Source organism: Chryseosolibacter histidinae, assembly GCF_018598225.1.
Lineage (GTDB): Bacteria > Bacteroidota > Bacteroidia > Cytophagales > Cyclobacteriaceae > Chryseosolibacter > Chryseosolibacter histidini.
Map to the genome: position 1 here is coordinate 57672 of NZ_JAHESF010000016.1, position 57671 is coordinate 115342.

The 57671-nt window shown below is 50.6% G+C and carries 45 protein-coding genes (2 of these 45 cut by a window edge); 27 read left to right on the plus strand and 18 right to left on the minus strand.

The annotated features are described in order from the left end of the window. Nucleotides 1-88, plus strand: the end of a protein-coding gene (locus KK083_RS17125) for a TonB-dependent receptor plug domain-containing protein (RefSeq protein ID WP_254165105.1). Its footprint begins 2129 nt before the window's first position; 88 of the gene's 2217 nt are visible here — the last part of the coding sequence; the start codon falls outside the window, past its left edge; the stop codon is at nt 86-88. 57 nt (nt 89-145) lie between these two features. Next, complete coding sequence (locus KK083_RS17130; protein ID WP_254165107.1) at nt 146-898, plus strand: sulfite exporter TauE/SafE family protein; 753 nt, start codon at nt 146-148, stop codon at nt 896-898. Here KK083_RS17130 and KK083_RS17135 read toward each other — a convergent pair. After that, complete coding sequence (locus KK083_RS17135; protein ID WP_254165109.1) at nt 891-1778, minus strand: 1-aminocyclopropane-1-carboxylate deaminase/D-cysteine desulfhydrase; 888 nt, start codon at nt 1776-1778, stop codon at nt 891-893. The genes KK083_RS17130 and KK083_RS17135 overlap by 8 nt on opposite strands. 230 nt (nt 1779-2008) lie before the next feature. On the opposite strand from KK083_RS17135, the gene KK083_RS17140 reads away from it, so the two are divergent. Beyond that, entirely contained in the window at nt 2009-3073 is a 1065-nt protein-coding gene (locus tag KK083_RS17140) for a PA0069 family radical SAM protein (protein WP_254165111.1), read from the plus strand. Between the two features lie 127 nt (nt 3074-3200). Here KK083_RS17140 and KK083_RS17145 read toward each other — a convergent pair whose 3' ends face one another. From KK083_RS17145 to KK083_RS17155, 3 genes are all read right to left on the minus strand, one after another. After that, complete coding sequence (locus KK083_RS17145) at nt 3201-4556, minus strand: dipeptidase (protein ID WP_254165113.1); 1356 nt, start codon at nt 4554-4556, stop codon at nt 3201-3203. Between the two features lie 87 nt (nt 4557-4643). Further along, nucleotides 4644-9434 carry a hypothetical protein gene (locus KK083_RS17150; RefSeq protein WP_254165115.1) on the minus strand — a complete coding sequence of 1597 codons (4791 nt, stop codon included), beginning with the start codon at nt 9432-9434 and terminating at the stop codon, nt 4644-4646. A 103-nt stretch (nt 9435-9537) separates the two neighbouring features. Further along, a complete protein-coding gene (locus KK083_RS17155; protein WP_254165117.1) occupies nt 9538-9750 on the minus strand; it encodes a DUF2905 domain-containing protein in 213 nt (70 codons plus the stop codon). An 18-nt stretch (nt 9751-9768) separates the two neighbouring features. Between KK083_RS17155 and KK083_RS17160 the strand changes: the two genes are divergently transcribed. After that, nucleotides 9769-10482 carry an SAM-dependent methyltransferase gene (locus KK083_RS17160; RefSeq protein WP_254165119.1) on the plus strand — a complete coding sequence of 238 codons (714 nt, stop codon included), beginning with the start codon at nt 9769-9771 and terminating at the stop codon, nt 10480-10482. Between the two features lie 72 nt (nt 10483-10554). Beyond that, a complete protein-coding gene (metK, locus tag KK083_RS17165) occupies nt 10555-11811 on the plus strand; it encodes a methionine adenosyltransferase (protein WP_254165128.1) in 1257 nt (418 codons plus the stop codon). A gap of 71 nt (nt 11812-11882) precedes the next feature. Here metK and hpf read toward each other — a convergent pair whose 3' ends face one another. The 4 genes from hpf to KK083_RS17185 form a co-directional block, all read right to left on the minus strand. Beyond that, the gene (hpf, locus tag KK083_RS17170) at nt 11883-12185 is read right to left on the minus strand and encodes a ribosome hibernation-promoting factor, HPF/YfiA family (protein ID WP_254165136.1); all 303 of its coding nucleotides are present in this window, start codon (nt 12183-12185) and stop codon (nt 11883-11885) included. Between the two features lie 111 nt (nt 12186-12296). Next, nucleotides 12297-13184, minus strand: a complete 888-nt coding sequence (locus KK083_RS17175; RefSeq protein WP_254165144.1) for a tyrosine-type recombinase/integrase — start codon at nt 13182-13184, stop codon at nt 12297-12299. Between the two features lie 182 nt (nt 13185-13366). Then, complete coding sequence (gene rpsU / locus KK083_RS17180) at nt 13367-13561, minus strand: 30S ribosomal protein S21 (protein ID WP_254165152.1); 195 nt, start codon at nt 13559-13561, stop codon at nt 13367-13369. Between the two features lie 51 nt (nt 13562-13612). Further along, entirely contained in the window at nt 13613-14782 is a 1170-nt protein-coding gene (locus KK083_RS17185) for an acyl-CoA dehydrogenase (protein ID WP_254165154.1), read from the minus strand. A 180-nt stretch (nt 14783-14962) separates the two neighbouring features. Between KK083_RS17185 and KK083_RS17190 the strand changes: the two genes are divergently transcribed. The 10 genes from KK083_RS17190 to KK083_RS17235 all read left to right on the plus strand — a co-directional run bounded on the left by KK083_RS17190 (nt 14963) and on the right by KK083_RS17235 (nt 29364). Next, nucleotides 14963-16276 (plus strand): UDP-glucose dehydrogenase family protein, encoded by a 1314-nt coding sequence (locus KK083_RS17190; protein WP_254165156.1) that lies wholly within the window; start codon nt 14963-14965, stop codon nt 16274-16276. Then, on the plus strand, nt 16269-17258 hold the full coding sequence (locus KK083_RS17195; protein WP_254165158.1) for a UDP-glucuronic acid decarboxylase family protein: 990 nt from the start codon (nt 16269-16271) through the stop codon (nt 17256-17258). The genes KK083_RS17190 and KK083_RS17195 overlap by 8 nt, the downstream gene beginning before the upstream one ends. 19 nt (nt 17259-17277) lie before the next feature. Continuing rightward, complete coding sequence (gene rfbB / locus KK083_RS17200; protein ID WP_254165160.1) at nt 17278-18336, plus strand: dTDP-glucose 4,6-dehydratase; 1059 nt, start codon at nt 17278-17280, stop codon at nt 18334-18336. A gap of 37 nt (nt 18337-18373) precedes the next feature. Further along, nucleotides 18374-19240, plus strand: coding sequence for a glucose-1-phosphate thymidylyltransferase RfbA (gene rfbA / locus KK083_RS17205; RefSeq protein WP_254165167.1), 867 nt, complete (start codon nt 18374-18376; stop codon nt 19238-19240). A gap of 163 nt (nt 19241-19403) precedes the next feature. Continuing rightward, nucleotides 19404-19865 (plus strand): ribosome maturation factor RimP, encoded by a 462-nt coding sequence (gene rimP / locus KK083_RS17210; RefSeq protein WP_254165169.1) that lies wholly within the window; start codon nt 19404-19406, stop codon nt 19863-19865. A 6-nt stretch (nt 19866-19871) separates the two neighbouring features. After that, the gene (gene nusA / locus KK083_RS17215) at nt 19872-21116 is read left to right on the plus strand and encodes a transcription termination factor NusA (RefSeq protein WP_254165176.1); all 1245 of its coding nucleotides are present in this window, start codon (nt 19872-19874) and stop codon (nt 21114-21116) included. Nucleotides 21117-21166: 50 nt separating this feature from the next. Further along, nucleotides 21167-23947, plus strand: a complete 2781-nt coding sequence (gene infB / locus KK083_RS17220) for a translation initiation factor IF-2 (RefSeq protein WP_254165353.1) — start codon at nt 21167-21169, stop codon at nt 23945-23947. Between the two features lie 276 nt (nt 23948-24223). After that, nucleotides 24224-27307, plus strand: a complete 3084-nt coding sequence (locus KK083_RS17225; RefSeq protein ID WP_254165178.1) for a SusC/RagA family TonB-linked outer membrane protein — start codon at nt 24224-24226, stop codon at nt 27305-27307. Between the two features lie 101 nt (nt 27308-27408). Further along, entirely contained in the window at nt 27409-28851 is a 1443-nt protein-coding gene (locus KK083_RS17230; protein WP_254165180.1) for a RagB/SusD family nutrient uptake outer membrane protein, read from the plus strand. A 12-nt stretch (nt 28852-28863) separates the two neighbouring features. After that, nucleotides 28864-29364: a hypothetical protein gene (locus KK083_RS17235; protein ID WP_254165182.1), complete on the plus strand. Its 501-nt coding sequence runs from the start codon at nt 28864-28866 to the stop codon at nt 29362-29364. A 54-nt stretch (nt 29365-29418) separates the two neighbouring features. Here KK083_RS17235 and KK083_RS17240 read toward each other — a convergent pair whose 3' ends face one another. The 4 genes from KK083_RS17240 to prfA form a co-directional block, all read right to left on the minus strand. Next, nucleotides 29419-29844, minus strand: a complete 426-nt coding sequence (locus KK083_RS17240; RefSeq protein ID WP_254165184.1) for a nuclear transport factor 2 family protein — start codon at nt 29842-29844, stop codon at nt 29419-29421. A 114-nt stretch (nt 29845-29958) separates the two neighbouring features. Then, entirely contained in the window at nt 29959-31341 is a 1383-nt protein-coding gene (locus KK083_RS17245) for an alpha-L-fucosidase (protein WP_254165186.1), read from the minus strand. A gap of 205 nt (nt 31342-31546) precedes the next feature. After that, nucleotides 31547-32125, minus strand: coding sequence for a LemA family protein (locus tag KK083_RS17250; RefSeq protein WP_254165188.1), 579 nt, complete (start codon nt 32123-32125; stop codon nt 31547-31549). A 73-nt stretch (nt 32126-32198) separates the two neighbouring features. Continuing rightward, the gene (gene prfA, locus KK083_RS17255) at nt 32199-33278 is read right to left on the minus strand and encodes a peptide chain release factor 1 (protein WP_254165190.1); all 1080 of its coding nucleotides are present in this window, start codon (nt 33276-33278) and stop codon (nt 32199-32201) included. A gap of 160 nt (nt 33279-33438) precedes the next feature. Between prfA and KK083_RS17260 the strand changes: the two genes are divergently transcribed. The 5 genes from KK083_RS17260 to KK083_RS17280 all read left to right on the plus strand — a co-directional run bounded on the left by KK083_RS17260 (nt 33439) and on the right by KK083_RS17280 (nt 37972). Further along, nucleotides 33439-33930, plus strand: a complete 492-nt coding sequence (locus KK083_RS17260; RefSeq protein ID WP_254165192.1) for a hypothetical protein — start codon at nt 33439-33441, stop codon at nt 33928-33930. 16 nt (nt 33931-33946) lie between these two features. Continuing rightward, the gene (locus KK083_RS17265; RefSeq protein ID WP_254165194.1) at nt 33947-34351 is read left to right on the plus strand and encodes a helix-turn-helix transcriptional regulator; all 405 of its coding nucleotides are present in this window, start codon (nt 33947-33949) and stop codon (nt 34349-34351) included. A 68-nt stretch (nt 34352-34419) separates the two neighbouring features. Beyond that, complete coding sequence (locus KK083_RS17270) at nt 34420-34836, plus strand: VOC family protein (protein WP_254165202.1); 417 nt, start codon at nt 34420-34422, stop codon at nt 34834-34836. A gap of 341 nt (nt 34837-35177) precedes the next feature. Beyond that, on the plus strand, nt 35178-36767 hold the full coding sequence (locus tag KK083_RS17275; RefSeq protein WP_254165213.1) for a M20/M25/M40 family metallo-hydrolase: 1590 nt from the start codon (nt 35178-35180) through the stop codon (nt 36765-36767). A gap of 125 nt (nt 36768-36892) precedes the next feature. Further along, nucleotides 36893-37972, plus strand: coding sequence for a glycoside hydrolase family protein (locus KK083_RS17280; RefSeq protein ID WP_254165215.1), 1080 nt, complete (start codon nt 36893-36895; stop codon nt 37970-37972). A gap of 93 nt (nt 37973-38065) precedes the next feature. Here KK083_RS17280 and KK083_RS17285 read toward each other — a convergent pair whose 3' ends face one another. Then, nucleotides 38066-41071: a PVC-type heme-binding CxxCH protein gene (locus tag KK083_RS17285; RefSeq protein ID WP_254165217.1), complete on the minus strand. Its 3006-nt coding sequence runs from the start codon at nt 41069-41071 to the stop codon at nt 38066-38068. A 136-nt stretch (nt 41072-41207) separates the two neighbouring features. Continuing rightward, nucleotides 41208-41555 (minus strand): phage holin family protein, encoded by a 348-nt coding sequence (locus KK083_RS17290; protein ID WP_254165219.1) that lies wholly within the window; start codon nt 41553-41555, stop codon nt 41208-41210. 68 nt (nt 41556-41623) lie between these two features. Between KK083_RS17290 and KK083_RS17295 the strand changes: the two genes are divergently transcribed. After that, a complete protein-coding gene (locus tag KK083_RS17295) occupies nt 41624-42997 on the plus strand; it encodes an exonuclease domain-containing protein (RefSeq protein WP_254165221.1) in 1374 nt (457 codons plus the stop codon). A gap of 177 nt (nt 42998-43174) precedes the next feature. Here KK083_RS17295 and KK083_RS17300 read toward each other — a convergent pair whose 3' ends face one another. After that, on the minus strand, nt 43175-43861 hold the full coding sequence (locus KK083_RS17300; protein ID WP_254165223.1) for a metallophosphoesterase: 687 nt from the start codon (nt 43859-43861) through the stop codon (nt 43175-43177). 390 nt (nt 43862-44251) lie between these two features. On the opposite strand from KK083_RS17300, the gene KK083_RS17305 reads away from it, so the two are divergent. From KK083_RS17305 to KK083_RS17320, 4 genes are all read left to right on the plus strand, one after another. After that, nucleotides 44252-45238: an AAA family ATPase gene (locus tag KK083_RS17305; protein ID WP_254165225.1), complete on the plus strand. Its 987-nt coding sequence runs from the start codon at nt 44252-44254 to the stop codon at nt 45236-45238. Between the two features lie 482 nt (nt 45239-45720). Then, complete coding sequence (locus KK083_RS17310; RefSeq protein ID WP_254165227.1) at nt 45721-48552, plus strand: TonB-dependent receptor; 2832 nt, start codon at nt 45721-45723, stop codon at nt 48550-48552. 158 nt (nt 48553-48710) lie between these two features. Then, the gene (locus KK083_RS17315) at nt 48711-50570 is read left to right on the plus strand and encodes a beta-helix domain-containing protein (protein WP_254165229.1); all 1860 of its coding nucleotides are present in this window, start codon (nt 48711-48713) and stop codon (nt 50568-50570) included. A 73-nt stretch (nt 50571-50643) separates the two neighbouring features. Next, nucleotides 50644-51192 (plus strand): hypothetical protein, encoded by a 549-nt coding sequence (locus KK083_RS17320; protein ID WP_254165231.1) that lies wholly within the window; start codon nt 50644-50646, stop codon nt 51190-51192. Between the two features lie 8 nt (nt 51193-51200). On the opposite strand, the gene KK083_RS17325 is transcribed toward KK083_RS17320, so the two are convergent. Next, the gene (locus KK083_RS17325) at nt 51201-51896 is read right to left on the minus strand and encodes a coiled-coil domain-containing protein (protein WP_254165232.1); all 696 of its coding nucleotides are present in this window, start codon (nt 51894-51896) and stop codon (nt 51201-51203) included. Between the two features lie 58 nt (nt 51897-51954). Here KK083_RS17325 and KK083_RS17330 point away from each other — a divergent pair, with 58 nt between their 5' ends. Further along, a complete protein-coding gene (locus tag KK083_RS17330; RefSeq protein ID WP_254165234.1) occupies nt 51955-52869 on the plus strand; it encodes a TIGR01777 family oxidoreductase in 915 nt (304 codons plus the stop codon). A 79-nt stretch (nt 52870-52948) separates the two neighbouring features. Here the strand turns inward: KK083_RS17330 and KK083_RS17335 are convergent, their stop codons facing one another. Next, nucleotides 52949-55030, minus strand: coding sequence for a vWA domain-containing protein (locus KK083_RS17335; RefSeq protein WP_254165236.1), 2082 nt, complete (start codon nt 55028-55030; stop codon nt 52949-52951). A gap of 170 nt (nt 55031-55200) precedes the next feature. Then, the gene (locus KK083_RS17340; protein WP_254165355.1) at nt 55201-56433 is read right to left on the minus strand and encodes a replication-associated recombination protein A; all 1233 of its coding nucleotides are present in this window, start codon (nt 56431-56433) and stop codon (nt 55201-55203) included. A gap of 299 nt (nt 56434-56732) precedes the next feature. Between KK083_RS17340 and KK083_RS17345 the strand changes: the two genes are divergently transcribed. After that, on the plus strand, nt 56733-57671 hold the 5' portion of the coding sequence (locus tag KK083_RS17345; RefSeq protein WP_254165246.1) for a sensor histidine kinase. Its footprint extends 534 nt past the window's final position; only the first 939 of its 1473 coding nucleotides appear in the window; it begins with the start codon at nt 56733-56735; its stop codon lies off the right edge, out of view.

Below are 57671 nucleotides of genomic sequence, written 5' to 3' on the forward strand. Positions count from 1 at the left end.
CCTGCTCGACCTTCAATACAGAACTTTTTCGTCTGGCATCAACGCGCCCGGGCGGAATGTCTTTGCCACTTTACGAGTAACATTTTAGGGGCAAGATCACAAATCCGGAACCTTCGTCTTATCTTCGGCCCAAACTTGCGCGGCCTTGGTCACACTTTTTTCCTTCAGCTTGTCATGGAATGAGATCCTGATCTTTTTCTTTGCGGCTACCTTGATCGGCATGGCAAAAACGGGTGTGCATGGCGCTGGCATGATGGCGGTGCCTTTGCTTGCGGCTGTTTTCGGTGGCCAGATCTCGTCGGGCATTTTGCTGCCCGTGATCTGTCTGGCCGATGCGATGGCGGTGTGGTACTATCACCGGCATGCATCGTGGCATCACCTCAGAAAACTTTTTCCCTGGGCGGCATTGGGAACGGTGCTGGGTACCCTCGTCGGTGGCATGATCGATGACGGGATCTTCAAGATCATCATGGCGGTGGTCATCATCGGCAGCGTCATCACCATGCTGTGGCTTAATCGTGGCCACCAGAAAGACATTCCTGATTTTGCCTGGTTTGCAATCCTCATAGGCATCGTCGCTGGCTTCGTTTCAATGGTGGGGAACCTCGCTGGCCCCCTGATGGCGGTTTATTTTCTCTCCATGCGCTTGCCGAAAGATGAATACATCGGCACCACAGCCTGGTTTTTTATGGTGATGAACTGGTTCAAGGTGCCCTTTCATGTGTGGGGATGGCACACCATCAATCTGGATACCTTCCTGCTCGATCTTACAACACTTCCTTTTATCGCGTTCGGTGCGTATGCCGGTATCGTGATCGTGAAACATCTGAAGGAACATGTGTACCGGTGGTTCATCATCATTATGACCCTCGTCGCAGCGGTGTTCATGCTCATCTGACCAGCGATCCCTGCAACCCCCCGGTATGCAGCGCGAGCACGGTTGTTCCTCTGGCGAACTGCCCCATGTCAATCTCTTTCATCACAGCCCACAAGAGCTTGCCCGTATACACATGATCCAAAGGAAGGTCATGTTCGGTTTTTATGGTTTTCATAAAATCCAACAGCTCATTTGTTACTTTAGCATAACCTCCATGATGGTAGGAAGTAAGCAGCGACCAGTTTTCATAAGTAGACCCTGATGATTCGCGGATCAGTTTGTCGATCTCGGTCTTTAAGAAATCTCCGTTCTTCAATGCAGCAACGCCGGTCACTTTTCTCCGGCCCTGTAACCCGCACACAATTCCGGCCATTGTACCACCAGTGCCCACAGGAAGCATTAGGTGATCGAAGTCAATTGGCAACAGTGTCTCCGAAGCAAATTCCGCACAACCTTTCACGGCCAGGCTATTGGTTCCTCCTTCCGGGATCAGGTAAAATTCTCCATACTTTTCATGAAGCATCTGCACAAACTCCGGATCATTTTTCTTGCGATAGTCTTCCCGGCTCACGTAGTGAAGTTGCATACCGTTGCCCTTGGCGAATGAGAGGGTTGCGTTGGGGGGCAGCGTTTCTTCACCGCGAATGATGCCGATGCTGCTCAGCCCATGTTCTTTGGCCGCCGCGGCAACCGCGTAAATGTGATTGGAGTATGCCCCGCCGAACGTGAGCACCGTACGGTGTTGCTTCAGCGCTTCTTCAATATTGTATTTCAGCTTCCACCATTTGTTCCCGGAAATGAATGGATGATTCTGGTCCTCACGTTTCACCAATAGCCGTATGCCTGCCTTGTCAAGCGCGGCTGACCGGATCTCATCAACAGGTGTTTTATTGTATATCAAGGAATTGCCAGTTCTTTAATTCAGAGCCCGAAGAACAGCAATTATTTTTCTCCGTAAAAATGATTTTTGATAACTAAAATAATTAGTTTTATATCTCTAATCAAATTAGCCGTTCAAGCTTGTGCCTTTCCTCCCGGGTAGTTTTGTGCTTGCCCGCTGAAGTGCTTTTGCACGAAGGAGGGGGGCCGAGAAACGAAAGCGCTATCTATTTTTTTAAAGATCACGCAGCGATGGAGAATACAGAAGACGAAGGATATTTTAAAGGCCGCGGTGCCCAGATCAAAACGGAGAACAGGTTTCTGAAAGCCAAATACGTTGCTGAGCACGTTGAAGGGTTGGATGAACCTTTGCTTTCAGCGCCCACCACGCAGGTGTTTCATGAAAGCCCGAAGAATATTGTCAACAAGGTGACCAGCCCCGACCTGGGTATGATGTACTCTATGAATCCGTACCAGGGCTGCGAACATGGCTGCATCTATTGTTATGCCCGCAACACACACGAGTACTGGGGTTTCAGCGCAGGACTTGATTTTGAATCGAAGATCATCGTTAAGAAAAACGCACCCCAGCTGCTTGAAAAATTTCTGATGAATCCAAACTGGGATCCCGTACCCATTTCCGTTTCAGGCAACACGGACTGTTATCAGCCATTGGAGCGGCAGTTCGAGATCACGCGCAACATTCTTAAAGTGTTTGCTAAGTACAGGCACCCACTGGGTATGATCACCAAAAACGGGCTGGTGCTCAGAGACCTCGATCTGCTCAAAGATCTCGCGCAGGACAACCTGGTGCATGTTTACATTTCTATCACCACACTCGATGAAGAGCTGCGAAGGGTGATGGAGCCGCGCACAGCCAGCGCTATCAAAAGATTAAAGACCGTGGAGGCGCTTGCAAAGGCAGGTGTGCCCGTAGGCATTATGAATGCGCCCATCATTCCGGGACTCAATCATCATGAAATTCCGCAAGTATTGAAAGAAGCATCCAACCATGGCGCATTGGCCGCAGGCATGACGGTGGTCAGGCTCAACGGTGCTATCGGCAAGATCTTTGAAGACTGGCTTCGAAAAAATTTCCCCGACCGCTTCGACAAGGTTTGGAACCAGATCTGCTCCATGCACGGCGGCACTGTCAACGATTCACAGTTCGGGCGGCGCATGGGCGGTGAAGGCAACTTCGCGGAAACCATCCACCAGCTCTTTACTGTCTCCAGGAAAAAATATTTCGGTGATAAAAAAATGCCGGCCATCGATCTCACCAAATTCAGGCGAGGTGGGAACCTGAGTCTGTTTTAGCTGTGAGCTTTAGCCGCGAGACATTAAGAGTCGGCTTAGTTTGTACTTCACTTGTAGCTCAAAGCACATAACGCAGCCGTCTCTGTCATGACTATCAACCTCACTGCAGTGGACTGTCGACCGTGGACTACTTTGCAAAGTGTTTGTAAAACGCCACGATCGTCTCTATGCCCAGCAGGAAGTTCTTCACACCGTAATGTTCGTTGGGTGAGTGAATGGCATCGCTGTCCAGTCCGAAGCCCATAAGCACAGTGTCTAGTCCCAGCTCGCGTTTGAACAGCGCTACGATCGGGATGCTTCCGCCATCGCGGGTGGGAATAGGTGTTTTGCCCCAAACCTCTTCAAAAGCTTTGCTTGCTGCGCCGAAAGCTTTGGAGTTTGTAGGTGTCACCGCAGGCTCGCCTCCGTGATGGGGCATTACTTTCACCTTCACATATTCGGGAGCGATGGCCTTAAAATGTTTGGTGAACAGCTCGGTGATCTCTGCGCTGCTCTGGTTGGGTACCAGGCGCATGGAGATCTTGGCGTGTGCCTTCGAAGGAAGAACGGTCTTGGCACCTTCGCCGGTGTAGCCACCCCAGATGCCATTCACATCGAGTGTAGGTCGCACACCGGTGCGCTCGAGTGTGGTGTAACCTTTCTCACCTTTGATCTCGTTGATGCCCAGCTCGCTTTTGTATTCATTAACGTTAAATGGTGCACGGTTCAGCGCCTCGCGTTCAGCCGCTGAAAGCTCAGCAACCTTATCATAAAATCCGGGAATGGTAACGCGGCCGTTCTCATCGTGCAGCGACGCGATCATATCGCACAATACATTGATGGGGTTGGCAACAGCGCCGCCATACACACCGGAGTGCAGGTCGCGGTTAGGGCCGGTCACTTCAACTTCCATGTAGCTCAGGCCGCGTAGCCCGGTAGTGATGGAAGGGTGATCGAGGGAAATGAGCGCCGTGTCGGAGATCAGGATCACATCGGCTTTCAGTTTTGCTTTGTTCTCCTTCACAAAAGTGCCCAGGTTGTCAGACCCTACTTCTTCTTCACCTTCTATCATGAACTTGACGTTGCACGAAAGCAGGTTGTTCTTCATCATGATCTCGAATGCCTTCACGTGCATGTAAACCTGGCCTTTGTCGTCACAGGAACCGCGGGCGTAGATCTTGTCGTCTTTGATCACCGGCTCGAACGGAGGAGACGTCCACAGGTTCAGGGGATCTGCCGGCTGCACATCGTAATGACCATACACCAGCACCGTTGGCAATGAAGGGTTGATGATCTTCTCGGCATAAACGATGGGGTGCCCCTTGGTTTCGCAGATCTCAACCTTGTCTACACCGGCGGTGGCAAGTTTTTCTTTCACAAATTCAGCGGCCTTGCGTACGTCGCCTTTGTGCCGGCTGTCAGCGCTCACAGAGGGGATCCTGAGCCAGTCGAAAAGCTCTGCGAGAAACCGGTCTTTATTTCCGTTGATATATTCTTTTACCATAGGTTAATGAGTTGCCCGCAAATTAAGGATTGAAGGGTAGTCACGCAAAGTGAGCACAGGAAATAACGCCGGGCGTGGTAGTATTTTTCAGAAGCCGTCGCTCTCGTCTTTTTTCTTTTCTTCTGTTTTCTTCTTTTCAACGGCCGGACCAGGCTCGCTGAGGCTATAGGGAACCTCTATGCCGTAGTATTCTTTTCTGAAGCGGTTCACATACGTAAGCACCTCGTCTTCTGTGCCTGGAATGAACGCCACTTCACCGATCTTCACTTTTCCGGCATTGGTCTTTTTGGAGATAACGTTGTTCATATCCTGGTTAGAAGAATGGATGATGAGCCGGTTGTCTTCAAAGCCGAAGTAGTACCACGCCTCGGGTGAAGCCTTGATGAACAGGTGGAATACCGGGGCACCATCTGTTGTCTTTTTCACCTCCATGAATCCCTCGAACCCGCCGTTGATATCGTTTCTGCCAATGTTGGAGATGCCGATGTTTCCCTCGCTGTAAAAAGCCTTGTGTTTGGCAGACCATTTCATGTTCACATCCGCGATGGTAAGGGGTTTTACCAGTGGCGCCATGGTTGTGAGGGGAATATATCCCTGCAGGCTCTTCTGCTCATAGTCTTTGGCTATACGCTCGCCCACAATATCAGAGATCTTGTACAGCAGCTCCGTCTGGTCACCGAGCCCTTCAGTGGCACCTTCATTTTTGATCACATCCTGGAGATTGCGAGCCATGTAGTCGAAGGCGGTAGAAGGCGCATCCGTATCTAACAGCACCATGGTGTTCATGCGGATCTCGTTGGTCTGAAAGCTGCCCGACCCGATGGCGGTGGCCGTGATGTTGAAGTTCTTGGCACCCTGGAACAGGTTGACAGGCCCTTCAAAACGCACCTGCATGGTCTCATCGTTATAGGCAAAAACCTTTCCCGAGAGCTTGTTGCCAGCTGCTTTGTCGCGGTCTTCTATCTTGTATTCTTTCGATTCTGTGTCGTAGAATAAAGTGCCCTGTGGTTCAAAGAAATTGTCGTCGTCATCATTCTTCTTGTTGTTCAGGAAGGTGATGTAGAGGTCGTTATCTGTCGAGCCAAAATGCAGGCCGGCTGTGGCACGTTTACCTTCTTCTGTCACCGCGGTGGCGAAGTCGATGTTCACATCGGTCTCATCACCGGTCTGGTCATACTTGATCCACGTGTTGTAGTTCTTGATCTTCTGGATGGCGAGCTTGACGTAACCCGTCAGCTGCAAGGCCGGCCGTGTTGCATACATGGTCATGTCGCCCTTGTAATACATGCCCGCGCCGAGCACCAGGCTTTCTTTCTCTGTTACGGAGCCGGTGGCAACGGTCTGCATGGTGGCGGCCGATTTTTTGCGCTGCGACCTTTTAGAACCTTCTGTTTCGGTTACCGGCTCGAGGTGGAAGTTCGTCATTTTAACGGCGAACGTGTCACTGAGGAAGTTCACATACTGGTAGGTTGCGTAGCCGCTGAATTCCTTTCGCGATATGATATCCACCACACCCTCGGTAAGGCGGTGATAACCATTGAGCGTATCCACAATGATGGTGGTGTTCTTCAGCGTTCCGATCCGCGCGTTCTCGAGGATGAGCACTTCGTTGTTCTCAGGGGTAATGCGGGCGTCGGCAACAATAATGTCAGGGATGCCCATCACCTTCAGCTGCTGGGTTTTCAGGTCGTACTCTGCCTTCTCTGCATTGAACCGCAGCGAGTCCAGGTCTTTGCGCGTAGTGTAGAAGTAAGATTCCTCGATGGGTACATCGGGGTCTTTGCTCATGGTGATCTTCTGCTCGTCAAGATCCCAGCGCATCTTGGGGATGGAGGTTTTGAACTGCGCATAGGGGAAGTCGATAGCGGCAACACCGGCGATCTCCGGACTGATATCGGCGTAGTTTTCCAGCAGGTTGAACTTGAGGCGAATGTCGTTACCGGCAAGCAGGTTCTTGTTCGGGTCGTCAGACTTTACCTTGAACCGGGCATGGCGCGCGCTGAAATCGTCAGAGGTAAAATTCATGGTGCGCGAAACGAGCTCGGTACCGCGGGTCTCGAGCTTGCCGGCGCCGGCCACACCGTTTTTGGAGATGGTCAGCGTTCCCTGCATCTGGGCCGTGGAGTCGTAAAAATTGAAAGGCGCCTTCAGGTTCTTTAGTCGCATCATATCCTGCTTTGGATACCACTTCATGTCATAGTCAGGAAGTGACGCCTGCGGGAATTTCGCATTGCCGAATTGCTGCTTCGAGATCCTGGCCCGGTTACCACGCGTGATCACCGAATCGGGATAAAAAATAAAATCGTTGGAGGATACGCTCACGGCCAGGTAATCGATCTCGCCCACACCGCGCAGGCCACGGTTATCCATGGTGAGCACACCATTCATATTGCCGTCGCCTTTGTACATCTGGTAGCCAGGCCGTGGGATGGCGTGCTCGAAGCCGAGCGATTTGTCGAGCTGGGTGCGCAGCATCTCCTTGAAGTTGGGAAACATGCCACTCGATACGAACGTACCATCGAAGTTGATGGAAGCCGGGTCAGCATCGTTCAAACTGTCGAGCTTGAAGGGCGGCACTACAAAGAACATGGATCGATCGTAAACACCGCCGAGCACTTCGTTCCTGTCAAAGTAGATCACGCCACCGGTGCTGGCATCGAGCCTGGGATAGTTGGGGATCTTTACCTTCCCTGATTTATTGTTGGCCCTGCTGATGAACAACGTACCTGACGATTTGGAGATGTCACCCAATCCGCCCGCAGCGGCTGCCGTTGAGTCAGCGCCCACCATCGAGTTGTTCACCTTGCGCCTGATCTCCTGGCCCCGCGCATTCTTTTCCGTAAGGTAAAAGTTGATGGAGTCGATCTTGTCGAGGTCGATGTAAAAGCTGTCGTACTTCAGTGTGAAGCCTTTGCCGCTGATCTCGAAGTTTCCGGCCGTAACGGTGCCGTTGAATTTCATGTCGCGATTCTGCAGCAACGTGATCACACTGCTGTCGGGTTTGATCCTCACGTTCAGCGAGTCACTGATGTTGAACTCATCCACACCCCGTACCGTCATGTAACCTTTCGAAAAGTTGATGGTGGCGTTGGCGCTGCTATCGATCACCGAGTGGATCTTGAGGTTGTCATAATCCATCTCGCCTTTATAAGCCCGGTAAAGTGAAATGGCTTTTTGTTTCACCTGCACCTTGTCCGTCTGCGGATCGTAGTTGATCATACCCTTCTGGGCGAGGAAGCTCACGGCCGATTTTATTTCAGGAATGCTCTTGCCCGAAGATTGGGCAAGGTCAGCTGAATAGAACTCGCGCATCCCGGTTTTCTGCGAGTAGTTGACCACCAGCGTAAGCGGATGAAAATTGAAGCCGGTACCTTTCAGCAGGCGGTAATCTTCGATGTCGTAAAAATCGATGGACTCGATGATGACCGGAACGATCTTCCGCCCTCCGTCGGTGCGCACGTCCATACTGTCTGACTGCAGGTTCCAGCGGATGACATCGGCTGTAAAATCGATATTGAAAAAAGACGATGCATACGGAGCGTTGCGCATGTCGCCCTTGTCTTTCATCAGCAGCAGCTGCTGGGTACTATCGTTGCCAAACGAATATTTCATTCTGATGCTGGAATGGACAATGGAATCGTTGCCCTGCAGGATGCGCACACTGGCTCTCTGGGCGCCGACAGCTTTTGGCATGAAGACGAAGTTTGCCGATTGTGCTGTGAATTTCTTTTCGTTGTTGTGATAAACTTCGATGGTGGCATTCTGGCCCGTGACCGAGCTGCCGGAGATCCTGTTACCGGTGAGTGAGAAACCTCCCCTGTATTTCAGGTTTTCGTCTGCCAGCCCGTTGATCTCCAGGTCGCTCTGATAGGATTTGAACCGGGGATAGGTGGAGGCAACGGAATCTTTTCTGGGCTGTGACTTGAACTCGAACGTTCCGGCTATGACGCCAGGTGTTTTGCCTGTGTAGTTGAACCTGACGATGTCGGCTTTCAGGTCGGGTTTGCTGACGTTGAAATTATACGCGGTGAAATTGCAGTACACCGAGTCGGGGCTCAGCAATGCGGGGCTCCAGTCGAAGCTGCCACCTTCTCCTACAAAAACATTCGTGGTCAGCGAGAGCGTGCCCTTTGAATCCTTGAGGAACACCGAATCGTACGGTGTTACAAAGTTCATGGTGAGCTTGCTGAATTTGATCACGGGGCCATCGATGTACGGTTGTGGCGCCGGCGTCATCCAGCTGGGCATGATCTCCTGGGCTGTGGTATCGCTGTAAGATGCGTCTTGCGTGGGCATCGTTTCAGTTTCCGATGAGGCATCGGGCAATGGCTCGGTCTGCTGTTGTGACGTTGTATCGTACATGCTGATCAGCGGCGCCGGTTCTATGTAGTCGAATGAATAGCTATCGTCTTTCGAATAAAGCCTGAACGGTTTTTCATAGTGCAGCGCGTGGTACTGGAAGAAGGTGCGGCTGATGGCAAAAAAGTTAAGCGCTTTTGCGGTCGGTTGCTGGTTGATGACCTTGCCCGCAACGGTGAGGTATTTCGACAGGGTCTGGGCATCGGCGCGCTCAACGTTGATGGCGTTGACGATGGCACCGAAATAATGGACGATGTGTGGGTTGAGCGGAAATTTTTTCCTTCGCATCAGATAGGTCTGCTTCCGGATCATCTGCTGCTGGTCGAGGCCAAGGCTTGCCCAGACGCTGGCAAAACCGCTTCCGATCACAGAAGCATCCACCTTTCGGGTGTTTTCAAGCACAATGAGCACGCTGTCAGGGAAATTCAATGGCGGCGCCGCACTGCTGTTGCCCTGTCCCCGGCAAAGACTGGTTGCCAGAATGACCGCTAGAAAGGAATATAAGGGAACCTTCTTCACCTGTTCAAAACCTGAAATTCGCAAATAAACACCAAATAAGCTAAAGAGTTGACAACTTGCACCCGCAGATAACATCAACGTTTTACCGGAAAGTTAATTTTATTCACTGGCGTGCTTTATTGATCAGCAAAAGCACAAGGGAGATGAGGATGCTGATCAGAATGCTGGAGGCCAGGGGAAAGTAGAACTGGTAATTTTTTCCTTCGATGCGAATGTCGCCCGGCAGCCTGCCCAAAAATGGGATCTTACCTGAAAACTGGATGATCAGCCCCAGCAGGAGCAGAATAATTCCGCTAATTATGAGAAATTTGCCCATATTCAACATACCTGTAGCATGCCTAACAAAGGTAGATTGTTTTTGATTCCGAATGTCATCGCCGAGCACACGCACGACCAGGTACTGACCCTTCAGGTAAAAAAAATACTCCCCGGCATCCGTTATTTCCTTGCGGAGGATGTTCGAACCGCCCGGCGTTACCTCAGCAGCCTGAAGATCTATGAATCCATCGAAGCCCTTCAGTTCTCGGTGCTTGACAAGGATACCAAAGAAGCGGAAGTGGCAGCGCTTTTCGCGCCGGTCTTTGAAGGCCATGATGTGGGTGTGATCTCCGAATCAGGCTGCCCCGGTGTGGCTGATCCTGGCGCGCTGGCAGTGAAATTTGCACACCGCCATGAGGTGAAGGTAATACCCCTGGTGGGACCGTCTTCCATACTGCTGGCCCTGATGGCATCGGGGCTCAATGGCCAGAAGTTCTCCTTTCACGGCTATCTGCCCATCGAAGGAAAGGAAGCCATAAAGAATATCCGTGAGCTGGAGAAAGAATCGGGTGCGAAGAACCAAACGCAGATCTTCATAGAGACCCCTTACCGGAACAATGCCATCTTGCAGAACCTTGTTAAGAACCTGTCTGGCGATACAGACCTGTGTGTTGCCCTTGACCTGACGGGCGATGCTGAATTTATTGCTACCCGAAAAGTGAAAGCCTGGCGCGCGCAAACAATTGAATTGCCGAAAAAACCAGCCGTTTTTTTATTTCTTGCCCAGTAGGCTCAATTAGTTTTTTCGTTATCCCAATTCCTCTAAATTTGCCCCCTAAAATTTAAATTTAAAGAACTCACTATGCCTTATCTATTTACCTCGGAGTCAGTATCCGAAGGCCACCCCGACAAAGTTGCCGACCAGATATCAGATGCGCTGATTGACTACTTTTTGGCTTATGACGCCGAATCGAAAGTAGCTTGTGAAACCCTGGTAACTACCGGGCAGGTGGTGTTGGCAGGTGAAGTAAAATCACAAGCTTATCTGGATGTTCAGGATATCGCCCGCGAGGTGATCCGTAAAATAGGCTACACCAAAAGTGAGTACATGTTTGAGGCAAACTCATGTGGTATTTTATCCGCAATCCACGAGCAGTCTCCCGACATCAACCAGGGTGTTGAAAGGAAAAAGAAAGAAGATCAGGGCGCGGGAGATCAGGGCATGATGTTCGGTTACGCTACCAATGAAACAGACAACTACATGCCTTTACCGCTCGACCTCGCGCATTTACTGCTGCGCGAACTGGCGGCCATCCGCAGAGAAGGTAAAGTGATGACCTACCTCAGGCCCGATGCCAAGTCGCAGGTTACCATTGAATACAGCGATGACAACAGGCCTGTACGGATCGATACCATTGTGATCTCTACCCAGCACGACGATTTTGCAAAAGATGCCGTGATGCTGAAGCAGATCAAAGACGATGTGATCAACGTAGTGGTGCCCCGCATCAAAAAGAAACTTCCCAAGAGAGTTCAGAACCTTTTCGGAACAGATATCAAGTATCACGTGAACCCCACTGGAAAGTTTGTGATCGGCGGTCCTCATGGCGACACAGGGTTAACCGGAAGGAAGATCATCGTTGACACATACGGTGGAAAAGGTGCGCACGGTGGCGGTGCATTCTCCGGAAAAGATCCTTCGAAAGTAGACCGTTCAGCAGCGTATGCTACAAGGCACATCGCCAAAAACCTGGTTGCTGCCGGGCTTTGCGATGAAGTTCTTGTTCAGGTTGCCTATGCCATCGGTGTTGCCAAGCCCGTTGGTTTGTATGTGAACACATTCGGCACATCAAAAGTGAAGCTCAACGATGGCGAGATCGCACGCAAGGTGGAAAAGATCTTCGACATGCGTCCTTATTTCATCGAGCAGCGCTTCAACCTGAGAACTCCCATCTACTCTGAGACCGCTGCCTATGGTCACATGGGCCGTGAGCCCAAAGTAGTTGAGAAGATCTTCAACAAAGGAAAGAAGTCCGAGCTGAAGGTGAAGGTAGAGCTCTTCCCCTGGGAAAAGCTTGACCACGTAGACCAGGTTAAAAAAGCTTTCGGATTACAATAAAAAAAGAAGGGCTCCCAATCGGAGCCCTTCTTTTATCAGTTCCTCCAGCTTAAGCTGGAGGCTATTCGCTGTTATACCCTTCCGTTACGGATCTTCGTCTTAAATTTTTTCAGTTGCATGCGCAGGGCTGTGGTAGCCTGATCTGCCGCCGCCTCGAAAGAACGCGCCTTTTCAGTCGCGAAAAGCTGATTGCCTGGCAAGTTTAGCTTGATCTCAACAGTTTTGTTTTCAACACCCTCATTGTTCAGGCGAAGAAACACCTCTCCATCCACTAACCGGTCATAGAACGTCTCGAGCTTGTCAATCTTGCGTTGAATAAAATCAACCAGCTTGCGATCAGCATCAAAGTGGATCGAATGAACTTGCAGCTTCATAATGGTAAAAAAATTTAAGTTAAACATAAACTAACGCGGCTTGTTTAAAGACTGGCCGCAGAAAGTCGGGAAGTAAAATTTACATCATATCACTGGGTGTTGGTTTGTGTTTTATGCTTTGGGATGAGCCTGGTCAAAAACCTTTTTGAGCTTCTCCATGGAGTTGTGGGTGTATACCTGGGTGGCGGCAAGGCTTGCGTGACCGAGCAGATCTTTTACCGCGTTGATCTCTGCGCCCTGGTTGAGCAAATGTGTGGCGAAAGTATGCCGCAATACGTGGGGACTTCGTTTGTCAACAGTAGTATTTTCATCGAGGTATTTTTTAACCATTTTATAAACCATCATCGGGTAACAGCGCTCACCTTTATCGGTCACAAAAAAAAGCCCATGTCCTTTTTTCTCCACCATTTTATCCCGTTCGAGACGATACGCTTTTATAATAGGAACGATACCGGAGCCAAAAGGGATTACCCTTTCCTTATTTCTTTTTCCCAGCACTTTGATGGTGTTGTTTCTCAGGTCGACATACTCATCGCGAAGCTGGAGAAGCTCGGAAAGGCGCATACCGGTGGCGTAGAACATTTCCAGCATCAGCTTGTTCCGGTAACCTTCGAGCGTATTGTCAAACGGCTGCTTCGGCTGGTCCAGAAGTGCCTGGATCTCTGATTCTTTGATAAAGCTGGGAAGTTTCTTTTTCGCCTTCAGCACCCTGATCTTCAGCATCGGGTCTTTGGAGATCACTTCCTGCCTGAGCAGAAATTTATAGAAGGAGCGGAGGGAGGCGATCTTGCGGTTCACTGAGGTTGGCTCCATCCCGGCTTCCACCAGGCTGACGATCCATGCCCTGACAAGGCCGTAGTCGGCATTCTCAAGGTTGTTCTCAGGATAATTGTTTTGAATGAAGTGCTGGAACTGGCTCAGGTCGTTCTCATACGCCAGTACGGTGTGGGGGCTAACACGTTTCTCGAACCGGATATATTTCAGGAAGGAATCTGTCATGCCACTATGCTTACCCGACAACTAGACTATAGTAGCAATGTAAAAAAATAATCCCCTCAAGAAAATATCTTCAGGGGATATGTTGATGGAATGCGTATAAAATGTGGATAAATGCAGAAAATGCACTTCCACAATCAACAAAAAGGCTTGTTTTTTAGAACCGGCTTGAACCCGGCCGGAGATTAACCGTTCTCCTGGTTTCTTTGCTGTTCCCTGTAAGCAGCCCTGATGATTTCATTCCTGCGGCTTACGGAAGGCTTCTCGAACGCTGTTCTGGAGCGCAATTCCTTCAAAATACCCGTTTTTTCAAACTTCTTCTTAAAGCGCTTCAGAGCCTTATCGATAGACTCATTTTCTTTTACATTAACGATGATCATAATTTTTTCTTAGGGCTGCAAATATAGGGTGAAAGTATCCAATTTCCAACATCACTTTAGGATAGACCTTGAGATCACCAGTTTCTGGATCTCGGACGTACCTTCGCCGATGGTACAGAGCTTGGCATCGCGGTAGTATTTTTCGGCGGGAAAATCCTTGGTATAACCATAACCGCCAAAGATCTGCACCCCTTCGTTGGCCACTTCCACGGCTACTTCAGAAGCGTATAATTTGGCCATGGCCGATTCTTTGGTCACCGGCAGCCCTTTGGTTTTCAGGTCGCCGGCGCGGTAGGTCAGCAGCTTGGCCGCTTCGATCTTGGTAGCCATATCGGCCAGCTTGAATGCGATGCCCTGAAATTTAGAGATGGGCTGATTGAACTGGTGGCGCTCTTTGGAATAATGCAGGGCAGCTTCAAATGCGCCCATCGCAATACCAAGACTCAGTGCTGCAATGGAGATCCTTCCGCCGTCAAGCACTTTCATGGCCTGGATAAATCCTTCGCCTTCTTTGCCCAGCATTTGCGACTTGTGGATCCGGCAATCGGTGAAGATCAGCTCTGCGGTTTCGGAAGCACGCATGCCCAGCTTGTTCTCCTTCTTCCCGGAAGTAAATCCCGGGGTTCCCTTCTCAATGACAAAAGCTGTCATACCATGAGAATCGCCAACATTGCCCGTGCGTACGATCACCACCGCCACCTGGCCCGATTTGCCATGGGTGATGAAGTTCTTGGCTCCGTTAATAACATAATGATCGCCGTCTTTTACGGCCACGGTACGCATGTTTCCGGCGTCTGAGCCTGTGTTGGGCTCGGTAAGGCCCCACGCACCGATCCATTCTGCCGAGGCAAGCCTGGGCAGGTATTTCCTTTTCTGCTCTTCGTTGCCGAACTGAAGGATGTGGTTGGTGCAGAGCGAATTGTGTGCTGCCACAGAAAGCCCTATCGACCCGTCTATCTTGGCCACCTCTGAGATGGCCGTAATGTATTCGAGATAACCGAAACCTGCGCCGCCGTATTCTTCGGGTACGAGCACGCCCATGAGCCCGAGCGAGCCCATTTTGCGAAACAGGTCGATCGGAAATTCCTGGGACTCGTCCCACTCCATCATTTTAGGTTTGATCTCGCGGTCACCAAAGTCCTGCACCATTTGTGCGATCATTTGTTGATTTTCGGTTTCCAGGAAGTTTACGCCAGGTAAGGTTTCGATAAGGGTTGCCATGGTTCAAATGAATTTAGGGGAAGCAAGATAAAACTTACGTACCAGCTTACCAAACGAATGTTAGTATGTTGTATCCTTGCTGCTGGTACAATTTTTTAAAGCTGCTCGATTTTAAATTTGTTGTGGAACCCACATTTATTCAAAACAATCTATTTTCGCGAATCCAAATAACCGATTAACATGAAAATTGCTGTAGTAGGGACTGGTTACGTTGGTCTTGTAACCGGCACCTGTTTTGCCGAGACCGGAAACACTGTTACCTGTATTGATATAGACCAGAACAAAGTAAATAAGCTGAAAAGCGGTAAAGTCACGATCTACGAACCAGGACTTGAGCAACTTTTCGAACGGAACATCAAACAGGAACGGCTTTCTTTCACCACCAAGCTGAGCGAAGGCATCAAAGACGCAAAGGTCATTTTTCTGGCCCTTCCCACGCCTCCCGGCGAAGACGGCGCCGCAGACCTCAAATATGTACTGAAAGTTGCCGACGACCTCGGTCCCCTGCTGGAAGATTACACCGTGATCGTTGATGAAAGCACAGTACCGGTAGGCACAGCAGACAAAGTGAGACAACGCATCGCCGCCAAGGCAAAAGTTGAATTTGACGTGGTCTCCAACCCTGAATTTCTTCGTGAAGGTGTAGCGGTAGACGACTTTATGAAACCTGAAAGGGTTGTGATCGGCACTACCTCGACCAAAGCCAGGAAACTGATGGAAACACTTTACGCCCCTTATGTACGTCAGGGCAATCCGTTGGTATTTATGGACGAGCGTTCGGCCGAGCTCACCAAATATGCCGCCAATTCATTCCTCGCCACCAAGATCTCGTTCATGAATGAGATCGCCAACCTGTGCGAGCTTGTGGGCGCAGATGTGGATGCCGTGAGAAAAGGTATCGGTACGGACAGCAGGATCGGAAAACGCTTTTTGTTTCCCGGCATCGGTTATGGCGGAAGCTGTTTCCCTAAAGACGTGCAGGCCCTGGCTAAATCAGCCGCTGATGCCCAATATGAGTTCAAGATTCTGAAGGCTGTGATGGATGTGAACACCACACAAAAAACAAAACTGATCGACCGCATCAAGAAATATTTCGGTGGCTCATTGAAGGGCAAGACGATCGCTGTATGGGGCTTGTCGTTCAAACCGCATACCGATGATATCCGCGAAGCGCCGGCGTTGTACAACATTGAAGAATTCCTGAAAGAAGGCGCCATCGTTAAAGCGCATGATCCGGAAGCGATGGAAAACGTAAAGCAGTTGTTCGACAGCAAGATCAGCTATTTCGATTCAGCGTATGACGCCGCAGAAGGCGCTGACGCGATCTTCATTGCTACGGAGTGGCCGGAATTCCGCACACCCGATTTTGAAAAATTAACGTCGTTGGTCAAGGCCAGGGTGATCTTCGATGGACGTAATGTGTACGAGCTGGATGTTATGAAAGAACAAGGCTTCACCTATTTCAGCATAGGAAGGGAGGTTGTCAATGGCTAAGGAAAGAGTTCTGATTACCGGCGGCGCCGGGTTCCTCGGCTCGCACCTGTGTGATCGTTTCCTCCGGGAAGGTTACCAGGTGATCGCCATGGATAACCTGATCACGGGCGATCTGCGGAACATCGAGCATCTTTTCAAGGAAGCAGACTTCGAGTTCTATCACCACGACGTGTCTTCTTTCGTACATGTTCCCGGCAATCTGAAATACATCCTTCACTTCGCTTCACCGGCGAGTCCGATCGATTACCTGAAGATCCCCATCCAGACACTGAAGGTCGGGTCATTGGGTACTCATAACCTGCTCGGGCTGGCGCGCGTGAAAAAAGCCCGGATCCTGGTGGCGTCCACCTCCGAGGTCTATGGCGATCCGATGGTGCATCCGCAAACGGAATCGTATTATGGCAACGTGAATCCTATTGGCCCTCGCGGCGTTTATGACGAGGCCAAACGTTTCCAGGAAGCCATCACCATGGCGTACCACACCTATCACAAGGTTGAAACACGCATCGTGCGCATCTTCAATACATATGGTCCGCGCATGCGCCTGAACGACGGCAGGGTGTTGCCTGCGTTCATCGGCCAGGCGCTGAGAGGCGAAGACCTGACGGTGTTCGGCGATGGCTCCCAGACCCGCTCGTTCTGTTATGTAGACGATCTGGTGGATGGCATCTTCAGGCTCCTGATGTCTGATTATCATCTTCCCGTTAACATCGGTAATCCGGATGAGATCACCATCGCTGACTTTGCCGAAGAGATCGTGAAGCTCACCCGCACCACGCAGAAGGTGATCTATAAGCCGCTGCCACAGGATGACCCGAAACAACGGAAACCAGATATCACCAAGGCGCGTTCAATATTGGGCTGGGAACCTAAGGTCTCGAGAAGCGAAGGCCTGAAGATCACCTACGAGTATTTCAAGTCGTTGCCTACCGAAGTGCTCTATCAGCGTGACCACAAGAATTTTGATAGATACATTCGTTAAAAATTAAGTAATCGTAAAAATGAGTCAGCGGAAGATTTTGATCACCGGAGGTGCCGGTTTCATCGGCTCGCACGTGGTGCGGTTGTTCGTGAACAGGTATCCGGCGTATACCATTGTAAACCTGGATAAGCTCACCTATGCCGGCAACCTGGAAAACCTGAAAGATATCGAGCACAAATCCAACTACGTGTTTGAAAAAGGCGATATCCTGGATACCGAGTTCCTGTTCCAGCTGTTCAACAAATATCAGTTTGATGGCATCGTTCACCTGGCGGCAGAATCGCACGTAGACCGCTCGTTGCATAACCCCACCGAGTTTGCCTTCACCAACATCATCGGCACGCTGAACCTGCTCCGCGCGGCACAAATGACCTGGAGCGGAAATTTCGCCGGCAAGGTCTTTTATCACATCTCTACCGATGAAGTTTACGGTTCGGTGGAGCATGGCCAGTATTTCACCGAAGAGACCCCCATCAATCCACACTCTCCTTATTCCGCCTCCAAGGCAAGCAGCGACCATTTTGTACATGCTTTCCATAACAGTTACGGGCTGCCCGCCATCATCAGCCGATGCTCCAATAACTATGGGCCGTTCCATTTCCCTGAAAAGCTCATTCCGCTGCTGATCAACAACATCATCAACAACAAACCACTTCCTGTTTATGGCAAAGGCGAGAACGTGAGGGATTGGCTGTTTGTAGAGGATCACGCCCGGGCTATCGACACCATTTTCCACCAGGGAAAACCGGGAGAGATATATAACATCGGGGGCAATAACGAGTGGAAGAACATTGACCTGGTGAACCTGCTTTGCCGCGTCATGGATAAAAAGCTCGGCCGTGAAGATGGGTCGTCGGCAAAACTGATCACTTTTGTAAAAGACCGTCCCGGACATGATCTGCGTTATGCCATCGATCCTTCCAAGCTGATCGCCGAAACAGGATGGAGACCCGAGACAACCTTTGAGGTTGGACTTGAAAAAACGGTAGACTGGTATCTCACCAATCAGCAATGGCTGAAGAATGTGACGTCAGGCCAGTACCTGCAGTATTACAGCAGCATGTACCAGGGCAGATAACAAGTTTGATACGATAGCATAAAATCCCCATAAAAGCATGAAAGGTATTATCCTTGCCGGCGGCTCCGGCACCAGACTTTATCCGCTTACACTGGCTGTGAGCAAACAGCTTATGCCGCTGTACGACAAGCCCATGATATACTATCCGTTGTCTGTGCTGATGATGGCGGGCATTAACGAGGTGCTGATTATTTCCACGCCACACGATATGCCCATGTTCCAGAAATTGCTGGGCGATGGCAAGTCGCTGGGATGTTCGTTCAGCTATGCGGTGCAGCCGAAACCCGAGGGCCTTGCCCAGGCTTTCATCATAGGCGAAAAATTCGTAGGCAAAGACAAAGTTGCGCTGATCCTCGGCGATAATATTTTCTACGGTTCAGGACTGAAGCAATTGCTGGAGTCGAACGTAGACCCTGATGGCGGTGTTGTTTTCGCATACCACGTCACGGACCCGGAGCGCTACGGTGTTGTTGAGTTCGGCAAAGACAAAAAGGTGATCTCCATCGAAGAGAAACCGAAGCAGCCGAAGTCTAACTACGCTGTGCCGGGCCTTTATTTTTACGATAACGAAGTGTTGTCCATTGCAAAGGCCATCAAGCCAAGCGCCCGTGGCGAGCTCGAGATCACCGACGTGAACAATGTTTATCTTCAAAAAGGCAAGCTGAAGGTAGCGCCCATGAGCCGTGGCACCGCCTGGCTTGACACCGGCACTTTCGATTCGCTGATGCAGGCTTCCAACTTTGTGCAGGTGATAGAGCAGCGGCAGGGACTGAAGGTGGGATGCATCGAGGAGGTGGCTTACCGGAAAGGGTTCATCAACAAGGAACAGCTGCTGGAGCTGGCCCGGCCTTTGGAGAAAAGCGGCTATGGAGTTTACCTGAAAAACCTGCCGGAGTACATCTGACCCGGCATCGCGCTATAATCTTTTTATTATTTTTTTAGAGAGAAGCGCTTAATCGGTGCACGATTTGGGTATTTTTTAAAAAAATTGTAGCTTTGCGTAAGCTTCTGAAAAAAATTAGAGGGGACGAACAGGTCCCCTCTTTGTTTATACATAGTTGTTTTCAATGGATCTGAGCGAAGAAATCAGGAAACTGGCAGAATCGAAGCTGGCCGCCGGTCAGTTTATCGTTGATGTTATGTCATCATCACGGCAGGGTCCGAAGAAAGTGCTGGTGTTGGTAGACTCAGACCAGGGTATAAACATTGATGAATGTGCAGTCATTAGCCGGCAGCTGTCGGAGGCGCTGGACGAATCGGGCCTCATTGCCGATAACTATCTGCTGGAAGTTTCAACGCCGGGGCTGGATCAGCCGCTGAAGCTGAGAAGGCAATATGTGAAGAATGTTGGCCGGAACCTGAAACTCAAGCTGCAGGATGGCATCGTGGAGGGCAAGCTGATGGAAGTTCAGGATGACCAGATCGTACTGGCCCGCGAAACAGGTGTTGGCAAGCACAAAGAAGTTCAAACAGTAGTAATTCCTTTTACACACATAGACAAAGCATTTGTGTTGGTATCGTTTAAATAATTAATTATGGATGTTTCAAATTTAATTGAATCGTTTGCTGAGTTCGCCAAACAAAAGAACATCGACAGACCTACGATGATCCGTATTCTGGAGGACGTGTTCCGCAACATGATCAGAAAGAAGTATACAACGGACGACAACTTTGATATCATCATTAACGCGGACAAGGGCGATCTCGAGATCTACCGGATCCGCGAGATCGTGGATGACGAGTCAGAAGACATCTGGGATCACGATAAGATCAGCCTGTCTGAAGCGCAGAAAATAGAGCCCGACTTTGAAGTAGGTGAAGAGGTATCGGAGCAGGTTGACATCGAACATTTCGGTCGCCGCGCCGTGACCACCGCCCGCCAGACACTGATGCAGAAGGTAAAGGACCTGGAAAAGGATATTCTCTATCAGAAGTATAAGGATATTGTAGGAGAGATCATCACCGGTGAAGTTTACCAGGTGCTGAGCAAGGAAGTGCTGCTGATCGATGCCGAAGGAAACGAGATCTCGGTTCCCCGTGGCGAGCAGATCCCGAAAGACCGCTACCGCAAGGGTGAGAACGTTCGCGCCATTGTACACAAGGTTGAGATGGTGAACGGCAACCCGAAGATCATCCTGTCAAGAACCTCCCCGGTTTTCCTGGAAAGACTGTTCGAGCAGGAAGTGCCTGAAGTTTATGACGGCCTCATCACCATCAAGAAGGTGGTGCGCGAGCCCGGAGAGCGGGCCAAGGTGGCAGTAGAGTCTTATGACGACCGTATCGACCCCGTGGGTGCCTGCGTGGGTATGAAAGGTTCGAGGATCCACGCCATTGTACGAGAGCTTCAGAATGAGAATATTGACGTTATCAACTATACCGAGAACCTGGAGCTTTACATCCAGCGCGCGTTGAGCCCGGCCAAGATCACCTCCATCAAGATCGATAAGGACAACGGTAGGGTATCGGTTTATTTGAAGCCCGACCAGGTTTCACTGGCCATCGGTAAGGGTGGTCTTAACATTAAGCTGGCCAGCCGCCTTGTCGGTTATGAGATCGACGTATTCCGCGAACTGGCTGAAGGTCAGGAGGAAGAGGATGTGGATCTGGACGAGTTCTCAGACGAGATCGAAGCATGGGTGCTCGACGAGCTGAAACGCATCGGCCTGGATACAGCAAAGAGCGTTCTGAACCTTAATAAAGAGGAGCTTGTTCGCAGAACGGACCTCGAAGAAGAAACCGTAGAGAGCGTTTTGGGGGTGTTAAAGAAGGAATTTGAATAATATTCATATTACAGTTACAGAAATCACAAAAATCATAGGGATATTTGAGCATGGCAGAAGAAAAGATGATAAGGTTAGGGCAGGCGTCACGGAAGCTTAATGTTGGTCATAACACCATTCTGGAGTTTTTGACCAAGAAGGGTTTCTCCGTGGAGAACAACCCTAACACCAAACTAACGGCAGAACAATATGCTATGCTCGCCAAGGAATATGCATCTTCTGCCTCCGAAAAGCTCGAAGCGTCAGGGCTTACCATCGGCACCAAGCACGTTGAAAATGTGACCATTGAGCGTGAGAAGGAAGCGGCCAAAAAACGTGTTGAAGAAGAGGAGAACATCATGATCAAGAACCTCGGATCGAAAGATCTGAAGGCAAAAGAGGAGGCCCGGCAATCGACGTTGCAGCCTGAAAAGGTTGAGCGCGACAAGCCGAAGCTCGAAGGCATCAAGGTTCTTGGCAAGATCGAGCTCGATAAAAAAGCTCCCGCCAAAAAAGAAGAGCCTGTGGTTGAACCTCCCGTTGTGAAGGAGACCCCCAAGGCCAAAGAAGTAGCGAAAGAACCCGAGGTAGAAGAAGTAAAAGCGAAAAACGAACCTGTGGTTACTCCGCCGCCGGTGATCGAACCTGTGGTTGAGAAACAGCAGCAACCCGCGCAACCCGAACAGGAGCTCATCAAAGCGAAAGCAGATAAGCTGAAAGGTTTAAAAGTGGTCGACAAGATCGAGCTGCCCGTTGAGAAGGAGAAGAAAAAAGACGGACCTGTTGCTTCATCAGACCTGAAAGAAGACCGCAAGGGCAAGAGGCCGCGCAAGCGCATCAGCTCGGTTGGCGATCAGCCTCAGCAGCAACAGCAGCCCAACAAGGGCATGAGGCCGCAACAGCAGCCCCAGCGTGGCAAACCGCAGCCGCGCATCCAGAAAGAAGAGCCTTCAGAGAAAGAGATCCAGGATCAGATCCGCGCAACCCTCGCCAAACTGAGCGGTGGCGGCAAGAAGACCTCCGGCTCGAAATATCGCCGCGAAAAACGTCAGGCGTACTCCGAAGCCCAGGAGCAGCAGATGCTGCAGGAGCAGGAATCATCCAAAACACTGAAAGTAACAGAGTTCATTTCGGCCAACGACCTGGCCTCGCTCATGAACGTTTCGGTGAACGATGTGATCTCCACGTGTCTCAGCCTGGGTATGTTCGTTTCCATCAACCAGCGCCTTGACGCTGAAGCGATCACCGTTATTGCCGACGAGTTCGGTTATGCGGTTCAGTTCACTTCCGCCGAGGAGGAGCTCACCGTACAGGAAGAGGAAGACAGCGAAGAAGATCTGCACCACCGCGCGCCGATCGTTACCATCATGGGTCACGTTGACCACGGTAAAACATCTTTGCTCGATTATATCCGCAATACAAAAGTGACCGCATCGGAAGCGGGTGGTATCACACAGCACATCGGTGCCTATGACGTAACCACCAAGAGCGGTAACAAGATAGCCTTCCTCGATACCCCCGGTCACGAAGCCTTTACGGCGATGCGTGCCCGTGGTGCGAAGATCACCGACGTTGCCATTATTGTGGTAGCGGCCGACGACGATGTGATGCCACAAACGAAAGAAGCCATCAACCACGCGCAGGTGGCCGGTGTGCCCATCGTGATCGCGATCAACAAAGTAGATAAGCCTACCGCTAACCCTGACAAGATCCGCGAGTCGCTCTCGAAGATCAACATTCTCGTAGAAGAGTGGGGTGGTAAATATCAGTCGCAGGAGATCTCTGCAAAATCAGGAAAAGGTATCGATGACCTGCTCGAGAAAGTATTGCTCGAAGCGGAGATCCTTGCTTTGAAAGCCAATCCTAACAAGCCCGGCTCAGGCAGCATCATTGAAGCATCGCTTGACAAAGGCCGCGGTTATGTGGCTACGCTCATGGTGCAGAACGGCACATTGCGCATTGGCGATATTCTGCTGGCGGGCCCTCACTACGGCCGCGTAAAAGCCATGTTTGACGATACCGGTAAAAAGGTAACGGAAGCAGGCCCGGCAACACCGGTGGTGGTGCTTGGTCTTGACGGCGCGCCACAGGCAGGTGAGAAGTTCAACGTGATGGAAACCGACCGTGAGGCACGTGAACTGGCCACCAAACGTACCCAGTTGCTGCGCGAGCAGAACATGCGTACGAAGAAACACATTACACTGGATGAGATCGGCAGAAGGCTTGCCATCGGTAACTTCAAGCAGCTGAACGTGATCGTGAAAGGTGACGTGGATGGTTCAGTGGAAGCGCTCTCCGACTCGCTGTTGAAACTGTCAACGCCTGAGGTTCAGGTTGCCATTATTCACCGCGGTGTGGGTCAGATCTCCGAATCGGATGTGTTGCTGGCTTCGGCTTCGGATGCGATCATCCTGGGCTTCCAGGTGCGTCCTTCGGGAGCCGCGAAGCGCATCGCCGACAACGAAGAGATCGAGATCCGCCTCTACTCTATCATTTATGACGCCATCAACGAGGTGAAAGACGCCATGGAAGGTATGCTGGCACCTGAGGTGGAAGAAGTGATCGTGGGTAACGCAGAGATCCGTGAGGTATTCAAGATCTCGAAAGTGGGAACCATCGCAGGATGTATGGTCACCGACGGTGTGATCAAACGTTCTAACCCGATCAGGCTGATCCGCGACGGTATTGTGGTGTATGCCGGAAAGCTGCACTCGCTGAAACGTTTCAAAGACGACGCCAGCGAAGTGAAGTCAGGCTTCGACTGCGGTATCGGCATCGACGGCTTCAACGACATGCAGGTAGGCGATGTGATCGAAAGCTACGAGAACCGCGAAACAAAGCGGACGTTGTAAGCGCAAGAATTTAAGAATAAGAACCAGGAGGTGTGGATTGCAAAGTCTGCACCTTTTTTGTTTTTATGCCGCTCATCATATTTCTGCTGGTACCCAGGCCGGGTAGGAAATGGAAAAAAATGCTCCCCCATTTATTCCATTGGTTTTTTATGACTTTTTGCTTTTAGGAGCCCGTTGCAATCGTTTCCACTTAACATACCTTATTTTGTGGTATTTTATTTCATTGTTTATATCCCTAACTTCGGTTTACATTTTACTTAACCTAAACCTAAATCTATGCTAAGAACTCTACGAGTAGTACTTGTCTTATTGTGTGCCATTCCCGCTATGGCACAAGTGCGAACGGTCTCCGGGCGCGTAACCTCTGCAGAAGAAGGAGGGGGCTTACCCGGTGTTAACGTTATTGTCAAAGGAACCTCTAACGGTACAACGACGGATTCCGATGGAAAATTTTCAATTTCAATCTCAGGTTCCGATCAGATCCTGGTATTTTCATTTATCGGTTTAAAGGGCGAGGAGATCGCTGTTGGAGAAAGGACAACCATCGATGTGTCCATGGAATCTGACATTGCCCAGCTCAGCGAAGTCGTTGTGGTCGGTTACTCCACTGTTCAGAAAAAGGAACTTACGGGCGCAGTGGGTTCCGTAGGTGGTAAGGATATCGAGAATTTACCGCTTCAGAGCTTTGACCGCGCCTTGCAAGGCCGGCTTTCGGGCGTTCAGGTGCTCTCTGCCAACGGCGTACCGGGTGGGGCAGTGAACGTGCGCATCCGTGGCGTTGGCTCGATCAGTGCAGGCAACGAACCCCTTTATATTGTTGATGGCATTCAGATGAACAACCGCAATGACGGTGGCTCAAGGGTAAGCAGCAACCCTCTGGCGTTCTTGAATCCGAACGATATCGAATCCATGGAGATTTTGAAAGATGCTGCGAATGCTTCGATCTATGGAGCGCAGGCCGCTAATGGTGTGGTGATCATCACTACCAAAAAGGGTAAGGCAGGTTCCAGAACACGGTTCGATCTCAATTACTACAAGGGCATCGTAGAACCTCTGCCAACCCTGAAAATGTTAAGCACCCAGCAATTTATTCAGGTACGTCAGGAAGCCACACAAACGAACAGTCCGGCTAACACGGCTGCGCAGACCAGGGCCGCTGTTTTGACAGAGCTGGGTTTATCTCCTACACTTACTGACGAGGAGATCGCTGCCTTGCCCAATTACAATTGGCAGGATGAGGCATTTGTCCGCGGGGTGATCGATAATTATGAATTGTCAATGAGTGGAGGCAATGATGTAACTACATTCTACACGTCTGCCTCTTATAACAAACAGGAAGGCAGTTTGATCAACATTGATTTCGATCGTCTTACCGGCAGGGTAAAACTCGATCATAAGGTGAGCAAGAAAGTGTCTGTTGACCTTGGCGTGAACCTGAGCACTGTGCGGCAGCGCGGCCCATACGGTGATGCGCGTGGCACTACTGCGTTTGGTGCGCCGCAATATGCCGCTCCTATTATACTTCCCTTCAACCCAATATACAACCCTGAAACCGGTGGCTATTTTGGACTCGCTGGTTCCGGCACCACGATCATTGGTGACCTCAACAGCAATGTTATCGCAAATGCCAATTACATCAAGGCAACGGGACGCATGAATCAGCTGGTAGGAAGCCTGGGCATCAACTATAAGATTATTGATGACCTTGTATTCCGTGCCTTTGGAAGCGTTGACTACCGCGCACTTTATGGAGAGTTTTACGGCGATCCGCGCCTGAACGACTATTATAATATCAGGGGTACAAACGCGTCTTTCACGAATGTGAATCGTAACCTTAGCACCAACTACACTCTTAACTATGGCCATACCTTCGGCAGGCATTCCGTTAGCGGGCTGGTTGGATTCGAATACCGTGACGAAGCAAATCAAGGAACCAGCCTCACAGGACAAGGTTTCCCCACGCCGGATTTTACAACTCCCAATGCTGCCGCGACGCCTACGGGTGTTGGTGGTTTCTGGACAGGCTTCAAGCGTGTAGGCGTATTCGGCAATTTCAAATATGATCTTGACAAGAAATATTTCTTATCCGTCACCATGCGTTACGACGGATCTTCACGTTTTGGCGCCAACAACCAGTTTGGTTACTTCCCCTCCATTTCAGGTGCGTGGAATATCTACGAAGAGGGTTTTCTTAAAAATTCCAGCGCTGTTACTGACCTGCGTTTAAGGGCCAGCTGGGGCAGCACCGGAAATGATCAGATCGGAAACTTTGATTCACGTATTCTATATGGCTTGGGCGGATCCAGAACTGCCAACTCCATGAATGGAAATTACAATGGAGCCAGTGGTATCGGAATCAGCGGTTTGGGCAACCCCGACCTGCGCTGGGAAAGGAATGAGACCACGAACATCGGCATTGACTACGGCTTCTTTAACAACCGGGTCGCGGGATCTATCGAAGTATTCCGGAGACTTAGCAAAGACCTGCTGTTGAACCAGGCTGTGCCTCAGATCTCAGGCTTCAATAGCATTACGAAAAATGTTGGCGAAGTTAAAAATGAAGGCTTTGAATTTGAAGTAAGAACCACCAATCTTGACTTCAATGGTTTTAAGTGGGAAACCAACTTTAACATCACACTTTTGCGCAATGAGGTGGTAAAACTTTTCGACGATTTGAAGGTTCTGCCCGGAGACCTGCGTGTTCGCGTAGGATATCCTCTTGGTACAAACGTGAACAATCCATATGCCGGCGTGAATCCTGCCAACGGCCGCCCTATGCATTATGACATCAATGGTAATATTACGTACACCCGGGTAGCGGCAGATCAGGTGCCGCTGGGACACCAGGATTTCTCCAGCATGTACGGTGGTTTTACGAACAGCTTTAGCTTTAAAGGATTGGAGCTTTCAGGATTTTTCCAGTATGACTACGGACGTACAGTAGCCAATGTGCAACACTTCAGAATGGCTGACAACGGCGCTGTGCTGCGCAACAGCAATGTTATGTTCTTTGATGACCGCTGGACAACGCCTGGCCAGATCACATCTGTACCGCGCCCTGCCATCAACAGAACAGAAAATTCGGCGCGTATATCTTCGTATCAGACCACGGCCCGCTTTTATGAAGACGCATCCTTCATTCGCCTGAAGCAGATCACACTTGCGTACAATATTCCTCATGGTTTCCTGAGCAAGTACAAGATCAACAATGCAAGGGTTTATGCACAGGCGATCAACCTGGCCACCTGGACCAAATGGACGGGCTACGATCCTGAATTCCAGGAGTCAGGAGCCAACAGCGTAGAAGGTATCGTTCCTCAAACACGCAATTATACTTTTGGTGTTCAGCTGGGCTTCTAATTAAATCAAGATAAGATCGTATGAAAAGCATCGCAACCAGAAGTTCTTTATCAATCCGGAAGGACATACTTGTGCGTGCCTAAACCAAAAAATATTAACACATGAAATTTACTGTAAAAATACTGTCGATATGCCTGGTGCTGTTCCTGTGCTCCTGCGAATCGCTCCTGGAAATAGAGCCGAAGCAATCTGTTGATCCTTCGAAGACGCTTACTGCAGAAGGAATGCAGGCAAGCCTTACGAACCTGTATGCCTATTTGAAGACAACTGTGCTTTACGGACGTGACTTTGTTGCAAGTGCTGAGGCGCTGGCCGACAACGCGCGTATCATCAACCGCGCAGGGGGCCGTTACCAGCCTCAGGGCACAAATACGGTGAACAACCATTTGAATAACTGGGAGTTTGCTTATGCAGCGATCAATGAGGCTAACCTTTTGCTGAAAAACCTGCCAATAGCGGATCTTACTCCCACGTTAAGAGACGAGATCGAAGGTCAGGCAAAAGCACTTCGTGCGCTGTTCTATTTTGACCTGGTTCGCGCCTATGCTTACGAGCCCAATATGGCTCCTCCGGATGCTGACAGAGGTGGCGTTCCATTGATGCTTTCTGGTGTGGTACTCCAAAGTGATATTGAACGCAAGCCGAGAGCCGCGCAGTCTGAAATATATGCTCAGATCTATGCTGACCTTACTGACGCGTTGACGAAGGCCCCTGACGCAGGAGGTCCTGCATACATTACAAAAGGGGCCGTTCGCGCTTTATTTGCCAAAGTAGCACTCTATAATCAGGACTGGGCAAACGCCGAGGCCTACGCTACTGCTGCGCTTACAGCACCCAACGTTCCGGGTCTCATCGACAATGCTAACTATGTCAACGGATGGAGAACATCTGTACATCCTGAATCTATTTTCGAGGTGACATTCACGAATGCCAATGAATCCATTGGTGTTAATGAGTCTGTACAGTCTGCTTTTACCACACGTTCGAGCCTTCTGGTAGACAGGCTTGCCGGCTACGGCGCCGTTGTACCTACAGATGCCTTTCTGGCACTTTTCGTTAAAGTTACGGTTCCCACTCCCAATGTTGATGTGCGGAGAGCACTTTACCAGCCCGGTGTGGCGCGCTCAAACGTTATCGCTACAGAATGCACCAAGTTTCTTGGTAAGTCAGGAACTATCTACATGGACAACATTCCGTTGATCCGTGTTTCTGAAGTATACCTGATCCGTGCCGAAGCAAGAGCAAAGCAGGGAGGTAAAGATACTGAAGCCCTCAGCGACCTTAACGCCATCGCCGTGAGGGAGGGCAGGGGCGCAACACCGTATGCTGCGCTTACAGGCAGCGCATTGGTAGATCAGATCATTGCTCAGCGCAGATTGGAACTGGCCTTTGAAGGCGATCGTTGGTTCGACCTCAAACGCAGGGGTGCCAATGTGGTCAAGGCATCAGGAAATGTACCTTATACCGATTTCCGGATATTGCCTGGTATCCCTGTTAGAGAGATACAGTCTAACAATCTATTGCTTCAAAATTTGGGTTATTAAAAAAGTAAACACATGAAAGTATATAAAATATATTCAGTCATCCTGTTGACAGGTTTTTTGCTGGTTTCGTGCTTTGATGACAGAGAGATCTTATTTGAAGACACGCAAATTGAGTTTGAAGATGCGGTTATGCGTGCACGTGCTACCGGAGAAATTTTTCCGATCATCAGCGTTACCCGCACAACAGGTACGCCGGCGTATCAGATCAACCTGATCGGCCGTCAGTTAGCACAAGCTGCGGATGTGAGCTTCAGCCTGGACACCGTGCCTAAGCGGTTGCTCAACGCTAACACGATAGAAGCGCAGCAGGGGGTGCACTTTACGCTGAATGAAAGCCCTGTTTCTTTTCCTGAACAGGCAAGTGTCACCAACGCCACAACGTTCAGCATTTTACCTGGTTTTCCTGCACAGTCGGGAAAGACAGCTCTTTTTATCATTAAGCTAGATGGTAATGATAAGATCAAGCCGGCAGAAAATTTCCGCAGGCTCGGTTTCCGTATAAACTTGAATTAGTACTCTGGAATGTAGCATTAAAAAAGCCGGCACTGATAGCCGGCTTTTTTATTTTTAACTATGCCTGTAAAATGTCTTACTCACAATTCTCCAACCCTCGGCAAACTTGTAAAGCACCAGGTAATCGGTAAACACCTTCTTGTTCTCACGGTAGAGCTCCAGCTTCACCACGGCCGCATTACCCGTCACATCTACGTTCACAAATTTCCCTTCGGTTTTCACCGGCGGAGTAGTGGACTCTTTTTTGGCTTTCTCCAGGTTGGCGATCCATTCTTCGATGGGCAGCGGCTTGATCTCGTTGTCAACGAGGCGCAGCATGCTGAACGTAGGGTGAAATCCCTTGCGGATCTCGTCTACGCTTCCGCGATTGTGGATCCCCTGGATGTAAGCGTTGGTAACAACCTGCTTGATGGAAGCCTCATCGTTCTGCGCAAATACAACGGCAGGCAGCAGGAAGAACATGAAGATTAATTTTTTCATAGGGCAAATGGTTTTCTGTTTCAACTTGAGGTGCACAGGAAAAGTTACCGGCGCCTGACAAAATCATCGCCACACATCCTGAACGGAAGACCGCTGCGGCTTAAATCCATTTCATCAGAGTGCATTCTCCAGCTTGAATACCCACGCGTGATCGCATGGATTGTTGGCCGGTGTCACCTGTGGCGGATTAATGGTGAGGCCTTTGCCGGAACCGCTTGTGCTCACGCTTCCTCTGAAACCCAGCAAGGCGACCTTCGATGGTTTTTTCACGTCGTTCACAACAATGGCTTTGTCGGGGAAGCTGGTGCAGATCACGTAAAGATCTTTTCCTTTCTGCGTAAAAAAGACTTTCGTTTCTTTGGTGATCGCCGGAGACTTGCTCCACGCCCTCGTTCCATAGATGGCTTCGCCATTCACACCGAGCCATTGCCCCATGTCGTGTAAACGCTGCTGCATGATCACGGGAATCCTGCCGTCTGCCGTGGGGCCGATGTTCAACAGCAGGTTTCCGCCACGCGCGACTTTATCGACCAGGATGCGGATGAGTTCTTTTGATGAGGAGTAGTGACTCAGGTCTTCATTGCGGTTGTAGCCGAACGATCCGCCAATGCCGCGGCACTCTTCCCACGGGTGCTCTATCTTTTTGCCGGCAGAGCCCTGATCATGCACAAGGTCATACTCGGTGGTATAGATGCCGCCGTGCACGCTGCGGGTTTCTTTTCCCCAGCGGTCGTTGACAACCACTTCATTTTTAACAGGCGATTCGTTGTAAAGCCAGGCGAGGAACTCGGTGCTCTTCCAGGTTTCGCTGGGATGTTCCCATTCTCCGTCGGTCCAGAAGATGTCTGGCTCGTAGCGGGTAACGAGGTCTTTCATCTGTGGCATCATGTGCTCATCCACATATTTTTTAACGTCGGACTTGTAAAGCGGGTTGAACCACTCATAAAGAGAATAATAATATCCCATGCGCAGTCCTGCTTCCTTTACAGCTTTGCTCAGGTCGCCGGCGAGGTCGCGGTGCGGACCCACGTCAACGGCGTTCCAGTTCCAGGCTTGCGCGCTGGGCCACAAGGTGAAGCCTTCATGGTGTTTGGAGGTGAGCACCACATATTTGGCACCCGATCCTTTCAATACTTCTGCCCAGGCTTTGGGCTCGAACATTTCGCAGGTGAAACCTTTGACGAAATCCTGGTACTTGAAATCTTTTCCGTAAGTGCGGTTATGATAATCGTTGAAGTTCTGGTAGGTCTGCGCTTTGGGGTCGAGCAGTCTCCACCAATACCACTCCGCATATTTCTCATACACGCTGGCATCTGTAGGCGCCCAGGCTGGTACGGAGAATACGCCCCAGTGGATGAAGATCCCGAACTTGGCGTCCTCGAACCATGCGGGCACGGGCCGGCTGTCTATCGAGCTCCAGTTGGGCTCATAACGCTGTTGTGAAAAAGCAGTGGTGGAGAGCAGCAGGCAACAAAGCAGAAGTCTGGTTTTTATCATGGCTGTTTAGAGATCGTTGTCAGTAAATTTAACAGCGTAGCCATAAAATAAAAAACCCCGGCCGGAGCCGGGGCCTCTCTATTTGCAAGCAGAGAGTGGATTGAGTTTAAAGTTTGAAATTTAAAGTTTAAAGTTGGGTTAGTGTCATTATCAAGGCCAGGTTTTGAACGGAGGCAACTTGAAACTTCTAACTTGAAACTTTAAACTAAAACGCGACTTTAGGCGCGTTTTGGGCTTCCTGAGAAGCTTCGAAGCCTTTGCGTACTGAGAAGTCTTCGCCGCCTCCGAACATGTTGAGCGCCATCTTTTTGAAATAGCCTCTCACGTAAGTGTTATAATCTGCTACCGCGGCATTGAAGCGCTGGCGTGCTACGTTGATGCGGTTCTCGGTGCCTTCCAGCTGCGCCTGCAGGTCCTGGAAATTTTCCGTTGAGCGGATCTGCGGGTATGCTTCGAATGCAAGGTTGATGGCTGTATTGATCTTGCGGCCTGCTATCTCGAGATCTTCAGGTGTTTTGGCGCCAACGATGCCGGCACGCGCCTGTGTTACCTGTGTGAGGATCTCTTTTTCATTTTCGGCAGCACCTTTTACCGTGGCCACGAGGTTCGGAACAAGGTCGGCACGGCGCTGGTAGGCAGCCTGCACATCATTCCACTCATTGTTCACTTTTTCCTGCGAGCTTACGGCCTTGTCATAGATGCCGGTGCCCCACATAAAAAAGCCGAATACAAAAACAACGATCACACCGATAATGGCCAGTGTAACTACTAATCCTTTACTCATATTATGGTTTGTTTGAACGGTTAAATTAACGAAAAACGATCACAAAGGTTAAGCGGCATCGGAATGGCAAATGTTATGCCTGAGGCGTTCCCTCTGTCATTTTTTCAGCACTGTCAGCGATCCGGAGCTGTTCTATAAAATCGTCGATATCTCCGTTCATAATGGCAGGCAGATTGTGCTGGGTATACCCGATGCGGTGATCGGTTACACGGCTTTGCGGATAATTATAGGTCCTGATCTTCTCCGAGCGGTCGCCGCTTCTTACCAGCGATCTGCGCGCAGCACCCATTTCCTTTTCCTGCTTCTCCACTTCCATTTCATACAGCTTGGTTTTGAGCATTTGCAATGCACGTTCGCGGTTGCCGTGCTGTGAGCGCTCTACCTGGCAGGTGATCACAATGCCGGTGGGCTTGTGCGTGAGCTGAACTTTTGTTTCAACTTTGTTAACGTTCTGTCCACCGGCGCCGCTGGAGCGTGCGGTTTGTATTTCGATGTCGGCGGGATTGATCTCCACGGCGCCCACCTCATCTACTTCGGGCAGTGCAACAACGGAGGCGGCAGACGTGTGTACGCGACCCATCTGTTCGGTGGCCGGCACACGCTGTACACGGTGCACGCCTGATTCGAACTTCAGCAGGCCATAAGCGCCTTCGCCTGTGACGCTGCTGATCACTTCCTTGTATCCTCCTGCGGTTCCTTCGGTTACGTCGATCACGCTCAGTTTAAGACCGCGGCGGTCGCAAAAACGCTGATACATCCGCCAGAGGTCCCCGGCGAAGATGGCTGCTTCGTCGCCACCCGTACCTGCCCTGATCTCCAGCAGCACGTTCTTATCGTCGTTCGGATCTTTCGGGATCAGAAGCTCTTTCAGCTCGCCGTCCAGCTTTTCGATGCGGGGCTCCAGGTCGTCGATCTCCATTTTGGCCAGCTCCCGCAGCTCGGCATCCTTTTCTTTTGCCAGCACATCCTTGGCTTGCTGCAGGTGGCTGCGCGCTTCCTTCAACTGATTGTATTTGGTAACGATCTTTTCCAGGTCTTTGTACTCCTTGCTCAGCTGCGAAAACTTCTTTACATCCGTCACGGTCTCCGGCTGCATCAGCAATTGGCCAACTTCCTCGAATCGAAGCTTGATTTCTTCCAGTTTTTCGGTCATAATATAAAATGCAGGGACAAAGTTAACGCTTTAAAACTCCAAAGTCTAATACCTTCAAAGACCAGGCAGCATTAAAAGATCAAATCAAATCCAGCCCACTTTAACGGTAAATTTCAGGGCGATTTTGGAATTTGAAAGCCGGAAAGTGAAATTTACCCCCATGAAATACTGGATTGTTATTATAGGGCTCGTGGTCACCAGCTGCGGGGGTACACTCTCCGATGAGCAGCGCAAGAAAATGCGCGAGCAGATGGCGTTGCACGAGATCAGAAAAGTGAGCGACACGGAGATCACGGAAGCGGCATTTGCCAGCGGAAGGAAGATCATGCAGTCGCTGCAAAGTTTTGGCACTGACTCCGCGAAAATAGATTCGTTCATCAGCAATTCGAAAGGCAAAGTAAAGTGGCTTGTGCCCGGCGATAGAAATGCCGTTGCGCTGGAGCAACAGCTGATCGACGCCTACATCGCGGCCGGAGGTGGCAACATCCAGGATAACATTCAGAAGATCAGGAATGCCGAAGGAGAATCTGACTCTCTGCTGTACACAAAACCTGTGGTAACTAAACTTCCCGACGGCACAGACAGGCTTGAAGGTGTCTGGAATATCTGGCTCTCGAAAAAGGAGCTCATCCTTTCGATGGACAAAAAATAAGGCTTATCTTGTTGATATGGATCTGTATACGAGAATCGTGCGGGCAAAACTTTTCATCGACGATAACTATGCGTCGCCCATCGATCTCGACAGGCTTTCAGATGAGGCGTGCTTTTCGAAATATCATTTCCTGCGACTGTTCAAAAGAGCCTACAACAAAACACCTTACCAGTATCTGAGCGAGCGCCGCATCGACAAGGCAAAAGAAAAACTACGCTCGGAGCAGACCACGGTGAGCGAGGTTTGCGAAGAGGTGGGTTTCGAAAGCGCCACATCATTTTCGTCCAAGTTCAAGGAGTATACAGGTGAAACGCCGGCGTTGTTCAGGCTCCGGGCGATGCAATCGCAGCAGCTGGCCAAAGAACAACCTGCCAAAGTGATCCCTTCGTGCTTCACCACCATGTTTTCTTCCAAAGATTAGCAATTTTCAATAGTCCTGCTTTGCCGGCGTCCGCTTAGCTTCGTGTATCATTTACCAAATAACTTTTTATGATCACGCGGCTATCGCATTACAGTATTTATGTGCTTGACCAGGATCAGGCCTATGATTTTTACGTGAACAAACTTGGGTTCGAAGTAGTAACGGATGCCACCATGGACAACGGCTTTCGCTGGCTCACGGTGAAACCTAAACAACAACAGAATACGGAGATCGTGCTGATGCCCGTGCGGGCAGGCCAGATGTTCGATGAGCAGACCGCGGAACAGATGCGCGACCTCATCCGGAAAGGAAAGCTGGGCTCCGGCGTTTTTGAAACCAACGACTGCCGCGCCACCTATGCAGAGCTGAAAGCGAAAGGTGTGGAGTTTATGTCAGAGCCCAAGGAGCAGTTCTATGGTGTGGAAGCGCTCTTTAAGGATAACTCGGGGAATTGGTTTAGTCTCACGGAACATCCGAAGCAGTAGTTGACAGTTGACAAATATACAATTGACAACAGTTGGAGTCAGGTAGCACTATGGGCTACCGATCCAGGGTCCACAGTCCACGGACCACTGTCCACAGCAATGCAGTCAGAACTTCGACTATGCTGAGGTTTGCCGTGGACTGCTTTGCCCGCCGTAGCTTTAGCGCAGGTGTGTCGACCGTGGACCGTGGACTTTTCCCTGTAATCGACAGACCGGTTCTGGTCAATCACACCGTACGTTGTCAACTGCCCTTTGTCAACCGCCTACTTTTTTAAATGAACGGTAACTCTTCTTTATCAGCTAAGGTTTAATTTTGGTGCCTAACCTTAAACTGATTTTTTATGAAGAAATTCTTAAGGCTGTTGTTCACAGCTTTTTCTTTTCTGTTGCCGGCGGCGCTCATGGCCCAGCAACAAGAGAAGTTAGATACCGCCATGATCTCCCGCATCAAAAAAGAAGGATTTGACAATTCGCAGGTGATGAACATTCTGAGCATGCTCACCGATGTTCATGGGCCTCGCCTCACCAACTCGCCCGGCTACCGGAAGGCGGCTGATTACGCCAAGGCGACGCTGGAGTCATGGGGCGTACAGAATGTTCATTTCGATACCTGGAATGAAGAGTTCGGCACAGGCTGGGAGCTGAAGAAGTTCAGCCTTCAAACCCTGTCTCCTGTATACTTCCCGGTGATCGCCTATCCCAAGGCCTGGACACCCGGCATCAAAGGACCTGTTCAGGCCGAAGCCGTTTACCTCGACATCAAAAAAGAAGAGGACCTGGCCAAATACAAAGGCAAGCTGAAGGGCAAGATCGTATTGTTCAGCCTGCCCACACCGGTGAAGCCTGGTTTTGTTCCGGATGCTACCCGGCTTGTGGACTCGGTGCTGCTGCAGATGGCAAACTCAGGCCCGACAGAAGCATTTACCGGCAGACGTTTTCAGGGTGCGCAGGAGCCGCAACGGCTTGCATACCTGAAGTGGGACCTCCTGCAGAAAGAAGGTGCTATTGCCGTACTGGAAGCAAGTCCAGCCTCGCGCCTCGAAGACGGTACCCTCACCGTTGCTGCGGCTACCGTTCCCTATCCTGCGGAGGTACCCAACGAGAAGCGTGCACGCGCCTACAGCGCCAACGTTCCTAAAATATTGCCCCAGGTAGTGGTGGCTGCTGAACACTACAACCGCATGGTGCGACAGCTCCAGAACGGACAAGCCGTGAAGCTGGAGCTGACGCTGGAAACAGCATTTACGCCTGCAGCCCCGGGCTTTAACGTGATCGGAGAAATACCGGGAACAGACCTGAAGGATGAAGTGGTGATGATCGGCGCGCACCTGGATTCATGGCACAGCGGCACAGGCACTACCGATAATGCTGCGGGCTCATGTGTGATGCTTGAAGCCATGCGTATTCTGAAGTCGCTGGGTGCAAGTCCGAGAAGGACTATCCGCATTGCCCTTTGGGGTGGCGAAGAGCAGGGATTGCTGGGATCGCGCAATTATGTGAAGCGTACCTTCGGCTCGCGGCTGGATAAGAGCTACCCTTATGACTCATTAAGACTGACACCGGCTGCAGAAAAGTTCTCGGTGTATTTCAACATGGACAACGGAACAGGAAAATACAGGGGTGTTTATATGCAGGGCAACGAAGCTGCGCGCACACCGCTGCGTTTATGGTTAAAACCTTTTGAGAAGCTTGGCGCCAGCACACTCACCTTGCGCAATACCTCAGGCACCGATCACCTTTCGTTCGATGCCCTGGGCTTGCCGGCATTCCAGTTCATCCAGGATCCTATCGAATACGGCACCCGCACGCACCACACCAGCATGGACCTGTTTGACAAAGCCGTGGAACCTGACCTGAAGCACAACGCGGTAATGACAGCTGCCTTTGCGTGGCAGGCTGCAAACCGGGAGGAGAAATTCCCCAGAAAATAAATTTTTCAATAAGAAGATATGCAATGTGCCAATGGAGGTTTATTCATTGGCACATTTGCATTGTCTAAATCTGTCAATCGTCCATAGAGGAAAAATCGCGGGAAAGTTTTAAATTACCCTTCTCTATGATGCGCAAGCCCTTTAGATCGACCATTGCAGCGCTGCTTTCATGCCTCATCTGGTTTGGATGCAGCAAGGACGTAAGCCCCGAAACCCGGAGCTTCTACATGGGCTTTGAATTCTCTTCGCATCCGCCTTCTGACATCGCCGGCCCTGTGTATGCGCGCCTGGAGGCAGAATCGGATATCATCAGCCACCGTTTTGATAATGGTGTGCCGTGGATCGAGGCGCTGAATGGAGCGCCATTCCCGGAAGCTGTTACGAACGACTGGACTCTCCGCCGGAACAGAACCAACGCCAGCCAGAAAATCTACTTGTCTGCCACGCCGCTGAATTCCGCCCGCAATGCACTGGCGGCATTACCGGCAGCGTGGAGCACTTATACTTATGACCACGCCGATGTAAAAGCTGCTTACCTCAACTACTGCAGCCGCCTGATCGGTTTCTTTCACCCACATTATTTTAACATGGCCATCGAAGCCAACCTGGTGTATGTCAATGACCCGCAAAAGTGGAGCGATTATCTCCGGTTGCATGCTTACGTTTATCAGCAGCTCAAGGCGATGTATCCGGAGGTTGTCATTTTTACTTCCGTTGAAGGTGGTCATCTGCTGGAAGGTTTTGTAACAGGGAATGATCATGTCCAGCAACGGCTGGCAGTGATGGAGCTCATGGAGTATTCGGATCTTTACGCAGTGTCTTTTTATCCCTACCGCAATGTGTATCCGGGCAACCTCTATCCCGATGGCACGCTTGACAGGTTGTTCTCTATCAGCCACAAGCCACTGGCCGTTGCAGAGACAGGTTACACCGCGAAGCCATTTGTGGCACATACGGGTGCCGGTGTTCTGGCATCGTATCCCGATCCGTTCAGACAGCAGAAATACACACGCGATCTGCTGAAAGCCTGTCAGCAATACCGGGCTGTTTTTGTGATCAACGAAGCGCCTCGTGTGAATGACATGATCCAGTACAGCTTCAACCCGCCGTCAAACCATCCGGGCTTGAACGATAAGAAAGGAAACACACGTCCGGCGTTAATGACCTGGCGCGAATTCCTCTCGAAGAAGCACCAGGCTCAATAACCGGCATGGCATCCTCCATCCCGGTTTAATACCACTCCATTACATGGAGCATTGCCCGCACGATAATCCCAATGCCCAATCTTAATTCTCAACTTATCGCGCGGCCAGATTTCCTTTTCTCAATCCCTGCAGAAACTCCACAAGGTCTACAAGGTCTTGTTCGCTCATAGAAGCCTGAAGGTTTGAAGGCATCAGCGAGCTTTCCATCTTTGTTCTCGAGACAACATCAGCCTTTTTTACCGTTTGCTGTGTGTTCATGTACTGGAGCTCGATCTTATCCTCGGTTTCTGACACAATGCGCCCGAAGGCGGACGAACCGTCTTTCAGGCGCAAGCGATAAGCTTCATAGCCAAAGCTGATGCCCTGGTCGGGATAGAGGATGGACGTGTAAAGCGCTTCTTTCGAGAGCTTGTCTCCGATCTCAGAAAGGTCAGGGCCGAAGTTCACGCCCGCTTTATTTACCTGGTGACAGGTGCTGCACAGGTTTTTGAAAACCGTTTTTCCTTTTGAGGCATCGCCTGTTTTGTCGACGAGCACAGCGATGGAGGGCAGCGAAGCACCTTCTTTGCTTCCCGGCAACCTGAGATATTTCGCACCGTCTTCGCGGATGTTGGAGCGCCATGCCGTCTGAAAAACACCTACCGCTGCCCTGTGCAGGTCTTTCGGGATCTTGTTGTCACGGGCCAGCGCCAGCAGGTAGTCTTCTGCTTCCCATGGTCCGCTGAAGGTGCGCACAGCGAGGCTTCGGATCTCGATGTCTTTTGTACTATCCATCATGATGCCTCTCATCACCGCCATGGTTTTTTCATTCCACATGTGCGGCCACAGCGCCCTGATGAGCGATTGTGAGGCGTCTTTGTTCCCGCCATTGAGAACTTTCTGAAAAAGATCGATGCGGTTCCAGCCCAGCAATGTTTTGGCAGCTTCTTTCCCCGACGCGCTGTCAGGGTTGTGAATGCAGATGTCGAGCAGATCGTTGGCCTTGTTCTGCAGCCTGAACGATGAGACGAGCTCCACAAATTCAAGCTTGCCTTTGTTTTCGTCAAGCACTTTATTGAGGGTTGCCAGCAGCGCGGGTGTTATGTTGAGCCTGGTCGCGTCCATATGCTTGAGGGCATACAACACGCGTGAATCTTTGAATTCAGTGGCAAGCTTTGTAAGCACCTGTTGCTTGGATGGGTCGGTATGAAAATCGAAGGCCCTGAAGTAGCGCAGCATCTCCAGCTCATCCGATGCACGGATCATCTCCGCCAGCAACGGAATGGCGTCTCTGCTGCGGCTTCTCCACACGATATCTTTTCCTGCGGCATTGTTCCAGTCTTTTCCTGCGCTCTTTTTCCAGGCGTTGAAGTACAGGTCCCAGTTGCCGTGCGCACCGATGCCCAACGCTTCGAGGTACCAGCGGTCTTTGCCGTCGTATTGTCGTGCCAGCGATGCCCAGTATTGTGCCGCCGCCGTGGTGTTGTAGCCGCGCAACGCCAGGGCTGCATCACGTCTCACCTGCGCCGACGGGTCGTTGATAAGTTTGCCAACCGCCTGCAGCACATCCTTTTTCATTTGCCGGGTGGCGCGTAAACCGGCGATGCGTATGTTCGGGTCTTTATCGGCCAGTGCCTCTTGTAGATATTGATCGCCTTTATTGTCAAGCCGGGCCAGCAGCCACAATGCCTGGGCGCGATGCCTGGGATTTTCAGCGTGCCATAACTCCAGCAGCGCTGCTTCTGCCTCGCCCCGAAAGTTCTTCAGCGCCATCCATGCCTGGTAGCGGATGTCGGTATTGGGATTGAGGAGTGCTTTAACAGCGCCCGGAGGAGTTGTGAGATCGACTTCCGGAATTTTATAACCGGTTCCGGGAGAGGCAACGCGGTAGATGCGTCCACGGTCGAGGTCGCCTACCTGGTGGCCTCCCACGCCCGGATCGTACCAGTCGGCAATGAACAGCGATCCGTCAGGGCCTGCAGTTACATCCACCGGGCGGAACCACTGGTCTTTCTGCCCTTCGAGAAGATTTACGACGGTTGCCTTGTATCCCGCTCCGTCATTCTCAACGGTGTAGGTTCGCACTACATTATGACCGGGCTCGGCGTGAATGAGCTGGCCACGGAAAGCTTCCGGCAGCATGGTGCCCTCATACAACGTGATGCCTGAGGGTGATCCCGCGCCGGTTTGAAGCACGTTCGGCACCACGCCTGGATCGTTGAGGTGCCAGTGCCTGAACGGGATCTCCTTTTCCATATTGGTGCGGCGGACGCTCCAGCCCGCGCCGGTTATTTCATCGGTATAGCCATAGTTGCCCTGCTCCATCACATAGTTGATGCGTGTGCCCTTGTTGCCATCGTCATCGTTATCCGATTGCCACACCGTGCCGTAGGGATCGGCGACGAGCTCGAAGTTGTTCCTGAAATTATGACCAAGCACCTCAACGTTCGATCCGTCTGGTTCGCACCGCAACGCCATGCCTTCGCGAAAAGGTTTGCCCTTGTTAACGACCTTTCTGCCGTGGATGTCGGTCACCGTATCGCCTGTGGCCGTCAGCAGCAGCTTCGCTTCATTGCCCATGTTGAAGTACAGCCTTCCGTCATGACCAAAAGTGAAAGTGTGCATGCCGTGATCATGCTGCTCGCCCTTGATGCCGGTAAATAAAATTTCCTTTTTATCGGGAGCATCGTCTCCATCCTCGTCGGTGAATACAAAAGCGTTGGGACTGCACGACACAAAGACCCTGTTTCCCAGCACGCATATGCCGAGCGCCGCATTCACATCGGTGCCCTGGTAGAAGATCTTGCTTTTGTCTGCCTTGCCGTCGCCATCGGTGTCTTCCAGTATCATGATCCGGTCGCCACCGGCCTTCACGGGATTTTTCGGGTTGAGCGCGTTGCGGTAGTTGTATGCCTCGCACACCCAGACGCGACCTTTCGAATCGACGGAGATGTTGGTGGGATTACTGAACATGGGTTCGGAAGCAAACAGTGTGGCTTCCAATCCGTCATACACCTTGAGGTCTGCCAGCGAGCTTTCGGTTGAATGATCTTCCTTCTTTGATGAGCAGGCGCTGGCCAGGAGCGCGGTGAGCAGTAAAATTGCCGGTGTGTTGTGCATATAGGTGGAGGCGGTTGTTAGACATGAAAGATACACATCAGCACAGATATTGTCAATTTAACTATATGTTCTGAAAAAACATACAAACCAATCTCACGCAAACGCGTCACTGGCTAATTGGTCCAGATCTGCGGAGTCAGTCTTTTTTGTCTTTGGACAGATCGTCAAAAAGGCTGTTGAAGATCGACAGGATGAGACTGAACAATAATGCCCACCAGAATCCGCCCACGTAGAAGCCCGAGACCAGGTAATCGACCAGCAAAATGATCAGGGCGTTGATCACCAGCAGGAACAAACCCAGCGTCACGATGGTGATGGGTATGGTTAGAACGATGAGGATGGGTTTTACGATCACATTGGCGATGGCGAGCACCAGCGCCACAATGAGGGCTGTTCCATATCCATCTACGTCAACCCCGGGCAGCAGGTAAGCGGTGAGCACAACAGCTAACCCGTTGAGCAGAAAGCGGATAATCCAATTCATAATGGATGCAAAAATTTTGTATGAATATCTGCTTTTAAGTCAACAAGTCAAATTCTAAATTGCCAGTCATGTACGCGATTGTTGACATAGAAACGACGGGAGGATACGCCGCGAATCATCGCATAACAGAGATCGCCATTTATCTTCACGATGGTGTTCAGATCACAGACACGTTTCATACGTTGGTCAATCCGGGCAGAAGCATCCCTTATTACATCACGGGCCTCACCGGCATCACCTCTGAAATGGTGTTATCGGCGCCTACATTCGATCAGATCGCGCCCCAGGTCTTCGAGAAGCTCGACGGGAAAGTGTTCGTAGCGCACAATGCACACTTCGATTACTCGTTCCTGAAAAAAGAATTCGAGCAGGCCGGTATCAACTGGCAGGCCAGGAAACTTTGCACCGTACGACTCAGCAGAAAAATTATTCCGGGCCTGCGATCCTACAGCCTCGGAAGCCTGGCGGAGAGTCTGGGCATCGAGATCACCAACCGTCACCGCGCCAAGGGAGATGCCGGTGCCACGGTAAAGATCTTCGATCAGCTTTTGCAGCGCGACCGCGACAGCCACATACTCAAAGCCCTGAAACGCAATTCGGGCGAGACCATTCTTCCTCCGAATCTACCGAAAGAGCAGTTCGATAAGCTTCCGGCAAAATGTGGTGTGTACTACTTCCACGACGCCAGGGGAAACGTTATCTACGTCGGCAAGGCCATCAACATCAAGAAACGTATTGCAGGACATTTCACCGGCGATGCGCGTGAGTGGAGCCGCTCCAAGATCAGGAACGAGATCCATCACGTCACGTATGAGCTTACAGGCAACGAGCTGATCGCGCTCATTCTCGAATCGCAGGAGATCCGCAAGCTGTGGCCCAAGTATAACCATGCCCAGAAATATCGTGTGGAGGAGTGGGGCATCTATAACTACGAAGACCGGAATGGCTACCAGCGTTTTTCCGTGAACCTGGTTACAAGAGGCTCACGTCCGCTGATGCGTTTCTCTGCCAAGGGCGATGCATGGAATTTTCTCTGGGAGAAGGTGCGTGAGTTCAAGCTGTGCCCCAAGCTGAGTGGCCTGCAGGTGTCGAAGGGCCTCTGCTTCAACTACCAGACCGGCGAATGCCAGGGTGCGTGCATGTGCATTGAGTCAGTAAAAAAATACAACAAACGCATCGAGCGGGCCATCAGCTCATTGTCATCGCAGGGCAGCTCTGTGGCCATCATCGGCAAGGGCAGGAACGTGGATGAGCAATCGCTGGTGCTCGTGGAGAAAGGAAGTTACCTGGGCTTTGGATTTTTCGATAGCAACGTCTCCATCTCCGACCTCGAATCTGCCAGAAACTTTGTACGCAAAAGTGTAGAGACGCCAACCGTACAGAATCTTATCAACTCATACATCAGCAATCCGAGAGGAGCAGAGGTGATCAATTTTGGCTGAAAGAGTCGACAGTCCACGGTCCACAGTCCACAGCAGTTTGATGTAACTACATATTATCGTACTTCGTTTCCGATAGCTTGTACTTTCAGAGAAATAAGTGGGACGCAATAAACAGCAACGAAACTGAGATTGCAATACTACCCGTCCGTGGTCTGTGGACCGTCGACTGTGGACTCCTCATCTTCTCTTCCTTCCCGTAATCCCCGGATACAACAAGGGCACGGGATCGCTTGCAAAGATCTCTTTCGTATCTACATCCATCATCGAGAGCACGCCTTCCCATCCGGCGCCGGTGTCCATGAACCACACTTCGCATGATTGAATGGGATTGCTGAAAGGGATAGGGGTGTGGCCGATATAAACCTCTTCAAATGAGGTGAGCTTGCCACTGATCTCTTTGATGTAGAGGTCGTACGCCGTTCTGGCAAAGTTACGGTCCCACAGCAACGTGTGGCGGCTTTGCTTTTCGAGCGGGAGCTTGGGGTCTATGCCAGCATGAACGAACAATTTCTGACCGAGCTGGTAGTAGGGCACGGCGCGTTTAAGGTACCTCACGTGGCCCGCGGGTGGCTGGTGGTTGTATGATTCAACCGTGGCCTTTCCACCCTGCTCCAGCCAGAGGTCTTCCATCATGCCGGTTTCCATCCACTCCAGCGTCCAGAAGTCATGGTTGCCCAGTACATGCACCAGGTTCTTAACTCTCAGTAATTTGTCGATACAGGCGCGGGTTTCCGGCCATCCGTCGGCAACGTCTCCCAGGCAGATCAGGTGGTCATGCTCGAAGTCAAAGGAGCTCCGTTCAAGGCATTGCCTCAAAGCCCGGTAAGCGCCGTGGATATCGCCTATTACAAATGTGCGGTGCATGTGGGGTTTTCAGAAAACAAAATTATCAAAGGGGTTGCCGGGTGCGTGGGTTGATTGATAATATGCAGGCTTAAAATAATTACTCACAACCGGGTAAAAGAAGATGACTGCGCGCGGGAACGCTCTAAATACGATAAATTGATCTTTACGACGTCGAACCTCCCGTTTCGGACGGTAGAAAAAGGTCACGTTGCCTCGCAGGCAGGAAGTAACAAAAGGTTAACGGTCATCCGGAGGCCTGCTACCGCGAATGAGGGGAAGGCAATGGCATGGAATTATGGGAAGAAGGCAAGGGAGATGCAGACAGGGGAAGGATAAAGCCTAACATCAAATTTTTTAGGCGAAAATGTCGATAATTACGCTATTTTTGGCGGATTTAATTTCTCAATCATGGAAGCTGCGGCAGTAGAAAAGCAACAGGAGCACAAGGACAAGATCAGGCAGGTGATCACCGAAGTTGGCAAGGTGGTGGTGGGGCAGGAATACATGGTGAACCGCCTGCTGGTGGGATTGTTTACCAACGGACACATTCTGCTGGAAGGTGTTCCGGGGCTCGCCAAAACCCTCACTGTAAGTACACTTGCCCAGGTGCTGCACCTCGACTTTCAGCGCATCCAGTTCACACCCGATCTGCTTCCCGCCGATCTCGTGGGCACCATGATCTACAACCAGAAAGACGGAAAGTTCGAAGTAAAAAAAGGACCGATCTTCGCCAACATTATACTGGCCGATGAGATCAACCGTTCGCCAGCAAAAGTACAGTCTGCGTTGCTGGAAGCGATGCAGGAGAAAACGGTGACCATTGGTGACACCACGTTCAAGCTCGACCGCCCTTTTCTTGTGATGGCCACGCAAAACCCGGTTGACCAGGAAGGAACATACCCGCTTCCGGAAGCCCAGGTAGACCGCTTCATGATGAAAGTGTTTGTGAACTATCCTACCAAAGAGCAGGAGATGGAAGTGATGCGCCGGATCTCGAACATGAAGTTTGATTTTACCGTGAACACTGTGCTCACGAAAGAAGATATCTTTGATATCCGCGACCATGTGAACAAAGTGAAGATCTCCGAATCGCTCGAGCGTTATATTATTGAGCTGGTGTATGCCACGCGAAAACCGCTGGAGTACAAGCTCAACGAGCAGGCGCAGTACATCCAGTTCGGTGCATCTCCCCGCGCCAGCATCAACCTCAACCTGTCTGCAAAAGCCATGGCCTACATGGATGGTCGTGATTATGTGCTGCCCGAAGACATCAAGGAAGTAGCGCTCGACGTGATGAACCACCGCATCATCCTCAACTACGAAGCAGAAGCCGATAATGTGAAGACTCCTGATGTTATTAAGGCGATTTTGGCGAAGGTTCCTATTAGTAAGTAGTGTAGAGTCCACGGTCCACAGTCGACAGTCCACGGCCGTGGGGTATTTGAATCACGCTTTTTCCTATCACATCATAACCGGTATGTAAATATGCAGCGGATGATCATCGGGATCTTTCGCTCGCACATACCCAGGCAGCCAGCCACGCTCAGGATTCCGGTTTTTAGTTAAAGGTCATCGCCGGCCGTGGACCGTGGTCTGTCGACTATGGACTCCTCCGCATTTCCCGAACATAATTTTGTGTTCCGATCATAATCCAATATTCGTTTTTGTTAACAACAGATTAACTACATTAAAAAATCTTGTAAAAATTGTTAAGCGCCGGCTTGTGAAGTAGCTGATTATCAGAGTCTAGTCCGCGGGACCTTAATAACACCTGCCATATGCGACTTCAATGCGGGCCTGGTCCTTAACAATTTCGTAACACAGAGGTGCCAGTCAGGTAATATTGGAGTAAGACCTTTGCAGCAAATACAAATTATATGTTGCGAAGCATGCTGTCGTTTTGTCTTGTTCTTCTTGTAACATTCGGTTTTGCCCAGAACGGAACGATCTCCGGTACGGTCACCGACTCTAAAAGCGGAGAAACTGTAGTCGGTGCCAATGTAGTGATACAAGGTACCACGGTTGGTTCACCCACCGACATCGATGGAAAGTTCACCATCCAGAATGTAAAACCCGGAACGTATAATTTGTCTGTGACTTTTGTCACTTACAAAGCGCACACCATTCCTGATGTGGTGGTGGAAGGCGGAAAGATCACTACAATACAGGTGCAGATGCAGGAAGATGTTTCTGAATTGCAGGAAGTGGTGATCACCGGAACACGGGAGATCAATAATGACATATCGCTTCTCAATGCTATCAAGGAGGCCAAGCTTGTAGTAACAGGCATTTCAGCGGAACAGATCACCAGGTTGCCCGATAACGATGCGGCACAGGTGATGAAACGCGTTCCCGGAATTACCATCGTTGACAACCGGTTTGTGATGGTGCGCGGCGTTCCTGAAAGATACAACCAGGTGATGATCAACAACGCCATTGCACCCAGCACGGAAGTTGACAAACGTTCTTTTTCATTTGACATGGTGCCCAGCGGCGCGATCGATCAGTTGCTGATTTTCAAGTCAGGCACCGCTGAATACCCGGGCGATTTCGCAGGCGGTGTGATCCAGGTGATCACCAAACAGGCGCCGGCGGAAGAATACCTGAGCTTCGGACTGAACTTCGGATACCGCAGCAACACTACTTTTAAAAATTTCCTGGAAAGCAAAAAAGGCTCAACTGATCTTCTTGGTTTTGACGATGGCGATAGAAGCTTACCCAACGGCTTTCCCACCACCAAGCAGCTTCAGTCGTACAACATGAATAACCGTGAGCTTCCCGCGGCAGCCGCGTTGTTATCAAACGATTTTGACTACACCCAGAAGAATGCGCTTGCCGACGCAGGCCTGAACTTCGGATTAGGTAAACATTTTTCGATCGGTAAAAGGATCGACGCCAGCACACTTGTTGCATTGAGCTATTCAAACAATTACCAGGCGATCAACAACGCTCCTTTCAAAAGATATTCCAACTGGGACAGCGATCCTGAAACGGCATCGGCCATTCAGCAGAATTTTTCAGACAACTCTTATTTGCACGAGTCGAAGATCAGCCTCATCAACAACTGGCAATTCAACATCGGAGAACGTTCAACGGTGGAGTTTAAAAACCTGGCCGTTCAGATCGGTGAGAACAAGACCATGTTGCGCGAGGGAACGGATGCCGGTGGGCAGGGAGGTTTTTATAACAACTACGCTTATCATTATCTGAGCAGGTTTATTTATTCGGGCCAGCTGCAAGGCAAAACAGACCTGACCAGCTCGGCTTCCCTCAACTGGGTGCTGGGTTACAATACCATCAATCGTAATGAGCCTGACTTCAGAAGGTTCAGGAGGATCAAAGATCAGGGATCGGATTTCTACAGGATGATCCTGCCCGCCAACTCAAATCCCTTCGATGCCGGAAGATTTTATTCTGACCTGAGCGATAAAGGTTACGCGCATGGATTGAGCTTCGAGAAGAAGTTTGGTGATGGCAGCGAAAAAAGAATGCCCTCGGTTAAAGCAGGTTATTTCATCGACTATAAAGAAAGAAATTTTAATGCCAGATACATCACCAACGTGCTGCCCGGTTCCTTTGGCTATCGCGAGAATGAGTTATCGGTTCTTCCGCTGTCGCAAATATTCGACATCAACAATTTCTACTCATTCAATTCAGACAACTCTGTTAATCCCGGCTTCATCTTAAGGGAAGGTACACGTCCCACCGACTCATATAACGGTACAAGCCTGACCACAGCGGGTTTTGTTTCAGGGAGCCTGCCCCTGGGCAACTTCGACCTGAGCGGCGGCATCAGGGTAGAGTACTTCGATCAGAAGCTGAACCTTTACGAGAACACGAAGCAGATCAACAATAAGGTTACTTCGCCGCTTCCGTTCCTGAACATTGCTTACAACCTTTCAGAGCGTTCGCTGGTGCGCGCTGCCTATGGCCGTACGGTGAACCGCCCGGAGTTCAGGGAAATTGCGCCGTTCCTCTTCTATCAGTTTGAGTACAACCTGAACATCACCGGTGACACCACACTCAGAACAGCCACCATCGACAATATCGATCTCCGCTGGGAACTGTATCCTAACCCGGGTGAGATGGTGAGCGTTGGAGCGTTCTACAAAAAATTCAAAAACCCTATCGAGTTCATCCAGGAAAACGCGAGCGGAGGACTGCAGTTCTCTTACGCCAATGCACCTGAAGCGCAGAACTACGGTATTGAAGTGGAGCTGCGGAAATCGCTGGCAAGCCTTGGTGTAAGCAAATTCTTACGGAACACTTCGGTGAACCTGAATGCGTCACTGATCAAGAGTGTGGTTAATTTCCCTGACTCGCTTACATTCCAGCAGAACAAACGTTCCCTGCAGGGACAGTCGCCTTACGTGATCAACACGGGTATCTACTACAACGATACTGAAAAAGGATACTCCGTGAATCTTGCGTATAACATTTTCGGCAACAGGATCTTTTCTGCCGGAAGCGTTTTATATCCCACCTGGATCGAGCGGCCCCGCCACGCATTGGATATTCAACTGGCCAAAACTTTTGGAAAGCTGGAGGTCAGGCTGAATATTCAGAACGTGCTCAACTCCGCTTACAGGATCTACCAGGACAACGACGAGAACGAAAAGATCAACGAAAAGGTAGACGACTCCATCCAGGAATACAAGACCGGAACCTTGTATGGATTGTCTCTCGGATGGAAGCTGGCTAAAGATTAATGGAAGTTAGGCTTCATTCAACTTTGTGTTTCCTTAATGTTAAGAAGGGCTGATAACCGCCAGAACTTGTTAATGAAGAGTTAACGAACAAAACAAAACCAACTTAACTCTTCAGTCTAATTTTGGCGCTGACGAAACGAACAACTAAACTGTTAAACATGAAAAAACTGATTAAACTACTCGCCTTTTTTATGGCGATTACAGCAGTAATGCTGGTTCAGAGTTGTGATGATGAAGATCCTAAACCCGGGGTTCCTACTTTCACTACCCCCGATGTGACCACTGTTAACGTGAGCTCATCAACTGACATTACCTTCACCTATGCAGCGCCCGGAGGCTTCAAGTCTTCTGAAGTGACTGCCACGGGTGGAACTGCTACTGTTAAAACCGATGGTACAGCAGGCGCAAAAGAGGGTTCTATCGTAGTTACCTTCACAGCAACATCATCCGTTGGTGCCGGAAGCATAACTTTAAAAGTAACGGACAATGCTAACCAATCTGCTTCAACTACTGCAGTATTGAATGTAGTGCTGAAAGCTCCCACAGTACTGCAGGGTAACCTGACTACACAGACTTTGGATGCAGCCAATATTTACATTTTGAAGAACCAGGTGTTCATCCCTAACGGTGTAACGCTGACAATCCCTGCGGGCACAGTGATCAAAGGTGAGAGAGCTACCAGGGCTACGTTGATCGTTTCGCCCGGTGGTAAACTGATTGCCAACGGTACTGCTGCAAGCCCGGTTGTATTTACTTCTGATCAACCTATCAATACCCGCGATCGTGGTGACTGGGGTGGAATCATCATCCTCGGAACTGCTTTTGTAAATCAGTCTTCCCAGCCTTCTATCGAAGGTATCACACCTGAAGTGAAATACGGAACCGTTGGAACTGACCCTGCCGTGAATGCTACTGAGAACAGCGGAACGTTGACTTATGTACGCATCGAGTACGCAGGTATCGAGCTTACACCCAACAACGAAACCAACAGCCTGACGATGGGCGCCGTTGGTAATGGCACTACCATCAATTACGTACAGGCTTCTTACGGTGGTGATGACGGCTTCGAGTGGTTCGGTGGCACTGTGAGCGCTAAGAACCTGATCTCTTTCAGCACCTGGGATGACGACTTCGATACAGACTTCGGATGGGGTGGAAATGTTCAGTTCGGTGTAGCGATCCGTTATCCTTTCATGGCTGACCAGTCTGGCTCAAATGGTTTCGAAAGCGACAGCCAGGGTAACGCCAATGCCATTGCCGGAAAATGCGATGGAACTACCAACACAGGTTGTACACGCGGTGTGTTCTCTAACATGACCATCATCGGTCCGCGCGATTACAGCACAGGCCTGATCAGAACAGGTGAGACTGCTACTACAAGAGCACGCGCTATCTCTGCTAACTTCCAGCATGCGATGCACATCCGCAGAAGAACGGCCATCTCTATCTTCAACTCGTTCATCAGCGGTTTCCCTACTGGTCTTCGTATTGATGACGATCCGACCTTCACCAACTATAACAACGGTGTAGGTGTGCTGGCCAACAACGTCCTGATGGTTCCCTCTACTGCTGAAGTTGGTAATGCTGTAGGTGCAAACAACGTTGTTTATGCTGCTACTTATGGTGCTTCAAGCAATACTTATGATGCTGCTCCTGTAAAAACATACTTTACCGATGGCGCTCGCACAAATACCGTAGCGTTCCCTACAGGCTCTGCCGGATGGTCTCCTGTGCCGGGAACACCTGCTAGTTCCGTGAACCCTTATACTGCCTATGGAATCAATTCAGCGCTCTTCTGGGGTAACAATGCCACTACTGAGAACCCTCAGGCCATCGATGCTTATCCTACAGATCCTGACTTTACAGTAACAACTGGTACGCTCAATGCAGGTGCAAGCTTCGCCGATGCCAAGCTTAGCGGTGGATTCTTTACTTCAACTACTTACAGAGGTGCCTTCGGTTCAACAGACTGGACCAATGGATGGACTGAGTTCCGCCCTCAATTGAAAGTTTATTAATCAGCGTTCTAATATTTGATAAAAAGGACTTGCTACCGGCAAGTCTTTTTTATTTTTGCATGCTTCTATACATATGAAAAAACTTACACTTCTGATCGTTGTTATCGCGCTGCTGGCTGCCTGTACAAAGGATAACAACTACGATCCCAATGCGCATCTCACACCTACGCAGAAAGATGCCATTATCACTACCATTGTTCGCTACGCCGCGGGTTCTCCGGATGCTGTCAACAACATCGAAAAGTTCAAACCGGAATACGACAGCTTTTACATGGTGAAACAAAGCAAGATCCGTTTCGAAAGATTTTTTCCAGAGGATGATTATTTCTATTTCCTCATTTCGCAGCCCGCGCCAAGCCTTTACGAGAAGCGACATGCAACCGGTGGAAGGTTTAAACTGAACGATAAAGGCGAGCTTACCGAATATGAAGAGATCTTCCGAACCTGGAAGATGGTTCCTGATACGCTTCAGCGGAGAAGCTATATGCTCTTCGATAAAATGGTGAAGCAGGAAGACCTGCAGCAATACTACACTAAAAACTCAGGTGGTGTAGATTACATCGAGTTTCCTGACGACAGAACTTACTACGACAAGCAGACCAGGAGTTGGAAGGCGAGATAAGATATTTATCAATTCACTTTCCTTTGCCGTTCCTTATGCATCTCGATCACTTTTTTGATCTGCTCTCCGGCCACGGCTACTGAGTCCTGATCTTTCTTATTCTTTTCGAGGCGTTTGGTCAGTGTTTCCAGCTCAATCTTGTTGTTCTCGAGTGATTTTTCAAGCTGGATCTTCTCACGTTTATTGTCCTCGATCTTGCCGGTGAGGTCGCGGTTCTGATTCTGCAGGCGCTGCTGCTGGCGTTCCACTGCCTGGCCCGCGCGGGTGGATTCATCGATCTGCTTCTGGATCTTTTCGCGGTAGAAGGTTACACCAAAATCGTGAAGCATCTTTTCAAGGTCCTGGTTCACTGCTTCGGCGTCGTCTTTCTTCCAGTCGTCGGTCTTGATGCCTACCCATGCCGAAACGATGTTGCCTACCTGCTTGTTCACACCGAACACAGGCGCCGTGTAGGTTCTTCCCTGCAGCACAGGCTCATTCACCACCAGGTAATTTTCTACAGACTTCGATTTGCCCAGCGACTTCATGAATTTTGTAAGGGAAGCCTCTACTTCTTCGGGCGTTGCCTGAAGCTCAACTTCAAATCCATCGGCGTAATCATTCTTGATGCGTGTTTTTTCTTTTTTTACGTTCACCGTTTGTGCGTGCGTTGAAAGACTGGTGATGAGGATACAAAAGAGAAAAATGAGATTTTTGTTGAGCATTATTGCGGCAATAAGTTAGATTGGTACAAACTTAAAGAAAAATAATACCGGCGCTTTCATGACCCCTGCAAAAAATAATGTGCTCATCACCGGTGCGAGTGGCCTGATCGGCACACATCTCACGGAACTTCTGCTCAGCCGCGGCGATGGCGTACACCACCTGGGGCGCGCTGGCAAAAGATCCGGTGTGCCTTCCTTTACGTGGGACATCCAAAAACAGACACTGGATGCGGCGGCGTTGCATTCCGTTAACACAATCGTTCACCTCGCCGGCGCCAATGTGGGTGAAAAACGCTGGACGCCAAAACGCCGGCAGGAGATCCTGGAGAGCCGCACGCGGTCTACACGGTTACTATTCGATACACTCCAGCAGCAAAAGCACACCGTTAAAAATTTCATCGCTGCATCGGGCATGAGCTACTATGGTCCCGACCGGGGTGCCGTTTTTACGGAAGATGACCCCCCGGGAAATGATTTTCTGGCAGACGTGAGCAGGCAATGGGAGGCGGAAGCCGATCGCATCAGTTCGCTGGGCATCCGCGTGGTGAAGATCCGCATCGGCCTTGTGCTCAGTAAAAAAGGCGGTGCGCTCGAGAAGCTGGCCATGCCTGTGAGGTACTTCGCCGGTGCGCCGCTGGGTTCGGGCGATCAGTACATCAGCTGGATCCACGTTGACGATCTCTGCGGCATGTTCATCAAAGCCATCGATGACCCAACCATGCACGGAGCATATAACGCAGCGATGCCACAACACACCACGAACCGCGAGATGACAAAGGCTATCGGAGCAGTGCTTCACAAGCCGGTGTTCCTTCCCCCGGTTCCCTCCATCTTTCTGAAGCTTGCCCTCGGCGACATGTCACAAATGGTGCTTCAGGGCAACCGTGTTTCGCCTGAGAAGATTTTGCGCGCAGGATTTAAACCCCGGTTTGATAATTTGAGTGATGCGCTGAAAGACCTTTTAGTCAGTTGACAGTTGACAAAAGGACAATTGACAAAGGACAACGCCGCGCCCTCCTGGCTCCTTACTCCTGGCTCCTGGGCTGAACACCTCAGTATGATCCATGATATTTCCTGAGTCCCCACTCCGCACTCACTAACAGCAGCAATAACCAGAACACCCATTTCAGGTTGATGATGGAGTCGTAGGTCTCCTCGCTGTGGATCACGCTCTGTGCTTGTGTTTGCTGAAGGTAGTTCTTCAGGTTTTCAGTATCGCTGGCTTTAAAGAATTTTCCGCCGGTGGAGGCGGAGAGCTTGCGCAGCAGGTCGAAGTCGGCGGTAAGGTTTTGAAGCTCGATCTGCCGTTCAACCACAGCAAATTCTCCCCGTACCTCTTCTGATTTCTGGTTGATGACCGTTCTTGACCGGTAGCGGTATACGCCCTCTTTCAAACCACCGATCTGGTACCGGATGTTGCCCGGGCTGGTCACATAGGTGTATTGATTTTTCTTTCCCCTTTCTTCGGTGATATCTATCTCAATGGTGTTGCCATATACGGGCTCGAAGATATCGTTGTAGACCTGGCTTTCGAACACAACAGGTTCGGTATCTGAAAACTCCTGTTGCAGCGGATAACTTCTGAATTTGCGTTTGTCGTCCGTGGTGCTCAGGAACTGGATCAGCTTGCCGAAAACTTCATCGAATGCTGCGGTGCCTTCTGTGCGGTCGAATTCATTCAGCCTCCAGCGCCACAGGCCTTCGCCCAGCATGAAGGCGATCTTGCGCGAATCCTTCACGTCAATGGCGATCAGCGGCTTCTCGGTGGAGACGCTGCCTACGCGCTGATAGAGCAACGGTGTTGCGCTCACCGGCATCTGGAGCTTGCCGTAGTGAACCGAGACCGGTGGGTAGCTGGCAACCACGGAATTTGTTTCGGCCGACAGCGAGAAATTCGAGAAAGCAGGATTTACAACGGGAGTAACTTCATCGAAGTCCCTGGGCGTATTGTCAAATTTTACCGGCATATTCTGCTTCGCGATGCCGGGAAGGTCTGACGTTTGGCCGAGGATAAAAAACAACGATGTTCTGCTGTTGGCGAAACTCTGGAAGAGGTTGTTGGTCCTCGAACGCAGGTCGGGCGACTGATGAAAGATAGCCAGGTCGATATTGTCTGGCCTGAGCACGCTGGCCTGCTGCTCGCTTACCCCGGGGATGTGGAGCAGAAACTCATAGTTGGAATTTTTGTCGATCACCTCGCGCAGCGCCTTAATGTCAGGGTGAGGTGTTGCCGCCACCAGCAGGATCTTCTTCTTGCCTTCCACCACTTCAACAAACACCGATGACCGGTTGTTCTTGGTGTTGTGCTCGTTGGGATTGCTTTCTACCTGGATGTCGTACTTCTGGATGCCCTGCTCGTCGGCCTGGGGTTGAAAGTCGAACACCATGAGCTGATCTCCCGTTGAGTTTTTGGTCTGCTTGTCGATGAGGCGGCCCCGTTTGAAAAGCGACACGGTGATGGGTTGTGCGCTCAGGTTCTTCACCTGCACTTCGGTGCGCAGGGGAAATTTGTTGCCCTGGTAGGCGATCTTGTTGTAAGCCACGTTCTTGATGGCAATATCGGAGCGTTGTGATGTGTCGCCAACGCCGATGGTGTGAACCGGGAAATTATAAGCAGCATACAGTGGCGAAAGGCCTGCGTTGTAAAGACCGTCTGAGACCAGAATAACGCCGGCCACATTCTTTCCTTCGTAACGGTTGCTCACACGTTTCAATGCACTGTTGAGATCCGAAGCCGTGGCGTTGTAACGGAAGCTCGTAACATCCTGCCCGGAGAGGTCGTGAACAACAGGCTCATAACCTTTTGCTTCAAGAATATTTTTGGTTTCCGTCAGGCTTTGCGCGAGCTTATTGCGTGCCGTTGAATCGGTGGTTTCGCGGATGGAGGCGGAGTTATCCTGGAGGATGACGAAGATCGGTTTTTCGAAGAGGTTGTTGATCTGCTTTACGATAGGGCCCAGCAGCAGGAATGCCAGGAACGACACCAGCACAGTGCGGCATCCAAAGAGGATCCAGTTGATCCTTTTGTTCCAGGGCTGCTTTGTGCGCAGGTACTGCACGGCAGCATATCCCAACCCCGCGATCACGCAAAGCACAATAAACTCCGGCGCCGACTCAAAAATGATTCTTTTCATAACTCAATATAACGCTAAAGTATAGTCCCCGACAAGGGGATCCTTAAGGAGGTACGAGGTACGATCTACGAGGTACGATTTGTGCACTGCACCCTCCTTACTTCTTAAATTCTTACTCCTTTTTCTCCCCTTCTGACTCCTGGCTCCTGACTTCTGGCTTCTTCTAATAACTAATATCCATATTTCTCCTTCCACAACCCGCGCAGATACTTCCGAAGCTCTTCCTCCCGGGCATTATTTCCCGGCTCGTAGAACTTCATGCCCTTGATCTGGTCGGGCAGGAACTCGGCCTGCACAAAATTGCCTTCATAACTGTGGGCATACTGGTAACCCTTTCCATACCCCATGTTCTTCATCAGTTTGGTAGGCGCATTCCGGATGGAGAGAGGCACCGGCAGGTCGCCCGTTTCATTCACGGTGCTGATGGCCTCGTTAATGGCCATATAGCTGGCGTTGCTCTTCGGAGATGCCGCAAGGTACACAGCGCACTGCGAGAGAATGATGCGGGCTTCGGGGTAGCCGATCACGTTGACGGCCTGGAACGTGCTGTTGGCGATCACCAGCGCAGTAGGGTTGGCGTTGCCGATGTCTTCCGAAGCCAGGATGAGCATTCGGCGGGCGATGAACTTCACATCTTCACCACCTTCAACCATTCGCGCCAGGTAGTAAACAGCGGCGTTGGGGTCGCTTCCGCGGATGGATTTGATAAACGCCGAAATGATGTCGTAGTGCTGTTCGCCACTTTTGTCGTAGCGCGCAATGTGTTTCTGGGCCACTTCCATCACCAGCTGGTCGGTGATCTCGAAGTCGCCGGGAACAGAATCGGCCAGCAGCTCCACCAGGTTCAGCAGCTTGCGGCCGTCTCCCCCCGAGATGTTGAGCAGGGCATGATGCTCTTTTATTTCGATCTTCCTTTTTTTGAGCTCTTCGTCCCGCTCCAGGGCTTGCCTGACCAGGGCCAGCAGCTCTGCTTCGCCCAGTGCTTTCAGCGTATACACCTGCGAGCGTGAGAGCAGCGCGGAGTTCACTTCAAAGGAAGGATTTTCAGTAGTGGCACCGATGAGGGTGATCACCCCTTTTTCAACGGCACCCAGCAGCGCATCCTGTTGTGATTTATTGAACCGGTGGATCTCGTCTATAAAGAGGATCGACCGTGAAGACAACCTGGCTTTCTCGATCACCTCCCGCACTTCCTTCACACCCGCGCTTACGGCGCTCAAGGTGTAAAAAGGTTTCTTCACTTCATTGGCAATGATGTTGGCAATGGTGGTTTTGCCAACGCCGGGCGGCCCCCAGAGTATCATAGAGGGAACATTGCCCGTCTGGATGGCCTTACGGATCACGCCGCTGGCACCGGTCAGGTGTTCCTGGCCGATCAGCTCGTCGAGCTTCGTGGGACGCATACGTTCTGCCAGGGGCGGGCGTGAATTCAGTAACACGGATCAGCAGTTAAAATACAGTCAGCAAATTAACGAATACTCCAGTGCGAGAGTATAGCCCGGCAACTTTGTAAAAAATTATACCCGGTAATTTTTTCGGGTTCCTGCGCAAATAGGCCCCTCCCGAAACTTTGTTTTGGTTTTTTTTAAATAAATGGTAATACTGCGGTCAGAAACCCACCCCCTGGCCCATTGCATCCGGCGCGATGCAACGTGATTTTTTTGTGCTAAAGAAGGCTGATAGGATTTTACCCCCGATCGCTATGAAGATCTCGTATTTTATTTTTTTGGGATTCATGCTGATCCTCGTGTTGTTCTCCATCACTACCTACATCAATGTAAGGCAGTCAGAGAAGGTGAACGAGAACTCGGAGTGGTTTGCCAGGTCTACCACCATGGTGCGGAACAGCAACCGTTTTCAGCGGAATATCATGAACATGGTGAGCGGCCTGCGCGGGTACCTGTTCACGGGCGAGAACTATTTTATCGAATCGTATGACTCGGCTGCCATGGAGAACACAAATATCCTGGCCGAGCTTTCATTGCTCATTCCTGACAGCTCGCATCAGAAGAATGATTTTGACGAGATCGTGCGGCTCAACGACCGGTGGGTGAATGAGATCGCCCGTCCGCTGATCGAAGCCAAAAAAAGCGCCGGAACATCCGACAGCAGCACGGTTGCCTTCAATAAACTGTATCGCGAAAAGCTGGTGAGCGGCAGTGAGCGCAACATCAACAAGGCATTGCAGCAAAGATTCAAGGACTTCAGCAACTATGAATATGACCGCCGGGAGCAACGCAAGGCTGTGCTCACCGCTTCCATCGAGCAAACCCGGCAGATCTCTTTTTACCTTACCACATTCTCGATCCTGCTGGGTGCCAGCATCGCTTTTTTTCTTGCCTACCGCATCTCTACCCGCATCATGGGCATGGTGAAGATGGCCGATGAGATCGCCGCCGGCAACTACGAGGTCTCCATGCAGGATCCAGGCACCGATGAGCTGGGGCAACTCGCACAATCGCTCAATCATATGGCGAAAGTATTGTCTGAGAACATCACGTTGCTGAAAAGGAAGAATGAGGAGCTCGACCAGTTTGCGCACATCGTTTCGCACGATATGAAGGCGCCCCTGCGCGGCATCGACAACGTGATTACCTGGATCGAGGAAGATCATACCAAAGAGCTGTCGCCGAAAGTGAAT

Excerpts from the sequence above, each read along its gene's own strand:
- KK083_RS17140 (WP_254165111.1), top strand. The coding sequence starts at position 2,009 with ATGGAGAATACAGAAGACGAAGGATATTTTAAAGGCCGCGGTGCCCAG.
- KK083_RS17145 (WP_254165113.1), bottom strand. The coding sequence starts at position 4,556 with ATGGTAAAAGAATATATCAACGGAAATAAAGACCGGTTTCTCGCAGAG.
- KK083_RS17155 (WP_254165117.1), bottom strand. The coding sequence starts at position 9,750 with ATGGGCAAATTTCTCATAATTAGCGGAATTATTCTGCTCCTGCTGGGG.
- KK083_RS17160 (WP_254165119.1), top strand. The coding sequence starts at position 9,769 with ATGCCTAACAAAGGTAGATTGTTTTTGATTCCGAATGTCATCGCCGAG.
- metK (WP_254165128.1), top strand. The coding sequence starts at position 10,555 with ATGCCTTATCTATTTACCTCGGAGTCAGTATCCGAAGGCCACCCCGAC.
- hpf (WP_254165136.1), bottom strand. The coding sequence starts at position 12,185 with ATGAAGCTGCAAGTTCATTCGATCCACTTTGATGCTGATCGCAAGCTG.
- KK083_RS17175 (WP_254165144.1), bottom strand. The coding sequence starts at position 13,184 with ATGACAGATTCCTTCCTGAAATATATCCGGTTCGAGAAACGTGTTAGC.
- rpsU (WP_254165152.1), bottom strand. The coding sequence starts at position 13,561 with ATGATCATCGTTAATGTAAAAGAAAATGAGTCTATCGATAAGGCTCTG.
- KK083_RS17185 (WP_254165154.1), bottom strand. The coding sequence starts at position 14,782 with ATGGCAACCCTTATCGAAACCTTACCTGGCGTAAACTTCCTGGAAACC.
- KK083_RS17190 (WP_254165156.1), top strand. The coding sequence starts at position 14,963 with ATGAAAATTGCTGTAGTAGGGACTGGTTACGTTGGTCTTGTAACCGGC.
- KK083_RS17195 (WP_254165158.1), top strand. The coding sequence starts at position 16,269 with ATGGCTAAGGAAAGAGTTCTGATTACCGGCGGCGCCGGGTTCCTCGGC.
- rfbB (WP_254165160.1), top strand. The coding sequence starts at position 17,278 with ATGAGTCAGCGGAAGATTTTGATCACCGGAGGTGCCGGTTTCATCGGC.
- rfbA (WP_254165167.1), top strand. The coding sequence starts at position 18,374 with ATGAAAGGTATTATCCTTGCCGGCGGCTCCGGCACCAGACTTTATCCG.
- rimP (WP_254165169.1), top strand. The coding sequence starts at position 19,404 with ATGGATCTGAGCGAAGAAATCAGGAAACTGGCAGAATCGAAGCTGGCC.
- nusA (WP_254165176.1), top strand. The coding sequence starts at position 19,872 with ATGGATGTTTCAAATTTAATTGAATCGTTTGCTGAGTTCGCCAAACAA.
- infB (WP_254165353.1), top strand. The coding sequence starts at position 21,167 with ATGGCAGAAGAAAAGATGATAAGGTTAGGGCAGGCGTCACGGAAGCTT.
- KK083_RS17225 (WP_254165178.1), top strand. The coding sequence starts at position 24,224 with ATGCTAAGAACTCTACGAGTAGTACTTGTCTTATTGTGTGCCATTCCC.
- KK083_RS17230 (WP_254165180.1), top strand. The coding sequence starts at position 27,409 with ATGAAATTTACTGTAAAAATACTGTCGATATGCCTGGTGCTGTTCCTG.
- KK083_RS17235 (WP_254165182.1), top strand. The coding sequence starts at position 28,864 with ATGAAAGTATATAAAATATATTCAGTCATCCTGTTGACAGGTTTTTTG.
- KK083_RS17240 (WP_254165184.1), bottom strand. The coding sequence starts at position 29,844 with ATGAAAAAATTAATCTTCATGTTCTTCCTGCTGCCTGCCGTTGTATTT.
- KK083_RS17245 (WP_254165186.1), bottom strand. The coding sequence starts at position 31,341 with ATGATAAAAACCAGACTTCTGCTTTGTTGCCTGCTGCTCTCCACCACT.
- KK083_RS17250 (WP_254165188.1), bottom strand. The coding sequence starts at position 32,125 with ATGAGTAAAGGATTAGTAGTTACACTGGCCATTATCGGTGTGATCGTT.
- prfA (WP_254165190.1), bottom strand. The coding sequence starts at position 33,278 with ATGACCGAAAAACTGGAAGAAATCAAGCTTCGATTCGAGGAAGTTGGC.
- KK083_RS17260 (WP_254165192.1), top strand. The coding sequence starts at position 33,439 with ATGAAATACTGGATTGTTATTATAGGGCTCGTGGTCACCAGCTGCGGG.
- KK083_RS17265 (WP_254165194.1), top strand. The coding sequence starts at position 33,947 with ATGGATCTGTATACGAGAATCGTGCGGGCAAAACTTTTCATCGACGAT.
- KK083_RS17270 (WP_254165202.1), top strand. The coding sequence starts at position 34,420 with ATGATCACGCGGCTATCGCATTACAGTATTTATGTGCTTGACCAGGAT.
- KK083_RS17275 (WP_254165213.1), top strand. The coding sequence starts at position 35,178 with ATGAAGAAATTCTTAAGGCTGTTGTTCACAGCTTTTTCTTTTCTGTTG.
- KK083_RS17280 (WP_254165215.1), top strand. The coding sequence starts at position 36,893 with ATGATGCGCAAGCCCTTTAGATCGACCATTGCAGCGCTGCTTTCATGC.
- KK083_RS17285 (WP_254165217.1), bottom strand. The coding sequence starts at position 41,071 with ATGCACAACACACCGGCAATTTTACTGCTCACCGCGCTCCTGGCCAGC.
- KK083_RS17290 (WP_254165219.1), bottom strand. The coding sequence starts at position 41,555 with ATGAATTGGATTATCCGCTTTCTGCTCAACGGGTTAGCTGTTGTGCTC.
- KK083_RS17295 (WP_254165221.1), top strand. The coding sequence starts at position 41,624 with ATGTACGCGATTGTTGACATAGAAACGACGGGAGGATACGCCGCGAAT.
- KK083_RS17300 (WP_254165223.1), bottom strand. The coding sequence starts at position 43,861 with ATGCACCGCACATTTGTAATAGGCGATATCCACGGCGCTTACCGGGCT.
- KK083_RS17305 (WP_254165225.1), top strand. The coding sequence starts at position 44,252 with ATGGAAGCTGCGGCAGTAGAAAAGCAACAGGAGCACAAGGACAAGATC.
- KK083_RS17310 (WP_254165227.1), top strand. The coding sequence starts at position 45,721 with ATGTTGCGAAGCATGCTGTCGTTTTGTCTTGTTCTTCTTGTAACATTC.
- KK083_RS17315 (WP_254165229.1), top strand. The coding sequence starts at position 48,711 with ATGAAAAAACTGATTAAACTACTCGCCTTTTTTATGGCGATTACAGCA.
- KK083_RS17320 (WP_254165231.1), top strand. The coding sequence starts at position 50,644 with ATGAAAAAACTTACACTTCTGATCGTTGTTATCGCGCTGCTGGCTGCC.
- KK083_RS17325 (WP_254165232.1), bottom strand. The coding sequence starts at position 51,896 with ATGCTCAACAAAAATCTCATTTTTCTCTTTTGTATCCTCATCACCAGT.
- KK083_RS17330 (WP_254165234.1), top strand. The coding sequence starts at position 51,955 with ATGACCCCTGCAAAAAATAATGTGCTCATCACCGGTGCGAGTGGCCTG.
- KK083_RS17335 (WP_254165236.1), bottom strand. The coding sequence starts at position 55,030 with ATGAAAAGAATCATTTTTGAGTCGGCGCCGGAGTTTATTGTGCTTTGC.
- KK083_RS17340 (WP_254165355.1), bottom strand. The coding sequence starts at position 56,433 with ATGCGTCCCACGAAGCTCGACGAGCTGATCGGCCAGGAACACCTGACC.